Below are 56181 nucleotides of genomic sequence, written 5' to 3'. Positions count from 1 at the left end.
TCCGGCAGGGGTATGCCAACCGGCACCGCGCGTATCCCTTCGGCGTCATCGCCCACAAGATCGACCGGGTGAAGGACCGGCGCTGGTCGCCGCAGGTCTTCGGGTTCGGCACACAGGCGCTGAAGGGCCTCGCGAGCGATGCGCTGCGCGGCCACCGCGACGGCTGGTCGCCGCTGTGGAGCCCGTACAAATTCTCCGACCACCCGCCCCAGCCGGGGCTCTGGGCGGTCGAGCCGCACCTCGGATTCCGGGGCACGGGCGCGAAGTTCGAGGAGATCCTGGTGGTCACCGACTCCAGGGATCCCGAGCAGAGCGCGTTCTGGCTGGACGACGATCTGCCGCATGTGCGGCGCTGGGCGGAGGGCTTGTGATGGGGCTGGCGGGAGCGCGGGAGCGCTGGGTGCGGACCGGGGGGATCGAGCTGTGCGTCGCCGAGTTGGGCGACGCCTCGCAGCCGACCGTGCTGCTGGTCCACGGCTATCCGGACAGCAAGGAAGTGTGGTCCGAGGTCGCGCGTCGGCTCGCGGACCGGTTCCACGTGGTGCTCTACGACGTGCGAGGGCACGGCCGCTCGACCGCGCCGACGCCGCTGCGCGGCGGCTTCACCCTGGAGAAGCTGACCGACGACTTCCTGGCCGTCGCGGACGCGGTGAGCCCGGACGCGCCGGTGCATCTGGTCGGCCATGACTGGGGGTCGGTGCAGGCCTGGGAGTTCGTCACCGTCAAGCGCACCGAGGGGCGGATCGCCTCCTTCACCTCGATGTCGGGGCCCTCCCTGGACCACTTCGGGCACTGGATCAAGAAGCGGATGAACCGGCCCACTCCCCGCAGGGTCGGCCAGCTGCTCGGCCAGGGCGCCAAGTCCTGGTACGTGTACATGCTGCATACGCCGGTGCTGCCGGAGCTCGCCTGGCGCGGCCCGCTCGGCAAGCAGTGGCCCAAGATCCTCCAGCGGGTGGAGAAGCTGCCCGCCGGCGACTACCCCACGCCGTCCCTGCCGCAGGACGCCGCGCACGGCGCCTGGCTCTACCGGGACAACATCCGAGCCCGGCTGCGCCGCCCCCGCCCCGACGCGTACGCCCACGCTCCGGTCCAGCTGATCACGCCGACCGGCGACGCCTTCCTCTCGGAGCGGCTCTATGACGACGTGGGCGAGTGGGCCCCGCAGCTGACCCGCCGCTCGCTGCCGGCCAAGCACTGGATCCCCCGCACCAGGCCGGACCAGCTGGCCTCCTGGATCGGCGACTTCGTGCAGACCCACGAGGACGGCGCGGCGGGGACGGCCGCGGGGCAGAGCGCGGGCCGCGGGACGTACGCCGAGCGGTTCGGCGGACAGCTCGTGCTGGTGACGGGCGCGGCCAGCGGCATCGGGCGGGCCACCGCGTTCGCGTTCGCCGAGGCCGGGGCGCGGATCGTGGCCGTGGACCGGGACGCGGAGGGTGCGGCCAGGACCGCGGAGATGGCCCGGCTGATCGGCGCGCCCGACGCCTGGGGCGAGACGGCCGACGTCAGCGACGAGCAGGCGATGGAGAAGCTCGCCGAGAAGGTCGCCGCCGAGTACGGCATCGTGGACGTGCTGGTCAACAACGCCGGCATCGGGCTCGCGGGCTCCTTCCTGCAGACCAGCCCCGAGGACTGGAAGAAGGTCCTCGACGTCAATCTGTGGGGCGTCATCCACGGCTGTCGGCTCTTCGGCCGGCAGATGGCCGAGCGCGGCCAGGGCGGCCATATCGTCAACACCGCGTCCGCCGCCGCCTATCAGCCCTCCAAGGCGCTGCCCGCGTACTCCACCTCCAAGGCCGCGGTGCTGATGCTCAGCGAGTGCCTGCGGGCCGAGCTGGCCGGTCAGGGGATCGGGGTCTCCGCGATCTGCCCCGGCATCGTGAACACCAACATCACCTCCACCGCGCGCTTCGCGGGCGTCGACGCCGAGGAGGAGAAGCGGCGCCAGAAGCGGTCCGCCCGGCTGTACGGGCTGCGCAACTACCCGCCGGAGAAGGTCGCCGACGCGATCCTGCGCGCTGTGGCGAAGAACCAGGCGGTCGTCCCGGTGACGCCCGAGGCGCGCGGCGCCCGTCTTCTGTCGCGCTTCTCGCCCAGGGCGCTGCGGGCGATAGCCCGGCTGGAGCCGCCGCTGTGAGCACCGAGGAGCACATCGGCCACTACGCCATCGCCCCGCGCCGGGTCTCATTCGACTGGGACAGCACCCCGCTGCACTGGATACCGAACGAGCCCACCGCCACCCATGTCATCAACGTGCTGCATCTGCTGCTGCCGGCCGGAGAGCGCTGGTTCGTCAAGGTCTTCAAGGAGGCGCTGCCGCTCGTCGACGACCCGGTGCTGCTCAAGGACGTCAAGGGCTTCATGGGACAGGAGGCCACGCACAGCGTGCAGCACGCCTATGTGCTGGACCACCTGGCCGCGCAGCGCCTGGACACCGCGGGCTTCACCAAGCACGTCGAGTTCTTCTTCGAGAAGCTCCTGGGCGACCAGCCGCCGCTGGGGGCGCCGATTCCGGCCCGGGAGTGGCTGCGCTTCCGGCTCTCGATCATCGCCGCGGTCGAGCAGTTCACGGCGGTCCTGGGGGACTGGGTGCTGCACGCCGACGGACTGGACGAGGCAGGCGCCGACGAGGTGATGCTGGACCTGCTGCGCTGGCACGGCGCGGAGGAGGTCGAGCACAGGGCTGTGGCCTTCGACATGTACCAGCACTGCGGCGGAAAGGGTCCGGTGCGCTACGCCCGTCGTATCGAGGGCATGGCCGTCACCGCGCCGGTGCTGCTCTGGCTCTGGGCGTGGGGCACCGCGTATCTGATCCGGCACGACCCACAGCTCGCCGGGCGGCTGCGCTACTCCCTGCGAGAGCACAACCGCGCGGTCGACCGGGGTCTGCTGCCTTCCTGGCGCGACCTGGGCGCGGCCATACCCCGCTACTTCCGGCGGTCGTACCATCCCTCGCAGGAGGGCTCGCTGCGCAAGGCCGTCGACTATCTCGCGACCTCGCCCGCGGCTCGTGTCGCGGCGGGGGCGGTGGGTCGCGCCGCCTTGTCGTAGGCGGCCGGTGATCGAGGGCCTGTGATCGAGGGAGTGGGCTTGTCCGAGCAGTCAGTCGCCCAGCCAGACGCCCAGTCGGCGGCGGCCCAGCCGGTCGCGGAGTACCGGATCGAGGATCTGGCGCACCACAGCGGCGCCACGGTGCGCACGATCCGCGCCTACCAGGACCGCGGGCTGCTGCCGAAGCCGGAACGGCGTGGGCGGGCCAATGTGTACGGCTCCGCCCATCTCGCCCGGCTGCGCCAGATCGCCGATCTGCTCGACCGCGGGTACACCCTTGCCTCGATCAAGGAGCTGCTGGAGGCCTGGGACGCGGGGCGCGGGCTCGGCGGGGTGCTGGGGCTGGTCGCCGAGGTGCAGGGGCCGTGGACCGACGAGGAGGCGGCCCGCATCTCCCGCGCTGAGCTGGACGGGCGATTCGGCGGGGAGCAGGACGAGGACGCTCTGGCCGAGGCCGTGGAGCTGGGCGTGCTGGAGCGGGTGCCGGGTCGGGCCGACGAGTTCCTGGTGCCGAGCCCCCAAGAGCTCTCGGTGGCAGCGGAGTTGCACGCGGCCGGGGTGCCTCTGCCCGCAATCTCCGGTCATCTGAGGGAGCTTCGCGGGCAGGTCGAGCACATCGCCTCCCGTTTCCTGGAGTTCACCACCGAGCATGTCTTCGCGCGCTATCTGGAGCACCACCCGCCGACCGACGCCGACGCGGCCGAGGCGGCGGCTCTGGTGCGCCGTCTTCGGCCGCTCGCGCAGCAGACGGTGGACGCGGAACTGGCGCGGGCGATGCGGCTGTTCGCGACCCGCCACCTTCAGCAGCATCTGAGGGCCGAGGGTCCGCCGCCGCCCGAGGCCGAGCCCCGGACGGTAGCCCTGCCGCAAGAGACAATTCGCGCGGTGGACGCCCTGGTTGGCGAGGAGAACGCGGCGGCCTTCATCGCCGCGGCCACCGAACGAGAGCTACAGGCACGGACATTGGACACCCTTGCCGCAAAGGGCCACACTTCACAGCATTTTGACCAAAGCACTTAAACCGCAGCTCAGTTGTCCACAGAATCTCCAATTCCCCTGTGGATAACTATAGTTGGCTGTGGATCAAACCTGCAGAGCAATTTTTCTGGTGGCGGCGACGCCCGGCGGCAGGGCACGCTGACGCGATGAACGAAAGATCTGACTCAGAACCCGACGCGGTCCATGGCGCAAGACCCGGCGCCTCGGGCCTCCCCGACGACCGACGCACCGTGAGGGTGTCGAAGTACCTCTCGAAGCATCTGCGGCACCAGCCCGACCGGATCGGCATCACCCTCGACGAGAACGGCTGGGTGGAGATCGACGAGCTGATGCGCGCCGCCGCCGAGCACGGCTTCAGGTTCACCCGCGCCGAGCTCGACCATGTCGTGGCCGTCAACGACAAGCGGCGCTTCACCATCGAGGGTTCCCGCATCCGCGCGAACCAGGGCCACACGGTCGAAGTAGACCTCGACCTGCCCACGGCCGAGCCGCCCGAGTACCTCTACCACGGCACCGTGGCCCGCAGCCTGGACGCGATCCGCGCCGAGGGGCTGCGCCCGATGAAGCGCCACCATGTCCATCTCTCGCCCGACCGCGAGACCGCGACCCGGGTCGGGGCCCGCCGTGGCCGCCCGGTCGTCCTCTCCGTCCAGGCCGGCGCGATGCACCGGGCGGGCCATGTCTTTCACGTCAGCGCCAACGGCGTCTGGCTCTGCGACGAGGTGCCGCCGCAGTTCCTGAGCCTGCCCGACGCGTAGCCGGCCGCGCAAGGCTCCGCGGCGCTCCCGCTCGAGCGCACTGGCGGGGCTCAGCGGTCGCGCCTCGGCGATCAGGGCTGGGCGGCCTCGGCTCGGCAGTCACGGCTCAGCGGCCGAGCTGCGCCAGGCCCTCCGTCGCGATCTGCTCGAAGACGGCCTGGTCCGCGGCGAAGTCCGAGTCCGGGATCGGAGCGTGCAGCACGATCTCGGTGAAGCCGAGCTCGAAGTGCGTACCGGCGAAGTCGACGAACGCGTCGAGCGACTCCAGCGGCCGACCGGGCTGCGGCGTGAACCCGGTGAGCAGGATCTTGTCGAGCTCGCCCAGATCGCGTCCGACCTCCGCGCACGCCTTGCCGAGCTTGTCGAGCTGACCGCGCAGCGCCTCGACGGAATCCTCGGGCGTGCCCGTCTCGAAGATCTTCGGGTCGCCGGTGGTCACCCATGCCTGCCCGTGCTTCGCCGTCAGCTTCAGCCCGCGCGGCCCGGTCGCGGCGATCGCGAACGGCAGCCGCGGCCGCTGTACGCAGCCGGGGATGTTGCGGGCCTCGACGGCGGAGTAGAAGGCCCCGTCGTACGTCACCGAGTCCTCGGTGAGCAGCCGGTCCAGCAGCGGCACGAACTCCGCGAAACGGTCGGCGCGCTCACGCGGCGTCCAGGCCTGCTGGCCCAGCGCCGTCGCGTCGAAGCCCATGCCGCCCGCGCCGATGCCGAGGGTCGTCCGACCGCCGGAGACGTCGTCCAGCGAGATCAGTTCCTTGGCGAGGGTGACGGGGTGCCGGAAGTTCGGGGAGGTGACCAGCGTGCCCAGCCGCATCCGCTCGGTGGCGGCGGCCGCCGCGGTCAGCGTCGGGACCGCGCCGTACCAGGGGCCGTCGCGGAAGGTCCGCCACGACAGGTGATCGTAGGTGTACGCGGTGTGGAAGCCGAGCTGCTCAGCCCGCAGCCACTCGTCGCGGCCACCCTCGTGCCAACGGCGGACAGGAAGAATCACGGTACTCAGGCGCATCCTTCGAGAGTACGTCTCCCCGCACAGCTGGATGCGCACTCAAATGTGCGCCCTCCCGCACGCCCGTGCACATCCGTACGGGAGAATGGATCTGTGACCTCAGCTACCGATCCGCTCTCGCTGCCCGCTCACCCCCGGCTGATCGCCACCGACCTGGACGGCACGCTGCTACGCGACGACAAATCCGTATCGGATCGGACGATCGCCGCACTGGCGGCCGCAGAGGACGCGGGGATCGAGGTCTTCTTCGTCACCGGCCGGCCGCCGAGCTGGATGGGCATCGTCCGTGACCATGTCCACGGCCATGGGCTCGCCATCTGCGCCAACGGCGCGGCCGTCGTCGATCTGCACGCGGGCGGAAAGCTGCTCGAGGTCCACCCCCTGGACCGGGAGAAGGCCCTCGCCGTCGTACGCGCCGTGCGCGACGCTGCGCCCGGCGCCTCGTTCGCGGTCGAGCTGACCACCGGCATCTCCTACGAGCCGGCCTATCCGCCGTTCCGCTTCGACCCGGTCGCGGCCGTCGCCCCCGCGGAGAAGCTGCTCCACGAGGAAGAGCCGGGACAAGGGCCCCCGGTGATCAAGCTGCTCGCCTTCCACCCGGAGCTGGCGCCCGACGGCTTCCTCACACTGGCCCGTACGTCTGCCGGTCACCTCGCCTCCATCACCCGCTCCAGCCCCACCGCGCTGCTGGAGATCAGCGGCCTGGGCGTGAGCAAGGCGAGCACGCTCGCCCTGTGCTGCGCCGAGCGCGGGATCTCCTCCGACGAGGTGGTGGCCTTCGGTGACATGCCCAACGACGTGGAGATGCTGACCTGGGCGGGGACGTCCTTCGCCATGGGCAACGCCCACCCTGACGTGATCGCGGCGGCGTCCGGCCGTACGGTCGCGAACAACGAGGACGGCGTAGCGGTCGTCATCGAGCAGATCCTGGCCCGGCGCGCGGGTCTCATCTAGCGGGTCTCAGCAGCAGCCCCCGCGATCCGCCTCCCCCGGCACGGCTCGGGCGACTCGCTCAGAGCACGGCGGTCCGGGGGCCGGTCGCGTCGGCGCCATGGGAGCCGGCCACGTCGGCGGTCCGGGGGCGGCAGAGCTCAGCGGCGCACGAGCCCGCACAGGTCGGCCTCCCGCTCGCGCTCCAGCAGCCGCCGCAGCGGCCCTTCGGCGACGGCGAGCTCCGCGTACGAACCGCGCTGCACCGCACGCCCGGCCTCCAGCACGACCACCTCGTCGACCGCGTCGAGCCCGCGCAGCCGGTGAGTGATCAGCACCGTCGCCGTCCCGGCGGCCGTCCGGCCCTCGGTCGCCGCCAGCAGATCGGCGGTGAGCGCGTCGGCGGTGGCCAGATCGAGGTGCTCGGCGGGCTCGTCGAGGACGAGTACGGGGAAGTCGGCGAGGAGCGCCCGAGCGAGCGCCAGCCGCTGCCGCTGACCGCCGGAGAGCTGCGCGCCGTGCTCCCCGACGACGGTGTCGAGACCGTCGGGCAGCGCCTCGACCCACGCCAGCAGCCGCGCCTTGGCGAGTGCCTGCCGGAGCTCGTCCTCGGAGGCGTCCGGGCGCGCGAGCCTGAGGTTCTCGCGTACGGAGCTGTCGAACAGGTGCGCGTCCTGCGCGCAGAGGCCGACCATGCGCCGGACCGCGTCGCCGTCCAGCGTGGCCGCGTCCACGCCGCCGATGTCGTACGCGCCCTCTCGCTGGTCGAGGAAGCGGAGCAGGACCTGCGCGAGGGTGGTCTTCCCGGCGCCGGAGGCGCCGACGACGGCGACGCGCCTCCCGGGGGTGAGCGTGAGGTCGAAGTCCGCGAGAGCGTCCCGCTCCTGACCGGCGTAGCGGGCGCTGAGCCCGCGCATCTCCAGGGGGAACGCCGTCTGCGGCACAGCGGCCGGCCGCTCCGGCTCGTGGACGGGAACGGGCGCGTCCAGCACCTCGTACACCCGCTCGGCGCTCCGCTTGACCCGTTGCCGGTACTGCACGGCGAGCGGCAGCCCGACGACCGCCTCGAACGCGGCGAGCGGAGTCAGCACGACGACCGCGAGGGACACCCCGTCGAGCCGTCCGTCGCGTACCGCCTGCACTCCCGCCAACGCCGCGCACACCACGGTCAGTCCGCACGCCAGCGCGGAGAGCCCGGCGCCGAGCGCGGTCGCGGCGGCGCCGCGCGAGGCGATGCGGGTCAGCTCGCGGTCGGCGTCCCGGGTCTGTTCGATCCGTCCCTTCAGAGCGCCGGCGACCGTCAGTTCGGCGGTGCCGCCGAACAGGTCGACGACGCGGGTGGCCAGCGCCCCGCGCGCGGGGGCGAGCTGACGCTCGGCCCGCCGGGCGACGGCGCCGCCCGCCAGCGGCACGGCCGCACCGGCCGCCAGCAGTCCGACGGCGAGCACGGCGCCGGCCTCGGGGAGCAGCCACGCCGTGAACCCGACGGAGCCCGCGCCCACGACGACGGCCGCCCCCACGGGCAGCATCCAGCGCAGCCAGTAGTCCTGCAGGGCGTCCACATCGGTCACAAGCCGCGACAGCAGGTCTCCGCGCCGGGTGCGGCGCAGCCCCGCGGGGGTGATGCGCTCCAGTCGGCGATAGACCGCGACCCGCATCTCGGCGAGCATCCGCAGCACGGCGTCGTGGGAGACGAGCCGCTCGGCGTACCGGAAGACGGCCCGCCCGATGCCGAAGGCGCGGGTCGCCGTCACGGCCATCATCAGATAGAGGACCGGGGGCTGCTCGGAGGCGCGGGAGATGAGCCATCCGGAGACGGCCATGAGCCCGACGGCGGAGCCGAGGGCGAGGCTGCCGAGCAGCAGCGCCAAGCCGAGCCGCCCCTTCAGCCCGCCGGCAGCCGCCCGCACCCGGACCAGGGCGGCGGGGACGGAGCCGGCGCCTCGGCCGGCTCCGCCCGACTTCTGCGCGGACCCGGCGGCGGCCGGTTCGGCGGAGCCAGCCGTGCCGTCCGCCGGCGCCGACGGCAGCAGGATCTCGGACGCGGCCGGAGAGCCCTCGCACCCCACGGTCTTCGTCAGGGTCTGGCCAGCGGCGGTCGCCCCGCCCGCCTCCGCCAGGCGAGCCTCCGCAAGGAGAGGCTCCACGGGACGGAGCTCCGCCGCGAGAGACTCCGACGGGCGGAGCTCCACCACCCGGTCCGCCACCGCCAGCAGAGCCGGCCGGTGGACGACCAGCAGTACCGTCCGCCCCACGGCCAGTCGCCGCACCGCGTCGACGACGCCCGCCTCCGTCTCGCCGTCCAGCGCCGCCGTCGGCTCGTCGAGCAGCAGCAGCGGCCGGTCCGCCAGGAACGCCCGCGCCAGCGCCAGCCGTTGGCGCTGACCGGCCGAGATGCCCGCGCCGTCCTCCCCGAGCAGGGTGTCCACACCCTGGGGCAGCGCGGTCACGAAGTCGTACGCCCCCGCCTCTCGCAGCGCGTCCGCCACCGCGGCGTCGTCCGCGTCCGGCCTCGCCAGCCGAACGTTCTCGGCGACGGTTCCCGCGAAGAGATACGGCCGCTGCGGCACCCATGCGATCTGCTCCCGCCACCGCTCCAGGTCCAGACGCGCCAGGTCCACGCCCCCGATCCGCACCCGCCCCTCGGCCGGCGTCGCAAAGCCCAGCAGGACGTTCAGCAGCGTCGACTTCCCGACCCCGCTCGGGCCGACCAGCGCGACCGTCTCACCGGGCTCCACCACCAGCGACGCCGCGTCCAGCGACGCCTCGCTGCGCCCCGCGTGGCGGACGGTGACCTCGTCGAGCTCCAGGCGGAGCGTGCCGGGCGCCGTCCGCGTACCGCCGGTCCACGGCTCTGTCTCCAGGACCTGGAAGATCTCCTCTGCTGCGGCCAGCCCCTCGGCCGCCGCGTGGTACTGCGCCCCGACCTGCCGCAGCGGCAGATACGCCTCGGGCGCGAGGATCAGGATCACCAGTCCCGTGTACAGATCCAGGTCCCCGTGCACCAGCCGCATGCCGATGCCGACGGCCACCAGCGCCACCGAGAGCGTCGACAGCAGCTCGAGTGCGAACGAGGAGAGGAACGCGATCCGAAGAGTCCGCAGGGTGGCCCGCCGATACTCCCCGGTGATGGACCGGATCGAATCGGCCTGCGCCTTCGCCCGTCCGAAGACCTTGAGCGTCGGCAGCCCGGCGACGACGTCGAGGAAGTGGCCCGAGAGCTGGGACAGCAGTCGCCACTGCCGGTCCATCCGCGACTGCGTGGCCCAGCCGATGAGCACCATGAACAGCGGAATCAGCGGCAGGGTCACCACGATGACGGCGGCCGAGACCCAGTCCTCGGTCACGATCCGGGCGAGCACCGCCACCGGCACGACCACCGCGAGCCCCAGCTGCGGCAGATAGCGGGCGAAGTAGTCATCCAGAGCATCGACGCCGCGCGTGGCGAGCGCGACCAGCGATCCCGTGCGCTGCCCGCTCAGCCAGCCCGGACCGAGCCGGGCCGCCCGCTCCAGCAGCCGCCCTCTCAGCTCGGACTTGACCGCCGCGCTCGCCCGGTGCGCGGCCAGCTCGGTCAGCCAGGAGACGAGCGCGCGGCCGACCGCGACCGCTGCCAGCAGGCCCAGTGGAGCGGCGAGCCCGGAGGTGGAGAGCCCCTCCTCAAAGGCCCCCACCACCACTTCGGCGATCAGCATCGCCTGGGCGACGACCAGCGCCGCCCCGACGAGTCCGAGTAGCACCACTGCGACGAGGAATCGACGGGTGGCCCGGGCGTAGGTGAGCAGTCGCGGGTCGATCGGTTTCACGTGAAACATCCCCCACTAGTGGGCATCGGCGATGTGCTGCGTGCCGATCCGCTTGCGGAACACCCAGTACGTCCAGCCCTGGTAGAGCATCACCAGCGGCGCCGCGATGCCCGCGCACCAGGTCATGATCTTCAGGGTGTACGGGCTCGACGAGGCGTTGGAAACCGTCAGACTCCACTCCTCGTTGAGCGAGGACGGCATGACGTTCGGGAACATCGCCAGGAACAGCATCGCGACGGCGGCGACGATCGTCACACCCGAGAAGGCGAACGACCAACCCTCGCGCCCGGCCTTGATCGCCACGATCGCCCCGACCAGCGCCAGCACGGCGACGACCATCGCGACCAAGCTCTTGCCGTCGCCGCGCGAGATCTGCGTCCAGACCAGGAAGCCCAGCGCCAGCACGGCGGTGAGCAGCCCCAGCTTGAGCGCGAGGCCCCTGGCCCGGACCCGGATGTCGCCCACCGTCTTCAGCGCGGCGAACACCGCGCCATGGAAGGTGAACAGCGTCAGCGTGACCAGCCCGCCCAGCAGCGCGTACGGGTTGAGCAGGTCGAGGAGACCGCCGACGTACTCCTTGCGACCGTCGATCTCCACGCCGCGCACGATGTTGCCGAAGGCGACGCCCCACAGGAAGGCGGGCAGCAGCGAGGTCCAGAAGATCGCATGCTCCCAGTTGGTCTGCCAGCGCTCCTCGGTCCTCTTGTGCCGGTACTCGAAGGCGACGCCGCGCACGATCAGGCAGACCAGGATCAGCAGCAGCGGCAGGTAGAAGCCGGAGAACAGGGTGGCGTACCACTCGGGAAACGCGGCGAACGTCGCACCGCCGGCGGACAGCAGCCAGACCTCGTTGCCGTCCCAGACGGGCCCGATGGTGTTGATCAGCACCCGCCGCTCGGCCCGGTCGCGGGCCAGCAGCTTGGTCAGGACGCCGACCCCGAAGTCGAAGCCCTCGAGGAAGAAGTAGCCGATCCACAGGACGGCGATGAGTACGAACCAGACGTCGTGGAGTTCCATGCCTCAGCAGCTCCTCGGGGCTTCAGTAGGAGAAGGCCATCGGCCGGTCGGCGTCACGGTCGTCGCCGCCGATCTTGGTGGGCGGGTTGAGGTCGGCCTCGGTGAGCTCGGGCGGCCCTGCCTTGACGTACTTGATCATCAGCCTGACCTCGATCACGGCGAGCACGGCGTAGAGCGACGTGAAGACGAGCATCGAGATGAGCACCTCGGCCTGCGAGGTTCCGGGGGAGACGGCGTCGCTGGTGCGCAGCACGCCGTACACCACCCACGGCTGACGGCCCATCTCGGTGAAGATCCAGCCCCAGGAGTTGGCGATCAGCGGGAAGAGCATGGTCCACACGGCGACGAGCCAGTACCACTTCGCGAGCTTGGGGCTGAGCGCCTTGTTCTTGAAGAGCACCAGACGCGGCACTTCGTCGTCGCCCGTCCGCAGCGCCTGGGGCAGCATGAACTTCTTGCGGGTGAGCCAGAGACCGATCAGCCCGATGGTCAAAGACGCCATCCCGAAGCCGATCATCCAGCGGAAGCCCCAGTACGCGACCGGGATGTTGGGCCGGTAGTCGCCGGGCCCGAACTTCTCCTGCTCGGACTTGTTCACGTCGTTGATGCCGGGGACGTACGAGTCGAAGTCGTCGTTGGCGAGGAAGGACAGGAGTCCCGGGATCTCTATAGCGACCTTGTTGTGGCCCGCGTCCACGTCTCCATAGGCGAAGATCGAGAACGGGGCGGGCGCTTCGCCGTCCCACAGCGCCTCGGCGGCGGCCATCTTCATCGGCTGCTGCTTGAACATCACCTTGCCGAGCAGATCGCCGCTGACGGCGGTGAGCAGTCCGGCGACCGCGACGGTGACCAGCCCGAGCCGCAGCGAGGTCCGCATCACCGGGATGTGCTTCTTGCGCGCCAGATGGAAGGCGGCGATGCCGACCATGAACGCGCCGCCGACCAGGAAAGCGGCCGTGATGGTGTGGAAGAACTGGGTGAGCGCGGTGTTCTGGGTGAGCACGAGCCAGAAGTCGGTGAGCTCGGCGCGCCCGCGCTCTTCGTTGATCCGGTAGCCGACCGGGTGCTGCATCCAGGAGTTGGCGGCCAGGATGAAGTACGCCGAGAGGACGGTGCCGATCGAGACCATCCAGATGCAGGCCAGATGGATCTTCTTCGGGAGCTTGTCCCAGCCGAAGATCCACAGCCCGATGAAGGTGGACTCGAAGAAGAAGGCGATCAGCGCCTCGAAGGCGAGCGGGGCGCCGAAGACGTCGCCGACGAAGCGCGAGTAGTCAGACCAGTTCATGCCGAACTGGAACTCCTGCACGATGCCCGTGACCACGCCCATGGCGATGTTGATCAGGAAGAGCTTGCCCCAGAACTTGGTGGCCTTGAGGTACTTCTCCTTCTCGGTGCGCACCCAGGCGGTCTGAAGGCCGGCGGTCAGCGCGGCGAGGGAGATCGTCAGGGGGACGAAGAGGAAGTGGTAGACGGTGGTGATGCCGAACTGCCATCGCGCCAAAGTTTCTGGCGCCAGAGCGAGGTCCACGTCGTCTCTCCTTACCTTGCCGTGGTCACAGCGGCGACCTGCCCGTCACAACCCCTGCATTGCGGGATCAAACAGGCGAGCTTGTGAACGCGTTCACATTCACAAGCATTATTGCGCACTCCTATTCGGACCTACGTACGGGGGCCCCCTTCGGTGCCTCTTCCCAGGAACTTCAACATATTGTTGAATCCATCGGCATGCAGATCCAGATCTCCTGGCCCGCCGGGCGCCTGACCGCGACCCTCGAAGAGACCCCCACGAGCAAGGCGCTCATGGGGGTTCTGCCGATCTCCTCCTCCGCCCGCACCTGGGGAGAGGAGGTCTACTTCGCGACTCCCGTCTCCCCCGCGCTGGAACCTGACGCGCGGCAGGTGGTGGCGCCGGGCACGGTCGCGTTCTGGACCGACGGCGACGCGCTCGCGCTGCCGTACGGCCCCACGCCGATCTCGCGAGGCGACGAGTGCCGCCTCGCGAGTCCCTGCAACGTCCTCGGCAGCCTCGACGGCGACCCGCGCCTGCTGGCCACGGTCCGCGACGGCGATCCGGTCGGCGTCGAGGCGGTGGAGTAGCGGACTCCACGGCCCGGCCGAGGTCGGCCCCGCCGAGGTCCGCCCCGCCGAGCCGAGAGCGCAGAGCCGAGAACCCCGAGGCCTAGAGCGTCGAGGCCTAGAGCTCCTTGTGGAAGCTCTCCGCGGTCTTGAGGAAGATGTCGTTGGCCTCGGACTCGCCGATGGTGACCCGCACGCCCTCGCCCGCGAACGGCCGCACGACCACGCCGGCCCGCTCGCAGACGGCCGCGAAGTCGAGCGTACGGTCGCCGAGCCGCAGCCAGACGAAGTTGGCCTGGGTCTCGGGCACCGTCCAGCCCTGCTTGACCAGCCCCTCGTACACCCGCAGCCGCTCGGCGACCAGTGAGCCGACCCGACCCAGCAGAGCGTCCTCGGCGCGCAGCGAGGCGACCGCCGCGTCCTGGGCGAGCTGGGTGACGCCGAAGGGGACCGCAGTCTTGCGCAGCGCGGCGGCCACCGGCTCATGGGCGACCGCGAAGCCGACCCGCAGACCCGCCAGCCCGTACGCCTTGGAGAAGGTGCGCAGCACGGCCACATTGGGGCGGTCGCGGTAGATCTCGATGCCGTCGGGCACCTCGGCGTCGCGGATGAACTCGCGGTACGCCTCGTCCAGCACCACCAGGACATCGCTCGGCACCCGGTCGAGGAACCGTTCCAGCTCGGCCCGGCGCACCACCGTGCCGGTCGGGTTGTTCGGGTTGCAGACGAAGATCAGCCGGGTCCGGTCGGTGATCGCATCGGCCATGGCGTCCAGGTCGTGCACATCGCCGGGGGTCAGCGGCACCGGGACCGACGTGGCGCCGCTGATCTGGGTGATGATCGGGTACGCCTCGAAGGACCGCCAGGCGTAGATCACCTCGTCGCCCGGGCCCGAGGTGGACTGGATCAGTGACTGGGCCACGCCCACCGAGCCGGTGCCGGTGGCCAGGTGCGTCACGGGCACCCCGAAGCGGTCCGCGAGCTCGTTCATCAGGCCGGTGCAGGCCATGTCCGGGTAGCGGTTGAACTGCTGCGCCGCGGCGAGGGCGCTCTCCATCACGCCCGGCAGCGGCGGGTACGGGTTCTCGTTGGACGACAGCTTGTACGCGACCGGACCGTCGGCCGCCGCGGGCTTGCCGGGCTTGTAGGTGGGGATGCCGTCCAGCTCGGCGCGCAGCTTGGGGCTCGTCTCGCTCACCGCAGGTCCTCCTCGTGCTTCTGTCGTGCCTTCAATAGATTCGAATACTGCTCACCTTATGAGGATTGGCGTCGCCTGCGAATACCCTGCGAATCCTCCTCGGAGGGCGGGCGCGCCGAAAGGGGGGAGCGCTTCTCTCCAGGGTGCGCGCCGGTAGCTCACTCCGTGGCGCGCATCACCCGTAGTGGTGAGTTGAGACCTCTTCGCAACATCGACCATTCGGCTGGCGTGTCCGGCTCGACTCGCGGGGCGTCGTGGCCCTGACGTGCAAGTCCCTTTCCTTCCAAGGCAATTGGGCCGAAACGACCTTGCAGAAACGTGCCTGTCAACGAGTGAATATGCGACCGGCCCAACCGCCCGCACGAGCCCTACTATCGGCTCGCCATGACAGCAGCAGGGAAGCATCAGGTGAGCCGGACGGAGACACCCCGCCGGGGGAGCCGACAGAGTCGGGCGGGCATTCGAGACGTGGCCGCCGCAGCCGGAGTCTCGATCACGACTGTCTCCGACGCGCTCAACGGCAAGGGCCGGCTCCCGGACGCCACCCGCCGACATGTCCGCGAGGTCGCCGACCGGCTGGGGTATCGCCCCTCCGCGGCGGCCCGCACGCTCCGTACCGGAAAGTCGGGCCTCATCGGCCTGACGGTCACGACATACGGGGATGAACCTTTCACCTTCACAGAGTTCGCCTACTTCGCCGAGATGGCGAGAGCGGCGACCTCGGCCGCGCTCGCCCGCGGCTACGCACTCGTCATCCTGCCCGCCACCTCACGCCATGACGTCTGGTCGAACGTCGCCCTCGACGGCACCGTCGTCATCGACCCCTCCGACCACGACCCCGTCGTCACCGAACTGGTCCGCCAGGGCCTGCCCGTCGTATCCGACGGGCGTCCGGCCGGGACGCTCCCGGTCACAGCCTGGGTCGACAACGACCACGAAGCCGCCGTACTCGATCTGCTCGACCACCTCGCCGCCGCCGGCGCCCGCCGGATCGGCCTGCTCACCGGCACGACCACCGACACGTACACCCATCTGTCCACCACCGCGTATCTGAGCTGGTGCGAGCGCGTCGGCCAGGACCCGGTCTACGAGTCCTATCCCGCCCACGACCCGTGCGCGGGCGCCGTCGCCGCGGACCGGCTGCTCGCCCGCCCGGACAGACCCGATGCCGTCTATGGACTCTTCGACCCCAACGGCACCGATCTGCTCGCCGCCGCCCGGCGGTACGGGCTGCGCGTACCCGACGACCTTCTGCTGGTCTGCTGCAGCGAGTCGACCGTGTACGCGACCACCGAGCCGCCCATCACCACGCTCTCGCTCAAGCCGCGCCGGATCGGCACGGCGGTCGTCCAGCTCCTCATCGACGCGATCGAGGGAATCGACGAGGACCGGCCCGTCGAGCAGGTGATACCGACCGAACTGATCGTCCGGACGTCCTCCCAGCGCCGCAATCCGCGAACGACTGTGAGCGCCCCGCGATCCCCATCTCAGGACTAGACCTTCCCAATTGGGACGAAACGACCGGCGAACCAGGGGTGCGGAAGGATTCACCACCCCTGGTGCGTCACACAGCGCGGGCCTCATTCCTATGATGGGCGAACGACACCGCGGACCACCCCGACCAGGCTGGGCCGAGAGGTGAACGGCGGCGCGACGGTGGTGGAGGGGTCGATGACTCAGGGGGCCGGTCAAGGACCCGTGGTGCGGACGGCGACGTTGCGCGATTTCCGCGTACCGCCGTACGCGCAGGTTCCCGTGCAGTCACAGGTGCAGTACGAGCAGACGCCGCCTCCGGTTCAACCGGACGCGCGGACGCAGCAGCCGGCCCCGGCGCCGGCTGCCGGCCCGGCTTCCGCCGCCGCGCAGCCTGGGCAGGCGCCCGCGCAGCCAGTGCGCGTGCCCGCCCAGCCGACGCAGTCCGGCCAACTCGGCGACGGCGCCCCGGCGACCCCTGGGCCCGCTGTGGCCCCTGCGACGCCCCCGACGCCAGCGGCTCCGGCGGCACCTGTCGCCCCCGGCCGCTCCGATCACCCCGGCAACGCCGTGCCCGCGGCCGAGCAGCCGGACGGCTACACGCCCACCGAGCGCGATCTTCCGGTGATCAGTCGCGGCGGCCCGGGCGACACCGTCCAGGTGCAGGTCAACCCGGCCGAGACGGCCACGCCCGAGGGGCTCGGCCCGCTCTATGTCGTCGGCGACGTCCACGGCTATCTCGACGAGCTGATCGCCGCCCTCGCCGCACAGGGCCTCATCGACGCCGACGGCCAGTGGGCCGCGGGCAACACCCGTCTGTGGTTCCTCGGCGACTTCACCGACCGCGGTCCCGACGGCATCGGCGTCATCGACCTCGTCATGCGGCTGTCCGCCGAGGCCGCGGCCGCCGGCGGCTACTGCAAGGCGCTCATGGGCAACCACGAGCTGCTGCTGCTCGGCGCGAAGCGGTTCGGCGACACCCCGGTCAACTCCGGGGCGGGCACCGCCACCTTCCAGGCCGCCTGGCTGCTCAACGGCGGCCAGAAGGTCGACATGGACCGGCTGCAGGAGGTCCATCTGCAGTGGATGGCGCGGCTGGACGCGGTGGTCGAGGAGGACGGGCATCTGCTGATGCACTCCGACACGACCGCCTACCTCGACTACGGCACGACCATCGAGGACGTCAACGACACCGTCCACGAGATCCTCACCCGCAACGACGCCGACGAGTGCTGGGACCTGTTCCGCAAGTTCACCAAGCGCTTCGCCTTCCGCGACGACGAAGGCCCCCAGGCCGTACGCGAGCTGCTCGACACCTATGGCGGCAGTCGCGTCGTCCACGGTCACAGCCCCATTCCGTATCTGCTCGGCGAGGTCGGCACGGAGGACGGCGAGGACGGCGAGCGCCCGGTCGTCGAGGGGCCGCATGTGTACGCGGACGGGCTCGCCATCGCCATGGACGGCGGAGTGACCATGGCCGGAAAGCTGCTTGTGGTGAAGCTCCCGCTGCATAACTGAGCCGATTCGGGGCAGGCGATTTCCCGAAACCCTCTGTCACCCCGTGCCTTAACGGCTCTACCATCGGCTTATCCGTAGCAGGCTCTCCTCCGTTTCTGCCCAACCGCCCGGTCGATACGGGCAATCCGGGCCCTACGGAGCATCGGGGGATGCACATGAACAGCGCTCCGCACCTGCTGACCGAGGATCGCGCCGAGTACGAGCGAATCCTCGACGACGCACTGCGCAACGCCCATGACCGTCCGGATCTCGCCGCCGTCGGGGAACGACTGAACACGGCACAGCTGCGCACGATGGCCCTGAACGCGACGGCGCTGATCACCACCGCGGCCGCGACCGAGTACGAGCACTATGTGAAGGTCCGTGCGGACCTGCGCTCGCCCTCGGCGCCCGAGTCCGTGCGCAATTCGGTGCTGGCGCCGTCCATAGGCGAGGCCGCCGACAGCGGCGGCGCGGGATTCGCGGCGATAGTCGCCGTGCTGGCGCCCGTCCTGGCGGGCACGGCAGCGGTGATCTTCCTGCTGGTCGGCTACATACTGAAAATGCTCAGCCCCACGCCCTCCTTCGCCGAGACCCTCCTCACGGCGGGCTGGTTCTTCGGAGCGGTCACGGCGGCGGGCATACTCGTCGCCGCGATAGGGCTGCTGCTCACCGCCCTGCGCAACGGCGCGACCCAGGTACCGGCCGCCGACAGCCTCTCGGGCGAGCTGCCCGACGAGCTCGCCCGCGCCAAGGAGGCCTGGCGGCACGCCCTGTTGGAGCGCGGCATGCTGCCGTTTCTGCGGGCAGCGCTGGCGGACCCCAGCGCCGACCCGTCGTCCACGGCTCCGCCGCGCCATGTGAGCCGGATCCCGAAGGTCGGCTACAGCGGCCCGGACTACTCCAGCCCGAGCGAGGGCTCGACGGCCGGCCAGCGGCCCACGTTCACCAGCCCGGACTTCACCAGCCCCGACTTCGGCGGCCCCGAGCACCAGCCGGAGTGACCCGACCGAACAGGCCGTTTCACCGACGGTCCGTTCGCCGACAGGCCGGTCACCGACGCGCCGTTCACGGACGCGCTGCTGACCGACGGGCCGTTGAGCGGCGGGCCATCGACCGGCGCGCGGCCCAGGGGCCATGCGGGCTGCCGAGGCGCCGATCGACCCGGAAGTCGTCGGCGACGCTGCGGGCGCGTCCGCAAGCCGCCTGCCCGCGCGGGCGGGCGGGCGGATGGGCGGCGAGGCCCCGTTCGGGCTGAGGCCTCGGCGCCACCCGCTGTTCGTCAGCCGACGGCACCCGGCACGCAGCAGCACACGGCGAAGGACGTCCCGCGCCCCGCCGACGTCGACGCATGCCGATGCCGACGCACGCCGGCGGCGACGCTCGTCAGCGCCCCCTGGCGTCAGTCCGCCATGGGCAGGTAGACGCGGTTGCCGCTCGCCGCGAACTCCCGCGACTTCTCCAGCATCCCCGCCTCGACCTCCGCCTCCGAAGCCGATACCGCCAGGTCAGGGGCGAACTGCTCGGTGATGCTCCGGCTGATCTTCATCGAGCAGAACTTCGGGCCGCACATCGAGCAGAAGTGCGCCGTCTTCGCGGGCTCCGCCGGGAGCGTCTCGTCGTGGAACTCCCGTGCCGTGTCCGGGTCGAGGGCCAGGTTGAACTGGTCCTCCCACCGGAACTCAAAGCGCGCGTCCGACAGCGCGTCGTCCCACTCCTGCGCCCCGGGGTGCCCCTTGGCCAGGTCCGCCGCATGCGCGGCGATCTTGTAGGTGATGACGCCGGTCTTCACATCGTCGCGGTTGGGCAGGCCCAGGTGCTCCTTGGGCGTGACGTAGCAGAGCATGGCCGTGCCCCACCAGGCGATCATCGCCGCCCCGATGCCGGAGGTGATGTGGTCATACGCCGGGGCCACGTCCGTGGTGAGCGGGCCGAGCGTATAGAAGGGGGCCTCCTCGCAGATCTCCTGCTGGAGGTCGATGTTCTCCTTGATCTTGTGCATCGGGACGTGACCGGGTCCTTCGATCATCGTCTGCACATGGAAACGCTTGGCGATCGTGTTGAGTTCCCCGAGCGTGCGCAACTCCGCGAACTGCGCCTCGTCGTTGGCGTCGGCGATCGAGCCGGGCCGCAGACCGTCGCCGAGGGAGTACGTCACGTCGTACGAGGCGAGGATCTCGCAGAGCTCCTCGAAGTTCTCGTACAGGAACGACTCCTTGTGGTGCGCCAGGCACCAGGCCGCCATGATCGAGCCGCCGCGCGAGACGATGCCGGTCTTGCGGCGCGCGGTCAGCGGGACGTAGCGCAGCAGCACGCCGGCGTGGACCGTCATGTAGTCGACGCCCTGCTCGGCCTGCTCGATGACCGTGTCCTTGTAGATCTCCCAGGTCAGCTCCTCGGCCCGGCCGTCGACCTTCTCGAGAGCCTGGTAGAGCGGCACGGTGCCGATCGGCACGGGGGAGTTGCGCAGCACCCACTCGCGGGTGGTGTGGATGTTGCGGCCGGTGGAGAGGTCCATGACGGTGTCCGCGCCCCAGCGCGTCGCCCAGGTCATCTTCTCGACCTCCTCCTCGATGGAGGAGGTGACCGCGGAGTTGCCGATGTTGGCGTTGACCTTCACCAGGAACCGCTTGCCGATGATCATCGGCTCGATCTCCGGGTGGTTCACATTCGCCGGCAGCACCGCCCGGCCTGCGGCGATCTCCTCGCGCACGACCTCGGGGGAGACGTTCTCGCGGATCGCGACGTACTCCATCTCCGGGGTGATCTCGCCCCGGCGGGCGTACGCGAGCTGGGTCACCGCCTGCCCGTCGCGGCCACGGCGGGGCTGGCGCGGACGGCCGGGGAAGACCGCGTCGAGATTGCGCAGCCCGCCGCGCGGCGAGGTGTGCTTGATGCCGTCGTCCTCGGGGCGGACCGGACGGCCCGCGTACTCCTCGGTGTCGCCGCGACCGATGATCCAGTTCTCGCGCAGCGGGGCCAGACCGCGCCGGACGTCGGTCTCGACGTTCGGGTCGGTGTACGGGCCGGACGTGTCGTACAGCGTCACGTCCTTGCCATTGGTGAGGTGCACCTGCCGGACCGGCACCTGGAGGTCGGGGCGCGAGCCTTGGACGTAGCCCTTGTGCCAGCCGGGCGTCCTCTCGCCCTCGTCGCTCTGATTCGAGGCAGGCGTGCGTGCATCCTGAACGGTCATGAGACCTACTCCCTACGCCGGCATTACCCGGTAACAGGTTCGGCGGTCGACGCAGCGGCTTCCATACGGCTCGTACGGAGGTCAGCGCCCTCTCAGCCCGGTGCTCCGAGCTCCCGCGTGTGCAAAGGTGCCCCCACGCTAGCGTCATCTTTGGCGTGCTGAACAGTAGGGCCCCTTCCGTTCTTGCGATGATCTGTCGGTGACCGCTTCCCCGCCGCCCCCGCCCCAGCCGCCCCAGCAGCCTGGCCACGGGCACACCGATGGCCATGGCCACTCGCATAGCCATGGCCCTGCCGCACCGGTCTCCCAGCACCTCCGCAAGGTCATCGCGGCGGTGCTGATTCCTTTCGCCACGGCGGTCGTCGTCGGCCTCGTCGTGCTCTGGCCGGGCGGCGCGCCCGCGCACGAGCGGACCGGCGTCGGCTTCGACCGGCAGACCGAGCAGGGCAGAGTCGTGCAGGTCGAGAAGATCGACTGCAAGGACGTGAACGCCGCCCAGCCGCCGCCGACCGGCGGCGGCTCCACGCCGCAGGGGCGCGAGGCGGTCAACGCCCGGCAGGCCGACTGCGGAAAGGCGACGATCGAGGTCACCACCGGCAAGGACAAGGGGCGGACCTTCATCGAGGTCGTCCAGCCGGACGCGCCACGGCAGTTGAAGGAGGGCCAGGGCGTGGTGGTGGCCTACGCGCCCGACGCGCCCCGCGATCTCCAGTACTCGGTGACCGATGTGGACCGCGAGTTCCCCATGGCGCTGCTGGCAGGGATCTTCGCGCTCGCGGTGGTGCTGGTGGGGCGGATGCGAGGGGTGATGGCGCTGATCGCGCTGGCTCTCTCGTTCGCCGTGCTGACCCTGTTCATCCTGCCCGCGATCCTGCAGGGCTCGAATCCGCTGATCGTCGCGGTGGTCGGGGCGAGCGCCATCATGCTGATCGCGCTCTATCTGTGCCACGGCCTGTCCGCCCGCACCTCCGTGGCGGTCCTCGGCACGCTGATCTCGCTGCTGCTGATCGGCCTGCTCGGCTCGCTCTTCATCGGCTGGGCCAGCCTGAGCGGCAACACGGACGACAACACCGGGCTGATCCACGGGCTCTTCCCGAACATCGACATGAGCGGCCTGCTGCTGGCCGGGGTCATCATCGGCTCGCTCGGCGTGCTCGACGACGTGACGGTGACGCAGACGTCCGCGGTGTGGGAGCTGCACCAGGCCAACCCGGAGATGGGTCCCCGCGGCCTGTACCGGGCGGGGATCCGGATCGGCCGCGACCACATCGCCTCCGTCGTCAACACGCTCGTACTCGCGTACGCGGGCGCGGCGTTGCCGCTTCTGCTGCTGTTCTCCATCGCGCAGAGCAGCGTGGGGACGGTGGCCACCAGCGAGCTCGTGGCGGAGGAGATCGTACGGACCCTGATCGGGTCGATCGGCCTGGTCGCGTCGGTGCCGGTGACCACGGTGCTCGCGGCGCTGGTCGTCTCGGCGGACCGGCCGGCGGCAGCGGGAGCGGGAGCGGGGGGCTCGGCGCCTGTACGGACCGGCAAGGGGCGTCGTCGTAAGAAGTAGGCCGCTATGAGGACGACGAGGGCTATCAGGGCTACGAGGGCTCTATAGCGTGCGCGGGAGATACAGAGGCTCCCAGAAGCCGACGGCGCACCGGGCGCACGCGTCGAACGCGACGGGCGTCAGAAGCCAAGAGGCCAGGACGGCAAGGCGGCAGCACAGCAGACGGGCGAGGCGGCTGGGCGGCGGGCGGGTCCGGTCGTCGCACGGCGCGGATCGGCAGCGAATCAGAAGCGGATCGGAACAGGACGCGGACAGAAGCTGTCAGCCCGCGTTCTCCTCCGCGAGGATGCGACCGAGCGCCTCCTCCAGATTCCCCTCGAACTCTCCGAGCGTGCGCTCCTGCCCCAGCGGCACCAGCTTGTCGGTGCGGTCGAGGAAGGCCACCAGGGGCGCCGCGCTCGCTCTGAACAGCGCACGGTCGCCGCCGACCTGAAGCCGGATGGTGACGTCGGACAGCCCTTCGGGCGCGATCGGCGCGATGCGCACATCGCCGTCCCCGCTCGGCGCGTTGATGCCGTCGAGCAGCAGCTCTCGGCCGAACGCCCAGGTCACAGGGGCGTCTCCGGGCAGGTGGAAGGTCATCCGCACCGCGTACGGGTCTCCCGTGTCGTACCCGAGATCCACCGGGATCCGGAAGGAGAGCTCCTCGGAGACGAGGAAACTCATCAGGACCTCGGCGTGGACCGACTCGCGCATCATGTACTCCGCAGCAGATGAAGCAGTGAATGAAATCGTGGCGAAAACGGCCAGGAATGATCCCCCAGGCCCTCTTGACGTAATCGTGCTGGAAGGGCTACCGGATCACAAGGAGTGATTTTTCAGATACTGATAGAGAGGGCCAGCGAGCCGAGCAAGCCTCCGATACCGCTGCGAAGTTGTTCGATCGCTGGAAGCAGACGCTCTTCCTGGTGAAGAGGTAGGGAAATAGCCATTGTCGCCGCCGCGGATCCTGCGGTGATCGGAATAGCAGCGCAGACCGTGCCGAGTGCATATTCCTGTCGCTCCACAACGGGCTGCATACGCCCAATCGACTCCAGCCGCTCCAGGAGCGTGCGCCGGTCGCGTACGGAATAAGGGGTGACCGCCTGCACGGGATGGCGGTCCAGATGATCGCGGCGGGACGGCTCGTCCAGCTGACTCAGCAGACACTGGCCGATCGCGTGCGCGTGCCCGGTCTCGCGGAAGTCGGCCCACTCGTCGACAGCCGGCGCGTAGGGCGTGTCGGAGACGGCGACGAGCTCGATCTCACCCTCGCTGTAGACCGCGAAGTAGACGGGGACGCCGATCGCGTCGCGCCAGTGCGCGAGGGAGTCGGTCAGCTTGGTGCGACGATTCTGCAGCACACCGCCCAGCGCGAGCCGCTCCACGGCCTCGCCGAGGACGAACAGCCCCTTCTCACGCCGGAGGTAGTCCTCGTGCGTCAGGGTGCGCAACAGGTGGTACGCGGTCGGAAGCGGCAGCCCCGCCTCGCGGGCGAGCTGTTTCGCGGGGGCTCCGTCCGGATGAGAGGCCGCGGCCTCCAGGAGCCTCAGCGCTCGCTGCACCGAGCCGATCAGAGTAGGGACGGTGCCATTCGTAGCGGTAGCCGTGGCCATAAGGTCACCCCCAGGCGTGGTGACGGGCTTTAAGCCCGCCTGCGGGGGCCTCCCCCGCCCGTCCACCGCGCGGATTCAACAAGGGGCGGCAGCGGATTGCCACTCTAATGGCAGCACCCACCCGAGGACCGGCTTTGTAAGGGGCGTTCCCCCAGCCGGGCTAACGGCCGTGCGAGCGCCCTATCCGGGACAGGGCTACCAGTCGCTGCGCGAACTGGAAGAACTCATGAACTTCCGTACGACGAAGACGAGTCCGCCGACGAGAGCGACGAACACCAGGACCTTGAAAAGCAGTCCGATCACAAAGCCGACGACGCTGGCGATCAGCCCGCCGAACAAGACAATGGCGATGACAGGCACCGCGACCCACTTCACCCACCACGGCATTCCCGTGAAGATCTCCCGCACAGCCATCGTCCTTTACCTCGCTTCTGTGAGTTCCTGGCTTCGATGCTAGGCGGCGGCGGGCCCCGATCGGGGCCCGGGAGCCCTTGAACTCCCCTGAGCGAACCCCTAGGGATCGGTCGGGGTCGAGGTCAGCTCTCCGGCGGAGAGAAGACGACCATGACCCGCAGATCCTCGGTGATGTGGTGGAACTTGTGCGCCACTCCGGCCGGCACGTACACCACGCTGCCGCGTCCGACCTGCGTCGTCTCCATCCCCACCGTGATCGCGGCGCGGCCGCTGACGACGAAGTAGACCTCGTCCTGGCGGTGCGGAAGCTGCGGGTCCAGCTCGCCCGCGTCCAGCGCGTACAGCCCGACCGACATGTTCCGCTCATGCAGGAACTGAAGGTACGCCCCGTCGTTGGCGGCGCGCTCCGCCTCCAGCTCGTCCAGTCGGAATGTCTTCATGTCAGTCCGCCCCTGCCTCAGTCCGATCACGTCTGCCACGATCAGACACATGATGAATTTCCTAGTCAAGACGATCGCCAACGCGGCGGCCCTGGGGGTGGCCATCTGGCTGCTCCACGACATAACCCTCAGCGGCGGCAGCACCGGCGAGAAGGCGCTCTCGCTGGTTCTGGTGGCCCTGCTGTTCGGCCTGGTGAACTTCCTCGTCAAGCCGATCGTGAAGCTGCTGACGCTGCCCCTGTTCATCCTCACCCTGGGGCTGATCACGCTGGTGATCAACGCCCTGATGCTGCTGCTGACCTCCTGGCTCGCCGACGAGCTCGGGTTGAACTTCCATGTCGAGGGCTTCGGGACCGCCGTGCTCGGCGGCCTGATCATCTCTGTCGTCTCGTGGGCGCTGAACGTCGCCCTGCCCGACAAGGACTGAGCGCCCAGTGAGTTCCGCGTACCCCGCCGCGCGAGAGCCGGCCCCCTACCGCGTCTGCTTCGTCTGCACCGGCAACATATGCCGCTCGCCCATGGCCGAGTCCGTCTTCCGCGAGCGGGTGGCACAGGCCGGTCTTGACGGGGTCGTCGAGGTGGACAGCGCGGGCACCGGAGGCTGGCACGAGGGCGACGGCGCCGATCCGCGCACCGTCTCCGTCCTGGAGGCGAACGGCTATGGATCGACGCACAGCGCACGCCAGTTCCGCGCCGACTGGTTCGGGCGCCTGGATCTGGTGATCGCGCTGGACGAGGGGCATCTGCGCGATCTCCGACGGCTCGCGCCGACGCCGGCCGACGCGGCGAAGGTCCGGCTGCTGCGTGCCTACGATCCTGGGGCAGGATCGGACTTGGACGTTCCGGATCCGTACTACGGCGGTCTGGACGGGTTCGAGGAGTGCCTGGAGATGGTGGAGGCGGCGAGCGAGGGTCTGCTCGACGCCGTACGGGCAGCTGTCGAGGAGCGCGCGGCATGAGCACAGGAGCGGCATGAGCACAGCAGACGGCGGCGTCCCCGCGGACGCGGGCGAAGGCACCAGGGCCGTGCGGGCCGGGCTGCCCGAGCCGGTGAAGTACGAGCCGACCCTGCCCGGGCCCGTCTTCGCCGCCCACTTCCATCTGCCGGGCGAGGCGACCGGTCCGTATACCTATGGACGCGACCAGAACCCGACCTGGACTCATCTGGAGCGGGCCATCGGCGAGCTGGAGGCGCCGGGGGAGCAGGTGGAGACCGTCAGCTTCGCCTCCGGAATGGCGGCGATCTCGGCTGTGGTCTTCTCCCAGCTGAAGGCGGGCGACGCGGTGGTGCTGCCGGCCGACGGCTACCAGGTGCTCCCGCTGGTGCGCGAGCGGCTGGAGTCGTACGGCATCGAGGTGCGGACCGCGCCGACCGGCGGCGACCAGCAGATGGCCGCTCTGGACGGGGCGCGGCTGCTATGGATCGAGACTCCCTCCAACCCGAGTCTCGACGTGTGCGACATCCGGCGGCTCTCCGACGCGGCGCACGCCGCCGGCGCGCTCGTCGCGGTCGACAACACCCTCGCCACCCCGCTCGGGCAGCGGCCCCTGGAGCTGGGCGCCGACTTCTCGGTGGCCAGCGACACCAAGGGCATGACCGGCCACGGCGACATCCTGCTCGGCCATGTGACCTGCCGCGATCCGCGGTTGGCGGCCGGCGTGCGCAGCTGGCGCAAGGTCGTCGGCGCGATTCCGGGCCCTATGGAGGCCTGGCTCGCCCACCGCTCCCTGGCGACGCTGCAGCTGCGGACGGACCGGCAGTGCGCGAACGCCATGGCGCTCGCCCAGACGCTGAGCGAGCGCGGCGAGGTGTCCGGGCTGCGCTATCCGGGGCTGCCCTCGGACCCTGCGCACAAGGTCGCCTCCCAGCAGATGCGGCGCTTCGGCTGCGTCGTCTCGTTCGTCCTGCCCGACCGCGAGCATGCGGAGCGGTTCCTGGGCGGTCTGCGCCTGGTCGACGACGCGACGAGCTTCGGCGGGGTGCGCTCCACGGCCGAGCGGCGCGGGCGCTGGGGCGGGGACGCGGTGCCGGAGGGCTTCGTCCGGCTGTCCGCGGGCGCGGAGGACGCCGAGGACTTGGTGGCCGACGTGCTGCGGGCGCTGGAGAAGGCGGCGGGGTAGGGCTCGGGGCGTACGCCCGCGCCCGAAACGAGCTGGGGGCGTACGGCCGAATACGACAGCGAGCTGAGCGCCGGGGCGCACAACAGGCGGTCCGAGCCTCCCCCCTCATGGCTCGGACCGCCGACAGCCCCGCACACGCAGACCTGCGTGAAGGGCCGTGCGACCTAGGCTAGTTGACTCTGTGTCAGTGTCCAATCACAGTAGCGACAGCGACCTATCGACTTATTTATAGTTGGGCTGGTTCGGGACTATCGTCGGGCCGGGAGGGGCATGGCATGGATCTTGCCCTGCTGCGCACATTCGTCACGGTGCACCGAGCCGGCTCCTTCACCCGCGCCGCCGCTCTCCTCGGACTCTCCCAGCCCGCGGTGACCGGGCAGATACGGACGCTGGAGCGGCAGTTGGGCCGCCCGCTGTTCCTGCGTCAGGCCCGCGGCGTGACGCCCACGACCATCGGCGACGAGCTCGCCCACCGAGCAGCCCCTCATCTGGACGCCCTGGTGGAGATCACCGAGGCCGGGCTCGACGAGGAGTCGGGCGTGCGGACCCTGCATCTCGCCGGGCCTCCCGAGTTCACCTCGCTGCGCGCGCTGCCCGCCCTCACACCGCTGATCTCCCAGGGTCTGGCGCTGCGGGTCTCCTTCGGGAACGCCGAGGAGACCCTGGAGGGGCTGGCCGCCGGACACCATGATCTGGCCATCGCCACCGCCCGCCCGCGCGGCGGCCTGCTCACCGCGACGCCTCTCTGCGACGAAGAGCACGTCCTGGTCGCCTCCCCGCGCTGGGCGGCCCGGCTGGGACCCGCCGAATTACGCGAGGGCCAGGTGGTCCTCGAGCAGCTTCCCGTCGTCGAGGTCCATGAGTCGCTGCCCTTGGTCTCGCGCTACTGGGCCGCCGTCTTCGACAGCCGCCCGGCCGCCGCCGGAGCCGTCATCGCCCCCGATCTGAGGGCCGTCCTGGAGACCGCGGCCGCCGGCGCCGGGCTCGCCGTCCTGCCGCGCTATCTGTGCCAGGAGGCCCTGGAGAGCGGCCGGCTGGTGGCACTGCTCGAACCCGCCGTGCCGCCCCTGCGCACCTACTTCCTCGTCGTGCGCACCGGCACGCTCGCCCTGCCGCACATCGCCCGGGCGCACGAGTGGCTGCTGCGCACAGCGGCCGACTGGTGACGGCGCGCGCCGGCGGCTGCCGAAGTTCATACGGGACCTCGTGCCGGAGTTTCAGAACCCCCGGCACGGGCCACTCTCTTGCCATGACCGAACGACCGGTGGTCAAGCGCACCGCACGCGCAATCCTGCTCGACGGCGACGACCTCGTCCTGATCAAGCGCACCAAGCCCGGAGTGGATCCCTACTGGGTCACCCCCGGCGGCGGGGTCGAGCCGGAGGACGCCACCGTCGTCGACGCCCTCCACCGCGAGGTGGACGAAGAGCTCGGCGCCAAGATCACCGACGTGGTGCCCTGCTTCGTCGACACCGTCGAGCACATCGCGGGCGGCGGTGTGACCGGCGTGAAGGTGCAGCACTTCTTCGTCTGCCGCCTGGAGTCCATGGACCTCTCCCGGCGCCACGGCCCCGAGATCGACGAGCCCTGCGGGGAGTACGAGATCGTGCGCGTGCCCTTCAGCCGCGTCGGGATCGCCGCCGTCCATCTCGTGCCGCTGTCGCTGCGGCACTACCTGGACGGCAACATCGAAGGTGTGCGGGCGATGCACGCCCCCGACCTGGGCTGATCCCTCCGCTCCGCCGCGGCTGGCCTCCCCACGGCTTCCGGCCGGGCTCCGACGCCGGCCACCGGAACGGTTCTGCGGCTAGTCCCCCGCCGCCACCAGCTCCTCGAGGGAGTCGTGGCGGATCCGGTCGAAGGGGATGCCGATGCCGCGCAGCGCGTCCACGCCGCTGCGGATCATCCCCGGCGGGCCGGAGAGGTAGGCGTCGTACTCGTACCAGGGTCCGTAGTCCCGCACGGCGTGGGGGAACTGCGCCCGGTCGTCGACCACCGGGCGCACCTGGAGCCAGGGGTGCGTCTGCTGGAGCCGCAGCATCGTGTCGATGTCGTACAGGTCGTAGTCGGTGCGCGCCCCGTAGAAGACCTCCACCGTCCGCCGGTCGCCGTGCTCGGCGACGTCCTCGACGAGCGCCTTGATGGGGGCGATTCCGGTGCCGCCGCCCAGACAGAGCAGACCGTTGTCGGTGCTGTGGTCGACCGTCATCGAGCCGGCGGGCGGGCCGAGGCGGAGCACGTCGCCGGGGCGGGCGTGGTGGACCAGCGAGTTGGAGACCCAGCCGGCCGGGACCGCCTTGACGTGGAAGGAGAGCAGCCCGTCCGAGCGCGGCGCCCCGGCGAAGGAGTAGTGCCGCCAGATCCGCGGCCACCAGGGCGTCTCCAGGCTTGTGTACTGGCCGGCCAGAAACGAGTACGGCTGGTCGGGACGCACGGTGATGATCGCGATGTCCGGGGTCCTGAGGTCGTGCGAGACCACCTCGCCGTGCCACCACGCGGGCTCGTGCCGCTCGTTCTCGGAGGCCGCGTCGATCATGATCTGCGAGATCGTGGTGTACGTGCGGATCCACGCGGCCTCGGTCTCCTCGTCCCAGGTGCTCGTCGCGTACCGCGTCAGCGCGCCGATGAGGGCCTCGCCGACGGCGGGGTAGTGCGCGGGCTGGGTGCCGTACTTGCGGTGGCCGCGGCCCAGGTGCTGGAGGTACTCCGTGAGCACGGCCGTGTTGTCCATGTGCTCGGCGGCGGTCAGCAGGGCCTTGAGGAGCCGGTCGCGCTGGGAGTCCATGGCGGCCGGGAAGAGAGCCCGCAGCTCGGGGTGGCGCACGAAGAGCAGGGCGTAGAAGTACGAGGTGACCTTGTCCGCGACGGGCGCGACCTCCGCCATGGTGCGACGGATGAGGATGGCGTCGGGGGAGCCTTCCTCCACGGGCGCGGCGGGCTGCGGCCGCGGGGCTTCCTGCTGCCAGCCGGCGGCCTCCTGCTGCGGGCCAAGGGCTTCCTGCTGCCAGCCAGCGGCCTCCTGCTGCGGGCCGGGGGCCTGGCGGGGGACTTCGTGGGGGGCGTACGGCTCGGGCGCGGTACGGGCCTCATGCGTGGGGTTGGCCTCATGCGCGGGGTTGGCCTCATGCGCCGTGTGGGCTTCATGCACGGAGGGGGCCCGCTGGGCCGCTTGGGGCCCGTGCCCGGCGTGGGCCTCGTACGCGGCTCCCGGCCTGTGCACGGCTCCGGGCCTGTGCCCAGCGCCGGGCATGGGTTCCGCTACGGGCATGGGTTCCGCTCTGGGCAGGGGTTCCGCTCTGGGCAGGGGTTCCGCTCTGGACCCAGGTGCTGCTCCGGGCTCGGGCGCCGCCGGGGCGCCGTGACCGGCCCAGCCATCGTGATCCGTCTCCGGCCCGTGAGCTATCTGAGATCCCTGGACCGTCCAAGGCCCTGGCACCGTCTGAGGCCGGTGCGGACCGGGGGCCTCGTCCGGGGGCCGTTCTTCGTGGCTGTCGAGCACCAGACGGAGTCCGGGGGCCGTGTGCGTCCCGGCGCTCTCCTCGGCGCCGGGCACCACCCGCAGACTCGGGGCTCTCTGGCCGCCGGCGGCCTCCTGAGCGGCTCGGGGCTCAGCGGGCTGCCAGGTGCGCGAGCCGGGGCCGCCGTGGCTGCCCGGCGCCTCGTGCGCTGCCCCGCCGGGGGCTCGCTGCTCGTCGGGCGCGTGCTCGATGGGGAGGTCGTCCATGGGGACCCCCGCCAGTGGCGGCTCCACGCTCTCGGGAGCGGACGGGTGCCGCATGGCTGCGGGCGGTGTGGGGTTGCGCGATGCGCCGGAGCCCACCGGCCGTATGGAGGCGGGGCGCCTCGGGGCGGCCGTGCGCTCCCCCTCGCCGCCCGCGTCCCCGCCCGGGCCCCTGGCCTCGGGCCGGCCCGCCGCGTCGTCCGCGGCGCCGGGGGGAGGGGCGGCCTGGCCTGCGGCCGGTCGCTTACGAGGGGTGAACCAGCCGCCCCCGCCGTTGTCGCCTGAAGTGCCGTTGTCGGCCGACGTGGTGGTCGGAGCGTCCATTGTGTGCCTCGCCTCGAACATCTCTCAGTCGGTCTGCGCACTTCCGCTGCTTACCTCGGAACGTGCCTCAATTCCCCGTTCTGACTCAAGACTGCTGCCGGCCCACACTAACCCTCGGCCGCGCGCCGAACCGGGACGAGCAGGAACGGACTGTGACATTGGCCGCAGCGCCCGTCGTCGCAGCATGCCAGGCGCCGACACCACAAGGGACAGAGAGCAGAAAGTCCGGGCATCCCAGCCCGTTTTCCCGTTAAGCTCCATTGCCCCCATGTCCATTTCCAGGGCCTCCCGGACCGTTCCGGGTAGTTGAACTATCTGCGAAATCGCACCAGTTCATAGGCCTCCCGCAAATCGCCCCCCGTATAGGCATGGGTGGCCAGGCCCGACAGATGATGATCGGCATTCACCGCCACCGTGGTGGGCACTGCGGCGAAGATCTCCGCGTCGGACATGGAATCACCGTATGCAACACATGTGTCCAGACCCACCCCGAACTCTGCACACAGCCGGTTCGCGATCTTCACCTTCGCCGCAGCGCTGAGAATGCCCGCCGGATCCACAGGCTGGGTGAAGGGAACATCAGGAAAACGCGAGCCGTGCGCCGCGTGAGCGCCCCATCCCAGCAGTCTCTCCACGAAGAACGACGGCGAGAGGGAGATGACGGCGCAGTACTCCCCGCCCTCGCGGATCTCGCGCCATACCTCTTGAATGCCGGCGAGCCAGGGCGCCGCCTCGAAGGCGGCCTTCACATGAGCGTCGGTGAGATCAGCCCAGAGGGCATGAACCCGCACCGCGTACTCCGGCGGGCCGATTCTGCGCGCGACGAAGTCCCTCTCCAGCTCGCCGATCTCCTCCAGCAGCCCTAGCTGCCGCGATATCTCCACCGGCGCAGCCGATCCGCGGATCAGAGTGCCGTCGAGATCGAAGAGGTGGAGCCGTGGTCTTCTCTCGATGGGGGCCATGTACGCCGAGGCTAGTACCCACGATTACTCCCGCGGTAAGACGCGGGGTGCGGACGCCGAACGGCACGGTGTTTCACGTGAAACCACTCAAGCGCCCTGTCCGCCGGGCCGTCCTCGTCGTCCATGTCGCCGCTTCCGCCGGCTGGCTCGGGCTCACGCTCGGCCTGCTCGCGCTGGGCCTCACCGCCGCGACCACAGAGTCCGCGGCGATGATCGAGGCCGCGTGCCGGTCCATGAAGGTCTTCACAGACTGGCTGGTGATCCCCCTCGCGCTGCTGACCCTGCTCAGCGGACTGGTGCTGTCGCTCGGCACGCCCTGGGGGCTGGCCAGGCACCGCTGGGTCTACACGAAGTTCTGGCTGACGCTCATCACCTTCACAGCCTCGCTCTTCGCGCTGCGCCCTTCAGTGAGCGACGCCGCCGAGACCGTCGGCTCGGGCGCCTCGCTGGCCGACCCGCTGGACCTGGTGATGGGACCGGCCGTCTCGCTGTCGACGTACGTCTTCATGACCGTCATCTCGGTGCTCAAGCCCTGGGGCCTCACCAAGCGGGGCCGGCGATTGCGGGTCTCGGCCACTTCCAGGAAAGGGCTGGACGAGCGATCACTGCGTCAGACAGCCTGACCCCTATGTCGACACTCCTCTCCTCTCTGCCCATCAGGCGTCTGACCTTGGACGACCTCACCTCGTGCGCCGATCTCTCCGAGAACCGCGGCTGGCCGCGGGAGGAGCACAAGTGGGGCCTGCTGCTCACGGCGGGCACGGGGTACGGAGTCGACGACCCGGACGGAAAGGGCCTGGCGACCGCCTGCGTGCTCACGTCGTACGGGCCCGGGCTCACCGCGATCGGCATGGTGCTCGTCGCCGAGCGGCACGCCCGCCAGGGCCTCGGACGTCGGCTGATGAAGCATGTACTGAAGGAGGCGGGGGACACACCGCTGACACTGCACGCCACTCCGCACGGGAAGCCGCTCTACGAGGAGCTGGGTTTCGTCGACGTCGGCCGCGCCGAGATGGTCAGCGGCCGTTTCCGGCTCTCGGGCCCCGCCCCCACGGCGACGACCCGCCCGGCGACGGCCGAGGACCTCCCGGCCGTCCTGCGCCTGGACACCGAGGTCTTCGGCGTGGACCGCACCCATATGATCACGCGTCTGCCCGCCTTCGCCGACCAGTTCCGGGTGGCCGAGGCGAACGGCGTGCTGACCGGGTACGCGGCGGCCTGGCCCAACATGGACACCCATGTCGTCGGCCCGCTGATCGCGCGGGACACGGAGACCGCCAAGGCTCTGATCGCCTCCCTGGCCGAGGGCACCGACCGGCGGCTGCGCACGGACATCGACGTGCGACACGAGGAGCTGCTGGCATGGGTGAAGGCGAACGGCCTGGAGCCGATCGCCTTCAACGCGGTGATGACCTATGGGATCCCGGGTCTGCCGGGCGACTGGACCCGCCGCTTCGCTCCCCTGACGGTCGCGGCGGGCTGACCGCTTCAGCTCCGGGCCGCCGCGTGGTCGACCGCGGCGCGGGGCGCTGCCGCGGCCGGGTACGAGGCGGAGGCGGCGGCTACCCGGCTGCGGGTGACCGTGCGGCGCTCCAGCTGGTGGGAGACGGCGGCGAGGACGAGGGCCGCGGCGGCGAGAACCGCTCCCACCCAGTTGGGGGCGGCGTAGCCGAGACCGGCGGCGATGACGATGCCGCCGAGCCAGGCGGAGAGCGCGTTGCCCAGGTTGAAGGCGCCGATGTTCACGGCGGAGGCCAGGGTCGGAGCGCCTGACGCCTGGTCCAGTACGCGCTTCTGCAGCGGGGGCACCGTCGCGAAGCCCAGCAGGCCGATCAGGAAGATCGTGACCGTCGCGGCGACCTGGTTGTGCGCGGTGAGCGTGAACAGAGCGAGGACCAGGGCGAGGGAGCCCAGGGAGACGTACAGCAGCGGCATCAGCGCGCGGTCGGCGTACTTGCCGCCGACCAGGTTCCCGACGACCATGCCCAGGCCGAACAGGACCAGCAGCCAGGTGACGGAGGAGTCGGCGAAGCCGGCGACCTCGGTCATCATCGGTGTGATGTAGGTGATCGCGGCGAAGACTCCGCCGAAGCCGAGCACGGTCATCGCCATGGCGAGCAGGACCTGCACATTGCGGAACGCGGCCAGCTCATGGCGGATCCGTACGCCTTCGGGCCGCGGCTGCTCGGGGATCAGCTTGGCGACGCCTGCCAGGCCGAGGACGCCGAGGCCGGCGACGATGAGGAAGGTGGCGCGCCAGCCGGTGCTCTGGCCGATGTACGTGCCCAGGGGGACGCCGACGACGTTGGCGACGGTCAGACCGGTGAACATCATGGCGATCGCCCCGGCCTTCTTGTGCGGGGCGACGAGGTCGGCGGCCACGACCGAGCCGATGCCGAAGAACGCGCCGTGCGCGAGCGAGGCGACCACGCGGCCGGCCAGCATCACGCCGAAGACAGGCGCGAGGGCCGACACCACGTTGCCCACGATGAACAGGCCCATCAGCAGCATCAGCATGCGCTTGCGGGACACCTTCGTGCCCAGCATCGTCATCAGCGGAGCGCCGAGGACGACGCCGAGGGCGTAGCCCGTGACCAGGAACCCGGCCGTCGGAATGGAGACCCCGAAGTCGGCGGCGACCTCGGGGAGCAGCCCCATGATCACAAACTCTGTGGTTCCGATCCCGAATGCGCCGATGGCGAGGGCGAGGAGCGCGAGTGGCATGGGGTACACCTTCCCGAACGGTTGCGTCTGCGCCTTACGAGCGTTCACAATAATTGCAGGCGCTGGTTAATTGCAAGAGCGGGCTATTGCGCCGGTCGTCTATCCTGGTGGCAAGCCGCTCCGGCACGGAGGAGGAAGACCTATGACCGCCACGGACCCCGCCCTCACCGCCCTCTCGCAGGGCTGGTGCGCGCTCTCCCTGCTGCACGGGAGGATCGAGGCTCATATCGAGCGGGCCCTGGAGTCACAGCACGGCCTGAGCATGCGCGAGTACTCCCTGCTCGACGTCCTCAGCCGCCAGCACAGCGGGGTCGGCGGACATCTGCAGATGAAGCAGGTCGCCGACGCCGTGGTCCTGAGCCAGAGCGCCACGACCCGCCTCGTCACCCGTCTCGAGGACCGCGGTCTGCTGACCCGCTATCTCTGCGACACGGACCGCCGGGGCATCTACACCGACGTCACGGAGTCCGGTCTCGCCCTGCTCGCCGAGGCGCGGCCGACCAACGACACGGCCCTGCGCGAAGCCCTGGACGAGGCCGCCAAGAACCCCGAGCTCGCCCCGCTGGTCAGGGCCGTCGAGGAACTGCGCGTCCCCGTCTAGCCCAAGGCGCGGCGAGCCCCGCGTCATCCGGGGCGCCTCCGCCCCCGCGTAGTCTGCGGATCATGAGCGATCTGGACATACGACCCGCAGCACTCGAGGACATCCCGGACATCGTGGCGATGCTCGCCGACGACCCGCTGGGCGCCCAGCGCGAATCGCCGGACGACCTCGCTCCGTACACCGCGGCCTTCGAGCGGCTGGACCGAGACCCGAACCAGCTTCAGGCCGTCGCCGTGCGCGAGGGCCGGGTGGTCGGAACCCTGCAGCTCACGATCATCCCCGGGCTCTCCCGGCGCGGATCCACCCGCTCGATCATCGAAGGCGTGCGCGTCCACGCCGACGCGCGCGGCAGCGGACTCGGCACCCAGCTCATCGAGTGGGCGATCGAGGAATCCCGCCGTCAGGGCTGCCAGTTGGTTCAGCTGACGTCGGACGCCTCCCGCACCGACGCCCGCCGCTTCTATGAGCGGCTCGGCTTCGAGCCCTCCCATGTCGGTTTCAAGATGACGATCTGAGTCCAGACACAACGCCGGGAGCCGAAGCCGCACATCGACGGTGCGGCTTCGGCCCCTGTTCGATCACCGGCGGCTGAGTCGCCTGTCCGGTTTCACGTGAAACATCACAGGCCGCGCCAGCCTTCGCCGTCGACACCGCCCGGAACGGCGTCCCCTGGCTCGTACGGCTCCCGGGTGAAGACGAACGACCCCAGATCGAGATGGCTCACCGAGCCGTCCTCTCGGCGCACGGCCCGCAGCGTCTCCCCCGCGTAGTAGCCGTCGAGACCGGTCCATGTCTCGTCCCCCGCGGCCACGAAGCGCGCCGAGCGACCGGTGCCTCGCAGCGGCTGCAGCTCCACTCCGCCCTCGGCGACAAGCCGCAGGCCGTACGAGTACGTCCCCCAGTACCAGGGCCCGGTCAACTGCAGCAGCGTCTGGTCGACGTCAGGGAGGGGCCGCCAGGGCTCCGGGATGCGCGGCTCGGCGTCGGCCACGATACGTACGAGGTCGGCGGCCGTGGCCACGATCATCGGCCCCGAGGTCGCGTTGGAGAGCGCGACCGCGGAGACGCCGTCCTCCACGCTGACCCAGAGGCATGCGACGAAGCCCGGCAGCGAGCCGGTGTGCCCGATGAGCGTGCGGCCATTGATCCGTACGACCTGCAAGCCCAGGCCGTACGCGCCGTCCCAGTCCCCCGCTTCGGAGGGAGCGGACGGCGTCCGCATCTCCCGCACCGATGCGGCGCTCAGCACCTTGTCGTCTCCCCTGGCGAGGAACGCGGCGAAGCGGGAGAGGTCGGCCGCGGTCGACCAGAGCTGGCCCGCGGGCGCCATCAGACCGAGATCCTCGGACGGTTCGGGAAGCATCACATCGGCCCACGGGTGCACCGCCCAGCCGCCGGCGTGGGGCGCCTGAGGCTGTGCGCTCGTACGGTGCATGCCGAGCGGTTCCAGAATCTCGTGCCGCAGCGCCTCCTCCCAGGACGTTCCGCGCACCGTCTCGATCAGCGAACCGAGCAGCGTATAGCCGGGGTTGGAGTAGTGGTGACGGCGGCCGGCGGGATGCATCCGGGGCTGCTCGCCGAGGACGTCGCCCAGTTCGGGGCGCATCGATCCCGGCGTCCGCTCCCACCAGGGCGCCGGGGTCTCGGCGGGGAGACCGGCGCTGTGGCCGAGCAGCTGAGCGATGGTCACCTCGCCCACGCCCGTTCCGGGGAGGTGCTTATCCAGCGGATCGCTCAGATCGAGCAGCCCCTCGTCACGCAGCCGCAGCACCAGAACGGCGGTGAACGTCTTGGTGATCGAGCCGATGCGGTACTGCGTATCCGAGTCAGGCGCATGTCCGTCGACACAGGTGCGGCCACCCGACCAGACCAACTGCCCATCGCGCTCCACCGCGCCGACCAGGGACGGCGTGCGCCCCTCGGACTGCGCGACCGCGATGCGGTGCAGCAGAGCCCGTTTCGTAGTGGGGAGCAGTGCTTCAAGGGATGACGTCATGGGGCAGGTCTATCTCCACCGTCTGGATCTTGTCGACTCGATTGCCCGAGCGTCGGGATCCTGCCCGAGCCGCGGTCGCCCACCTGCGACACTTGACTGAGTGAGCACTCACTCCGCACACTGTCGGCTATGACGCCCCCCACGTCCAAGAAGCGCCGGGCGCCTGCGATGAGCCCGCAGGAGCGCCGGGAGATGATCGTGCGGGCCACGATCCCGCTGGTCATCGAGCACGGCAGCGCGGTCACCACCCGCCAGATCGCCCAGGCGGCGGGCATCGGCGAAGGAACGATCTTCCGAGTCTTCGCCGACAAGGACGAACTGCTGGACGCCTGTGCCGTCGAGGCGATGAGCCCCGGCAACTCGCTCGCGGAGATCGCCGCGATCGACCTGGACCAGCCCCTGGCCGACCGTCTCGCCCAGGCCGCGGAGGCGATGCGCGCCCACCTGGCCCGGATCGGCGCGGTCATGGGCGCGCTGCACGCCACCGGCGGCCGCGCCCGCACCGAGGGCCGCGAACACCCTGGCCCCGACGGCTCTGTGCCGGACCGCCAGACAGGCGTCGCCGCAGCCCGGGACGCCCTCGCCGAGCTCTTCGAACCCGAACGGGACACGCTGCGCCTTCCGCCCCAGCGGCTGGCCCTGCTCTTCTTCGGGCTGCTGTTCACGAGCACTGCCGACACCGGTACCGACGCCGATGCGGTCGGTGCTCCTGGCGGCCTCGGCCACAACCGGGAGATCGCCGAGCTCGTCGACGTCTTCCTGCACGGAGCTGTGACCACCGCCGACTGAAAGGACACCAGGTCTGCCATGCCGATCAGCCTCAACCACACCATCGTCGCGGCCGCCGACAACGACCGCGCCGCGCGCTTCTTCGCAACGGTCACGGGCCTCGAGTACAGCGGCCCCGACCGGCACTTCGCCCCGGTACGCGTCAACGACTCCCTGACCCTGGACTTCCTCACGGCGCCCGAGCCGACGGGGGGCCACCTCGCCTTCGACGTCGACCCGGCCACCTTCGACGCGGTGCTCGCCCGGCTCCGGGACGCCTCCATTCCGTACGGAAACGACCCGGCCACCCCCGACAACGGCCGGACCGACCACCCGCTGTGCGCCCGCGGGCTCTACTTCTGCGACGACTCGGAGAACCTGTACGAGCTGATGTCCCCGGCTTGAGGGCGCCCTTGTCTCAGGGCTGCGCCAGATAGCCGGCGATGGCGTCCCGGCTGCGTTGGAGGCCGTCGATGCGCTCGTCGATGGCCGCCAACTCGCGGTTCAGAAGTGCCCGCAGATCCGCGCACCAGTCGAACCCGGGCTGTTCGCCGCCCCGGACACACGGCAGCACCGCGCGGATCACCTCGGTCGTCAGCCCCACGTTCAGCAGCGCACGCACCTGGCGCACGGTGAGCACGGAGTCCTCGTCGTACTCGCGGTAGCCGTTCGGCCCGCGCCGGGCGTCGAGCAGACCCTGCTCCTCGTAGTACCGCAGCAGCCGTGGGCTGACCCCGGTACGCCGGGCCATCTCCCCGATCAGCATGTGATCCGCCCCGTCTGAGGTTGGCCTTCGCATGGATGTGAAGGCTTAACGTCCCCTCGTGAGCAGGCATTCCGAGCAGCGGTGTGGCCGCCGACTGGTCTCGGGAGATGCCCCGGTCTCCGCGTCGACGGCCCTGGCTCTCTGCTCCGCGATCAGGTCTGCGCCATGTCCACGAAGCGGGAGTAGTGGCCCTGGAACGCGACCGTGATCGTCGCCGTCGGGCCGTTACGGTGCTTGGCCACGATCAGGTCCGCCTCGCCGGCGCGCGGCGACTCCTTCTCGTAGGCGTCCTCGCGGTGGAGCAGGATGACCATGTCCGCGTCCTGCTCGATCGAGCCCGACTCACGCAGGTCGGAGACCATCGGCTTCTTGTCTGTACGTTGCTCGGGACCACGGTTCAGCTGCGAAAGCGCGATCACCGGCAGCTCCAGCTCCTTCGCCAGCAGCTTCAGGTTTCGCGACATGTCCGAGACCTCCTGCTGGCGGCTCTCGGCGCGCTTGGAACCGCCGGACTGCATCAGCTGGAGGTAGTCGATGACGACCAGCTTCAGGTTGTTGCGCTGCTTCAGCCGCCGGCACTTCGCCCGGATCTCCATCATCGACAGGTTCGGCGAGTCGTCGATGTAGAGCGGCGCCTGCGAGACGTCCGGCATCCGGCGGGCCAGCCGCGTCCAGTCCTCGTCCGTCATCGTCCCGGAGCGCATGTGGTGCAGCGCCACGCGCGCCTCGGCGGACAGCAGGCGCATCGCGATCTCGTTGCGCCCCATTTCGAGGGAGAAGATCACGCTGGGCAGGTTGTTCTTGATCGAACAGGCTCGGGCGAAGTCCAGCGCCAGGGTCGACTTACCCATGGCGGGCCGGGCGGCGATGACGATCATCTGGCCGGGGTGCAGACCGTTGGTCAGCGAGTCGAAGTCGGTGAACCCGGTGGGCACTCCGGTCATCTCGCCGCTGCGGGACCCGATGGCCTCGATCTCGTCGAGCGCGCCCTCCATGATGTCGCCGAGCGGCAGATAGTCCTCGCTGGTGCGCTGCTCGGTGACGGCGTAGATCTCGGCCTGGGCGGAGTTGACGATCTCGTCGACGTCTCCGTCCGCCGCGTATCCCATCTGCGTGATCTTGGTGCCGGCCTCCACGAGCCTGCGCAGCACGGCGCGCTCGTGGACGATCTCCGCGTAGTACGAGGCGTTGGCCGCGGTCGGCACGGACTGGACCAGCGTGTGGAGATACGACGCTCCGCCGACCCGGGTGATCTCGCCGCGCTTGACCAGCTCCGCCGCGACGGTGATGGGGTCGGCCGGCTCGCCCTTGGCGTAGAGGTCGAGGATGGCCGTGTAGACCGTCTCATGGGCCGGGCGGTAGAAGTCGTTGCCCTTGATGATCTCCACGACGTCGGCGATGGCGTCCTTGGACAGCAGCATGCCGCCGAGAACGGACTGCTCGGCGTCGAGGTCCTGGGGAGGCACCCGCTCGAAGGCGGGGGAGCCTCCGTCCCAGCCGCCGCTGTCTCTGCCGCGGTCGTGCTGGTCGTCTCGGCTGCCCCGGCTGTCGTTGCGACGCTGGCGGGAGACGGGCAGACGGTCGCCGGGATCATCCGGGGCCCACGGGTCGTCCAAGGGCTCGGAAATGCTCACCCCGGCCACCTCCTCCCGTCCGCGCCGCGGACCTCGCCATGCCACTCTTTCTACGGCACAGCACTGACAAATCGAGCCGCCAGACTCCGCTTTCGGCGCGTCGGGCGACGGTCCACGGTAGGCCCGCCGGCACCGTCAGCCAATCTGGTTATCCACAGGCCGTGTGGACGAAGGACCAGATGCTGTGGAGAACCCCTCAGAACCTGTGCACGGACCGGGGGACAGCACTGTGGACAAATTCATAGCGCCCCCGCCACACCTGCCCTGACCTGGGGTTTTTCCGTCCACCGGCTGTGGGGGAGAAAAACTTTCCCGAGCGGACCAAGATCAGAACAAACGGCCCACAGCAGAACCCCCACCACGAGGTTCAGTAAGGACCTCAAATGCATTGCATCTCTTACCTGTGGAAGATTAGATTGCTGCCATGACTCAGGCTCCCGCGCCACCGAAGGCACGCAAGCGACGCCACGACCGTGAGATCGTCGCGCTCGCCCTCCCCGCCTTCGGCGCACTCGTCGCCGAGCCGCTTTTCGTGATGGTCGACAGCGCCGTCGTCGGCCATCTCGGCACCCCGCAGCTCGCGGGTCTGGCAGTCGCGGCCGCCCTGCTGATGACGGCCGTCAGCGTCTTCGTCTTCCTCGCGTACGCCACCACGGCAGCCGTCGCGCGCCGCGTCGGCGCGGGCGATCTGCCCGCGGCGATCCGCCAGGGCATGGACGGCATCTGGCTGGCGCTGATACTCGGCATCGCGGTCATCGCCTTCACGCTGCCCGCCGCCCCCTGGCTCGTCGAACTCTTCGGCACCTCCGACACGGCCTCCCCCTACGCCATCACCTACCTACGGATCTCCAGCCTCGGCATCCCCGCGATGCTGATCGTGCTGGCCGCCACCGGCGTACTCCGCGGCCTTCAGGACACCAAGACGCCCCTGTACGTCGCCATCGGCGGCTTCACCGCCAACGCCGTGCTCAACGTCGGACTCGTCTACGGCGCCGGCCTCGGCATCGCGGGCTCCGCCTGGGGAACCGTCATCGCCCAGTGCGCCATGGCCGTCGCCTATCTGGTCGTGGTCGTGCGCGGAGCGCGGCGACACGGCGCGTCGCTCCGTCCCGACGCGCCCGGCATACGGGCCAGCGCCCAGGCCGGCGTTCCGCTCCTGGTCCGTACGCTCTCCCTGCGCGCGGTCCTGATGATCGCCACGGCCGTCGCAGCCCGCCTCGGCGACACCGATATCGCCGCCCACCAGATCATCCTGTCCCTGTGGACCCTGATGGCCTTCGCGCTCGACGCGATCGCCATCGCCGGGCAGGCCATCATCGGTCGCTATCTGGGCGCAGGCGACGCGGACGGCGCTCGGGACGTCTGCCGCCGCATGGTGCAGTGGGGCATCGCCGCCGGTGTGGTGTTCGGCGTCCTGATCGTGCTCGCCCGGCCGCTCTTCACGCCCCTGTTCACGGGCGACGAGGCCGTGCAGGACACCCTGCTCCCAGCACTGCTGGTGGTCGCCCTTTCCCAGCCGATCGCGGGCGTCGTCTTCGTGCTCGACGGGGTGCTGATGGGCGCGGGCGACGGCCCCTACCTCGCCTGGGCGATGGTGCTGACACTCGCGGTGTTCGCGCCGGTGGCGCTGCTCATCCCCCCGCTGGGAGGCGGCCTCACGGCGCTGTGGTGGGCCATGACGCTGATGATGGCCGTGCGATTGCTGACCCTCTGGCTCCGTGCGCGCTCCGGCCGCTGGATCGTCACGGGGGCCACGCGCTGACCTGATGGTCGCCTGGGAATGTTCCACGTGAAACATCCCAGACGGCACCACATGACGCCCAATGACGCCCAATCGCGCCAGATGATCCCAGATGTTTCACGTGAAACGCGGCGACCGGCTAGAGAGCCAGAAGCAGGCGAAAGGGCCGCACCCCTGGGGGTGCGGCCCTCTCATCTGCTCAGTCGAGCGCAACGCTTAGGCGGCGACGACCTCGACGCCCAGCTTCGCGGCAACCTCGGGGTGCAGACGCACGGACACCTGGTGCGAGCCCAGGGTCTTGATCGGCGAACCGAGCTCAACGCGGCGCTTGTCGACCTCCGGACCACCGGCAGCCTTGATCGCCGAGGCGATGTCGGCCGGGGTGACGGAGCCGAAGAGACGGCCGGCGTCGCCGGAGCGAACAGCCAGACGCACCTTGACGGCCTCGAGCTGGCCCTTGACGGAGTTGGCCTGCTCGATGGTCGCGATCTCGTGGATCTTGCGGGCGCGGCGGATCTGCGCCACGTCCTTCTCGCCACCCTTGGTCCAGCGGATCGCGAAACCGCGCGGGATCAGGTAGTTGCGAGCGTAACCGTCCTTGACGTCGACGACGTCGCCAGCGGCACCGAGGCCAGAGACCTCGTGAGTGAGGATGATCTTCATGATTCGGTCACCCTCCCCTTATCGCGCGGTGGACGTGTAGGGCAGCAGCGCCATCTCACGGCTGTTCTTCACGGCCGTGGCGACGTCACGCTGGTGCTGCGTGCAGTTGCCGGTCACGCGGCGGGCACGGATCTTGCCGCGGTCGGAAATGAACTTCCGCAGCATGTTCGTGTCCTTGTAGTCCACGTAAGCGGTCTTGTCCTTGCAGAATGCGCAGACCTTCTTCTTCGGCTTGCGCACAGGCGGCTTCGCCATGTGTATCTCCTGTGTGATCAAGAAGTGGGGTACGAGCTGCCCTTAGAAGGGGGGCTCGTCCGAGTAGCCGCCGCCGGAACCGCCGGAGCTTCCGCCCCAGCTGCCCCCACCGCTCTGCTGGCCGCCGCCGGCCGGCGCGCTGGAGGCCCAGGGGTCGTCGGCGGGTGCACCGCCGCCGCCCTGCTGCTGGCCTCCACCGGAACCGCCGCCCCAGTTGCCGCCGCCCTGCTGCTGACCGCCGCCGTAGCCGCCCTGGCCGCCGCGACCGGTGGTCTTGGTGACCTTGGCCGTGGCGTTCTTCAAGCTGGGGCCGACTTCCTCGACGTCCAGCTCGTAGACCGTGCGCTTGACGCCCTCACGGTCCTCGTAGGACCGCTGCTTCAGCCGACCCTGCACGACGACACGCATGCCGCGCTGGAGCGACTCAGCGACGTTCTCCGCCGCCTGACGCCAGACCGAGCAGGTCAGGAAGAGGCTTTCGCCGTCCTTCCACTCGTTGGTCTGACGGTCGAAGGTGCGGGGAGTAGACGCGACGCGGAACTTCGCGACGGCCGCCCCGGACGGGGTGAAGCGCAGCTCGGGGTCGTCGACAAGATTTCCGACGACCGTGATGACGGTCTCGCCTGCCATGGGTGAACCTCTCGGCGGGATTGCTTCTGGCTGCTTGCTGCTACTCGAACCCGATGACCTCTGAGCTAGGTGCTCAGTGGGTCTCGGGACGGAGGACCTTGGTCCGGAGGACCGACTCGTTCAGGTTCATCTGTCGGTCGAGCTCCTTGACGACCGCAGGCTCGGCCTGCAGGTCGATGACCGAGTAGATGCCCTCGGGCTTCTTCTTGATCTCGTAAGCGAGACGACGACGGCCCCAGGTGTCGACCTTCTCAACCTTTCCGTTGCCCTCACGGACGACGGAGAGGAAGTTCTCGATCAGCGGGGAGACAGCGCGCTCCTCGAGATCGGGGTCGAGGATGACCATCACCTCGTAGTGACGCATGTAAAACCCACCTCCTTTGGACTCAGCGGCCACGGTCGTTCCGTGGCAGGAGGGTCGTGATGCGTAAGCAACAGTGCCTGAGTAAATCAGCCGCCACTGACAATCCCGGGGGATCGCGTTGTGGCCTGGGCAGACACCGGTGCAGACCGTACACAGTACCTGGAGACGTGCTTCCGGTTGAAATCCGGTGGCCAGCGGACGCAATCTGTACACATCGGGTGTGCGCGGCGCTACGATGCGCCGCCTTCCGGCAACGCCAGGAGGTGCCTCATGGCACAGGCAATGCGACGTACGTCCTCGGTCTCCCTCTTCGCCACCGACGGCAAGCCTCACCCCCTCCAGGACACCCTGGTCGTGGTGACTCTGGTCCTCGGAGCCGTCGCCTTCGTCTCGGCGATGTTCCACAGCCTCCATCTGCTCAGCTCGTGGGCCGGACTGGTGGGAATCCTCACCGGCGCATACGGCCAGTTCATCTCGGAGACGACCCGCGAGCGATTCCCCCTGGTCATCGGCCTCGGCGCGTCCGCGCTCGGCTTCTTCCTCGGCATGGCGCACGGCGGACTCTTCGGCGGACTCATCGGCTAGAGATCGGCCGGGAAGGCCGAGAAGAAGGGGACGGGGTCGGCGTGGACCCTGGTGGGACAGGCGCCGCGGCACGAGGCGGACGGCCGGCCCGCAACGGCCGTCCGCCCTACGCCCATCCGGGCCGCTCCCCCAGCGCAGTAGGCTTCGGCGCGAGAGCCGGAGCCCCTGTACCCATGGGGACACGCCAGCCGAGGAGCGCCCCGCATGAGCCTGACCCTGAGGACCATCAGCCGAGAGCAGCATCTGGCATACATCCAGACACTGCCCGCGGCCAGTCACTGCCAGGTCCCGGCGTGGGCAGACGTGAAGACCGAATGGCGCTCGGAGAACCTGGGCTGGTTCGACAAGAGCGGTGAGCTGGTGGGCGTGGGCCTGGTGCTCTACCGCCAGCTGCCCAAGATCAAGCGCTACCTCGCCTATCTGCCCGAGGGCCCGGTGATCAACTGGTACGCGCCGAACCTGGACGACTGGCTGCAGCCGATGCTCGCCCACCTCAGGCAGCAGGGCGCCTTCTCCGTGAAGATGGGCCCGCCCGTGGTCATCCGCCGCTGGGACGCGCCCGCGATCAAGGCCGGCATCCAGGACCCCGACGTGAAGCGGCTGCGCGACGTCGAGGCGACGCACATCGAGCCGCGCGCCTTCGAGGTGGCCGACCGGCTGCGGAAGATGGGCTGGCAGCAGGGCGAGGACGGCGGCGCCGGCTTCGGCGACGTCCAGCCGCGGTACGTCTACCAGGTGCCGCTGGCCAACCGGTCGCTCGACGACGTCCTCAAGGGCTTCAACCAGCTGTGGCGACGCAACATCAAGAAGGCCGAGAAGGCCGGCGTCGAGGTCGTCCAGGGCGGCTACGACGACCTCGCCGAGTGGCAGCGGCTGTACGAGATCACGGCCGTGCGCGATCACTTCCGCCCGCGCCCGCTCTCGTACTTCCAGCGCATGTGGTCGGTGCTCAACTCCGAGGACCCCAACCGCATGCGGCTGTACTTCGCGCGGCACAACGGCGTGAACCTGTCCGCGGCGACGATGCTCGTCGTCGGAGGCCATGTCTGGTACTCCTACGGCGCCTCCGACAACATCGGCCGCGAGGTCCGGCCCTCGAACGCGATGCAGTGGCGGATGCTGCGCGACGCGTACGCGATGGGCGCGAGCGTCTACGACCTGCGCGGCATCAGCGACTCGCTGGACGAGACCGACCATCTCTTCGGCCTGATCCAGTTCAAGGTCGGCACCGGCGGCGAGGCCGTGGAGTACGTCGGCGAGTGGGACTTCCCGCTCAACAAGCTGCTCCACAAGGCGCTCGACATCTACATGTCCCGTCGCTGACACGGCTCGAGCGGGCGGCGCCCACCATGCCGAGTACGGGGCCGTCAGGTCCGTCGTAGTCTCGTAGTTCTCGTACATACCTCTGATACACCGCAGCCATCAGAAAGGTTCCGGGCCGGCCATGGCGCTCTCCCTTTACGTCGACACCGCTCGCTGGCGGGCGCACCAGAAGTCCGTGATCGACCAGTTCCCAGGCCTCGTCCCGGTCTGCAAGGGCAACGGCTACGGCTTCGGTCATGAGCGGCTCTCGGAGGAGGCCTCCCGCTTCGGCTCCGACATGCTGGCGGTCGGCACCACCTACGAGGCGGCCCGGATCAAGGACTGGTTCAGCGGTGACCTCCTCGTCCTGACGCCCTTCCGGCGAGGCGAAGAACCGGTTCCGCTGCCCGACCGCGTCGTCCGCTCGGTCTCCTCGGTCGACGGCGTGCACGCCCTGGTGGGCGCGCGCGTGGTCATCGAGTGCATGAGCTCGATGAAGCGCCACGGCGTGCACGAGAACGAGCTGTCCCAGCTGCACGCCGCCATAGAGGACGTACGGCTGGAGGGCTTCGCCCTTCACCTCCCGCTGGACCGCACGGACGGCTCGGACGCCGTCGAGGAGGTCATCGGCTGGATGGACCGGCTGCGCGCGGCGAGGCTGCCGCTGCACACCATGTTCGTCAGCCATCTGCGCGCCGAGGAGCTGGCCCGGCTCCAGCAGCAGTTCCCGCAGACCCGTTTCCGGGCCCGCATCGGCACCCGGCTGTGGCTCGGCGACCACGAGGCGACCGAGTACACCGGCGCCGTCCTCGACGTCACCCGCGTCTCCAAGGGGGATCGTTTCGGCTACCGCCAGCAGAAGGCCGCGTCCGACGGCTGGCTGGTGGTCGTCGCGGGCGGCACGTCCCACGGCGTCGGCCTGGAGGCCCCGAAGGCGCTGCACGGTGTGATGCCGCGCGCCAAGGGCGTCGCCCGCGCCGGCCTGGCGACGGTCAACCGCAATCTCTCGCCGTTCGTGTGGGCGGGCAAGCAGCGCTGGTTCGCGGAGCCGCCGCACATGCAGGTGTCGATCCTCTTCGTGCCGGCAGACGCCCAGGAGCCGAAGGTCGGCGACGAGCTGGTGGCTCACCTGCGCCACACGACGACGCAGTTCGACCGCCTGGTCGACCGCTAGAGGCACGAGGAGACCGCTGAGGCGACTGGGACCGCTGAGGCGACCGAGGAGGGCCAGGACGGGCCCTCCAGGGCCTCAGCGGCGCTCTGGAGCGTTCCCCGCCGCCCTATAGCCGGTCACTGGCGCTACAGGCGGCTGCAGGGCTCTATAGCGCTCACGAGCCGCCCACACCGCCCCAGGGCGGTCTAGGCGGTCGGCCGGGCCCCGGCGCCGCCTGCGATGGCCTCCGTGCCCCAGTCCACCTTCGGAGCGTCCTCGACGGCGGGCGCCGCATGCCGGGGCGGACGAGCCGCCTTCCCCAGGACGAACGCGTCCTCGGCCCCGTCCAGAACACCGCCCGAGGGGTCGTCCGACCCGTCGCCGCGCACTCCGTCGCGCTCCGGCATCAGGATGTCCCGGACGATCACCGCGCACAGGTACAGCGTCCCCAGCAGATGCAGCGCGATGGCGACCTGGTAGCCCTCGGGCGGCAGCCCCTGGTGCTTCTGGCTCGTCGTGTACGCGAGGTACATCCAGATCCCCAGGAAGTACATGACCTCGCAGGCCTGCCAGATCAGGAAGTCCCGCCAGCGGGGCCTGGCCAGCGCGGCCAGCGGAATCAGCCACAGCACGTACTGCGGCGAGTAGACCTTGTTGGTGAGGATGAACGCGGCGACCACCAGGAAGGCGAGCTGTGCGAAGCGCGGCCGCCTCGGCGCGGTGAGGGTCAGCGCCGCGATGCCGGCGCAGGCGAGCAGCATCAGCAGCATCGCGTAGGTGTTCACGGAATCGACGTCGATAGGCTCGCCGGTGCGCTGCGTGATGATCAGCCAGAACGAGCCGAAGTCGATCTGCCGCTCCTCGCTGAAGGTGTAGAACTTCTTCCACCCCTCCGGCGCCATCAGCATCACGGGCAGGTTCACCGCCAGCCAGGCCCCGGCCGCGCCGAGCGTCGCCGTGGCGAATTCGCGCCACTTGCCCGCACGCCAGCACAGCAGGAACAGCGGCCCGAGCAGCAGCACGGGATAGAGCTTGGCGGCGGTCGCCAGCCCGATGAGGACGCCGAAGGCCAGCACCCGGCCGCGCGACCACATCAGCATCGCCGCGGCCGTCAGCGCCACGGCCAGCAGATCCCAGTTGATCGTCGCGGTGAGCGCGAAGGCGGGCGCCAGGGCCACCAGCAGGGCGTCCCAGGGCCGGCGGCGGTGCGTGCGGGCCACACAGACGGCGATGACCGCGGCGCAGATCATCAGCATGCCCGCGTTGATCATCCAGTACGTCTGCTCCTGGTTCTGGGTGGACCCGTCGGCCAGATTGAGCCAGGACGCGACCTGCATGAACAGGCCCGTCAGCACCGGGTACTCCAGGTACTCCATGTCGCCCGGCAGCCGGTCGAAGTACGGAATGAGCCCTTCCGAGAAGCCGCGCCCCAGGAAGAGGTGCGGGATGTCGGAGTAGCAGGCGTGCGTGTACTGAGAGCTCGTGCCCCGGAACCAGGCCCAGTTGTAGCAGGGCATCTTCTGGGCCATGCCCAGCGCGAACATGCCGATGGCCACCAGTGCGATGACGCGCACCGGAGTGAGACGGCCGCTGCTTCTCGGCAGCGCCCAGCGACCGGCCGGGCCGCCGATCAGCTCGCTGCCGGCCGCGGCGATCTTGTCCTGCCACGTGGGCCGCACGTCCGGCCGTGTGTCTCGCCGGTCGTCCTGGTGCACGCTCGTCTCTTCTGCGCTGGGCATGCTGCACATCCTGCCGTACGGCGCCGGGGACACGGCGAGGGCCGCCGCACCGGAGGCGCACGGTCAGCGTGCGTTCCGGATGCGACGGCCCTCAGGCTGCGTCGGCGCGGCGGCTACTCGTCGTCTGGGCCGCCGATGAATCCGCCGGCGTCGTTGCCTGCGTTGGCGCCTGGCGACGTCGTGGGAGAGGTCGTCGGCTGGCCGGTCGGTCCGCCGTTGTTGGCCCCTCCGTTGTTGTTGCCGCCGTTTTTCCCGCCGCCGATGTTCGTGCCCGGCTGGCAGTTCGGGTCCTGCCACGGGTTGCAGGACTGGGTCGGGTCGGGGCTGGTCGAAGGCGTCGTCGAAGGCGTCGTGGACGGAGTCGTCGAAGGCGTCGTGGACGGAGTCGTGGTCGGCGTCGGCTTCGGGCTCTCCAGGCCGCCGCCCCAGACCGCCTCGCCGTCGAGGGGCTCAGGCTCCGGGAAGCTCAGCTTCTTCTCGCCCTTGAGCGCCTCGGACATATAGCTCTGCCAGATCTCCGAGGGGAACGAGGCGCCGTGGATCTCGCTCTTGCCGCCGGTGCCGTACATCTCGAGGAACTCGCGCTTCTCGTTCTTCTCATTGTCGTCCAGCCGGTACATATCGATGGCGGTCGACAGCTGCGGCGTGTAGCCGACGAACCAGGCCGACTTGTTGCCGTCGGTCGTACCGGTCTTGCCGGCGACCTCACGCCCGGGGATCCGGGCGTTCTTGCCGGTGCCCTCCTCGACGACGTCCTTCAGCACGTCGGTCACGTTGCTCGAGATGGCCGGGGAGAAGGCTCGATCGAGGTCCTCCTCGTGCTTGTAGACCACCTTGGCCCCGTGCTCGACCTTGGTGACGGAGTACGGGTCTGCCTGCTCGCCCTCGGCCGCGAAGGTCGCGTACGCGCCGGCCATACGGATGGCGCTGGGGTCGGAGATGCCGATCGAGAAGGACGGCACATCCGACTTGGACAGGCTGTCCGGGAGGAGACCGGAGTCCAAGGCCGCCTGCCTGACCTGCGGAATTCCAATGTCCATGCCCAGCTGGACGAACGGCGAGTTGGCTGAGTGGATCATGGCCTCGCGCAGGCTGATGTCCTTGTAGGACTCATCGCCGTCGTTGCGCTGGAGCCACTCCTGGCCCTTCTCATTGGTCCAGATGTCGCCGTTGTACTGCTTGATCTTGAGCTTGTTCACGCCGTTGTAGCGGCTCTTGTCGGGGTCGACGAGGGTCCGCTCCACCGCCGACTGCTCGGGACCCAGCCGTGGGTCGCGCACGCCGTCGCGCATGGCGGCCGCCAGCACGAACGGCTTGAAGGTCGATCCGACCTGGGCGCCGGTCCGGTCGGCGTTGTTGGTGAAGTGCTTGGTCGCGTCCTCGCCGCCGTAGATGGCGATGATCTTGCCGGTCTTCGGCTCGACCGAGGCGCCGCCGAACTGGACGTGCGTGTCCGTCTTCGGCCGCTTGTCGGGCTTGATGTTCTTCTCGCGGACCTTCTTGACGGCCTTCTCGAGCTCCTGGACCTTCTTCTTGTCGAAGGTCGTGTGGATCTCGTAGCCGCCCTGGGAGAGCCGCTTGGCGTCGATGCCCTCTTCGTTGTTGTTGAGGAAGTTGGACTTGGCCAGGTCCACCAGATAGCCGATCTGGCCGCTCAGCTGAGCGTTCTTCTTCGGGCTGTCCGGCATCGGGAACTTCTTGAACTTCTCCCGCTCGGCCGCGGGCAGGTGGTCGTCCTTGACCATCTCGTCGAGGATCCAGCCCCAGCGCTCGTTGGCGCGCTCGAGGTTCTTCTCCTTGGTCGCCGTCGTGTCGATGTCGGTGGCGCCCGCGGGGTCGAAGTACGTCGGGCCCTTGAGCAGCGCGGCGAGGAAGGCGCACTCGCTCGGGTTCAGGTCCCTGGCGTTCTTCCCGTAGTACGTGCGGGCCGCGGCCTGGATTCCATAGGCGCCGCGCCCGTAGTACGAGGTGTTCAGATAGCCGGCCATGATCTCCGACTTGTCCATGTCCGTGCCGACCCTTATCGAGATGAACAGCTCCTTGACCTTGCGGCTCAAGGTCTGCGACTGGTCACCGAGGTGGGCGTTCTTCACGTACTGCTGGGTGATCGTGGAGCCGCCCTGGGTCTGGCCGCCCTTGGCCATGTTGACCACGGCGCGGGTGATGCCCATCGGGTCGATGCCCGAGTCGGTCTTGAACGACTTGTTCTCCGCGGAGATCACCGCGTTCTGCATGGCCTCGGGGATCTGCTCGATCCCGATGATCTGCCGGTTGATCTCACCGCCGGTGGCTGCCATCTGGGTGCCGTCGGCCCAGTAGTAGACGTTGTTCTGCGCGGTGGCCGTCTCTTCCGGGATCGGGACCTCCACCATCGCGTACGCGATGGTGGCAGCGGTCATCACACCGCCGACGAAGGCCAGGAAGAGCCCGGTGACGAGCTTCCACGACGGAACCCAGCGCCGCCATCCGTACTTGTTATGGCGCGGATAGTCGATGAACCGCTTCTTGGGCGGGCGTCCCCCGCGACCGCGGCCGGGAACCTCATGGCCCCCGCCGCCACCGCCGCCGCCACGCCTGCCGCCGCCCCGGCCGCCATGGCCGACGCTCGCGGACTCGTCCGGGCGCCGGCGGCTGCCACCGCGCTGCGCGGCGCGCCGGGCATCGGCCCGGCCGCTGAACGGACGCTCCTCACCAGAGGAGGCGGAAGGGGACGCTGCTGCGCCGCGGGGCTGGGCTGCACGGCGGCCGGAGGGCTGCTGGGCGGCCCGCCTGGCCCCGGCACGCCCGCCACCTTGCGCCTGCGGCGGTTTGCGACGGTGCTCGCTCATCGAACGACTACTCCTCGGGCAGGCGAGACGCCTGGAAGCGGCAGTTGATTTCCGGTCCCCCCGAAATGGATACGGACCCGGTCCCTGAAGGACTCAGCGTCCGTGCATCCACGGCGATGACGCTCACAGGCGTCACATGGTTCCCGGCGGTCTGCATGCCGGACAGACTACGCACGGTCAAAACACCCCTAACACTGAAGTTCACACCAAATCAGGCAAGTTGCGCCCTATGAATTGACGATGTGACGCCGTTCACGATGACCCCTCTTGTCGCAGCAAGCACGCGGCTCTATCGTGCTGATGTATCGAGTCGATACATCAGCACGACATAAGAGACCGGGATCGGCGAGGGAGGCGACGATGAGCAGACGCTCCGGCATCCTCGAGTTCGCCGTACTCGGTCTGCTCCGCGAGGCTCCCATGCACGGTTACGAGCTGCGCAAACGGCTCAATACCTCGCTGGGGATCTTCCGGGCCTTCAGCTACGGGACCCTCTACCCCTGCCTCAAGACGCTGGTCGCCAGCGGTTGGTTGATCGAAGAGCCGGGAAGCGCCGCCGAGGAAGCCCTCGCCGCTTCACTCGCAGGACGGCGCGCGAAGATCGTCTATCGGTTGACGGCAGAAGGCAAAGAGCATTTCGAGGAGCTCCTGTCGCACACCGGCCCGGACGCCTGGGAGGACGAGCACTTCGCGGCTCGCTTCGCCTTCTTCGGCCAGACGGAGCGCGAAGTGCGGATGCGGGTGCTCGAGGGTCGTCGCAGCCGGCTGGAGGAGCGTCTGGAGAAGATGCGTGCCTCCCTGGCCCGTACGCGCGAGCGCCTCGACGACTACACGCTTGAGCTGCAGCGTCACGGAATGGAATCCGTGGAGCGCGAAGTGCGCTGGCTGAACGAGCTCATCGAGAGCGAGCGGGCGGGGCGGGATCAACGCCCCCAGAGCTCACCTCAGCAGGACAACACACCTGGAGAGACGGGCGGCCTGCCCCGGCACGGGGAGACGGAGACCTCCGGGGGCACGCCCCCGGGTTCCTCCACCCGGCCGGATCCGTCCGACGACACCGCCAAGTAAGGCTCTGCGGTCCGCAGGGTTTCATCCGGAATACCGAGATCAAACAGGGAGCAACCGGAATGGGTTCGGTTCGCGTAGCCATCGTCGGCGTGGGCAACTGCGCCGCCTCGCTGGTGCAGGGCGTCGAGTACTACAAGGACGCCGACCCGGCCGGCAAGGTGCCGGGTCTGATGCACGTCCAGTTCGGCGACTACCACGTCTCCGACGTCGAGTTCGTGGCCGCCTTCGACGTGGACGCCAAGAAGGTTGGCCTCGACCTGGCCGACGCCATCGGCGCCAGCGAGAACAACACCATCAAGATCTGCGACGTGCCGAACTCCGGCGTGACCGTCCAGCGCGGCCACACCTACGACGGCCTGGGCAAGTACTACCGCCAGACCATCGAGGAGTCCGCCGAGGCCCCGGTCGACATCGTCCAGATCCTCAAGGACAAGCAGGTCGACGTTCTCGTCTGCTACCTGCCCGTCGGCTCCGAGGACGCTGCGAAGTACTACGCGCAGTGCGCCATCGACGCCAAGGTCGCCTTCGTCAACGCCCTCCCGGTCTTCATCGCCGGCACCAAGGAGTGGGCCGACAAGTTCACCGAGGCTGGCGTCCCGATCGTCGGCGACGACATCAAGTCCCAGGTCGGCGCCACCATCACGCACCGCGTGATGGCGAAGCTCTTCGAGGACCGGGGCGTCGTCCTGGACCGCACGATGCAGCTGAACGTCGGCGGCAACATGGACTTCAAGAACATGCTCGAGCGTGAGCGCCTTGAGTCCAAGAAGATCTCCAAGACGCAGGCCGTCACCTCCCAGATCCGTGACCGCGAGCTCGGTGAGGACAACGTCCACATCGGCCCGTCGGACTACGTGGCCTGGCTGGACGACCGCAAGTGGGCGTACGTGCGCCTCGAGGGCCGCGCCTTCGGCGACGTCCCGCTGAACCTCGAGTACAAGCTCGAGGTGTGGGACTCCCCGAACTCCGCGGGCGTCATCATCGACGCCGTGCGCGCCGCGAAGATCGCCAAGGACCGCGGCATCGGCGGCCCGATCCTCTCCGCGTCCTCGTACTTCATGAAGTCCCCGCCGGTCCAGTACTTCGACGACGAGGCCCGCGAGAACGTCGAGAAGTTCATCCAGGGCGAGGTCGAGCGCTAAGCGTTCGCCAGCTCGACTGAGGAGGGTCCCCGGGTAATACGCCCGGGGACCCTCCTCGTGTGTGAGGCTTGATCGCATGTCTGTCGTACGTGATCTGCGCGTACTCCTGCGACTGTCCGGCTTCCGCCGACTGCTGGTCGTCCGGCTGCTCTCCCAGTCGGCCGACGGCGTCTATCAGGTCGCGCTCGCCACGTACGTGGTCTTCTCTCCGGAGAAACAGACCTCACCGGCCGCCATCGCCTCCGCCATGGCGGTGCTGCTGCTGCCGTACTCCCTGGTCGGCCCATTCGCCGGCGTTCTCCTGGACCGCTGGCAGCGCCGTCAGGTCTTCCTGTACGGGAATCTGCTGCGGGCGCTGCTCGCCTGCGGCACCGCCCTGCTGATCCTGGCCTCCGTGCCCGACTGGCTCTTCTACGCCTCCGCCCTGTCCGTCACGGCGCTCAACCGTTTCGTGCTGGCCGGGCTCTCGGCCTCACTGCCCCGGGTGGTCGACGACGACCGACTGGTCATGGCGAACTCGCTGTCGCCGACGGCCGGCACCCTCGCCGCCACCGCGGGTGGGGGGCTCGCCTTCGCGGTGCGGCTGGTGGCCTCGGACTCCGACGCCGCGGTGGTGCTGCTCGGCGCAGCGCTCTACCTCTGCTCGGCTCTGGCGGCCCTGCGGATCGCGCGTGATCTGCTCGGTCCCGACCCGGAGTTGATCCAGCCGCGGCTCGTCGCCGCACTGTCGTCCACAGCGCACGGGCTGAAGGCCGGACTGCGCCACCTGGCACAACGCCGCGCCGCGGCCCGCGTGCTGGCCGCGATGACGGTGATGCGCTTCTGCTACGGCGCGCTGACGGTGATGGTTCTGATGCTCTGCCGCTACGGCTGGTCGGACGGGGAGTCGGAGGGCCTGGCGCTCCTCGGTGCGGCGGTGGCCGTCTCTGGCGCGGGGTTCTTCGCCGCGGCGGTGGTGACTCCCTGGGCAGTCGGCCGGCTCGGCCAGTTCGGGTGGGTGGTGGCGTGCGCGGGGGCGGCGGCCGTGCTCGAACCCGCCCTGGCGCTGCCCTTCGCCCCCGTGCCGATGATGATCGCCGCCTTCGTCCTGGGGCTCATCACCCAGGGATCGAAGATCGCGACCGACACAGTGGTGCAGGTGTCGGTGGACGACGAGTTCCGCGGAAGGGTCTTCGCCCTGTACGACGTGCTCTTCAACGTCGCCTTCGTCTGCGCCGCGGGGGTCGCCGCGCTGGTCCTGCCTCCCGACGGCCGATCGGTCCCCCTGGTCGTCGCGGTCGCGGTCGTCTATGCAGCGGTGGCCGCAACCATGGCCCGTTGGAAGCGTGTTGGCGCCGTCATATAGCGTGCGCGCGTCAAACATTGATCGCGAGCTTCCGCTTCGCGTGTTTTCACTGGGGGACTTCAGCATGACTTACCCGCCGCAGCAGGGCCAAGGTGCTTACGGGCACCCTGATCCGTATGCCCAGCAGGCGCCTCAGCCGTACCCGCCGCAGCCCGGCTACGGATATCCGCAGCAGCCCCAGCAGGGGTACGGCCACCCGCAACAGCACCCGGGTCCGCAGCAGCCCGGCCAGCCCTACCCGCAGCAGCAGTGGCAGGCTCCGCCGCCGCCCGCTCCCCGTCGTGGGGGCCTCGGCATCAAGACGATCCTGAAGATAGTCGTCGCCGTCATCGCGTTGATCGCCTTCGGAATCTTCTACCTGATGAGCCAGGACGACGCCGACAAGGCAGAGGCCGGCGACTGCATGACGAACAACGGATCCACGGGCACTCCCGATCTCGAGGTCGTGGAGTGCGGCGGCGCGAAGGCCGAGTTCAAGGTCGTCTCCGTGCACGCGGACACCTCGGACACCACGATCTGCGAGGGCAAGGCCGACATGGGCTACTTCGAGCAGACGAGCGGCGGCCGCCGCAGCTCGGGCAAGCAGTTCGTGCTCTGCCTGAACAACATCAAGAAGTAGTCGCATACGCCGAGGGGCGATCAACTCCCGCAGATACGCGCTGAACTCCACGGACGCGGCCACCGCCCGGGCGGCCGTCTCCTCGGAGGGCTTCAGCTCGTACATCCCGC

The 56181-nt window shown here is 69.7% G+C and carries 52 protein-coding genes and 1 riboswitch (1 of these 53 only partly in view); of the genes, 30 read left to right on the top strand and 22 right to left on the bottom strand.

The features are described 5' to 3' along the window. The 5 genes from AB0M39_RS11335 to AB0M39_RS11315 all read left to right on the top strand — a co-directional run. A protein-coding gene (locus tag AB0M39_RS11335; RefSeq protein WP_365362685.1) for a M24 family metallopeptidase crosses the window boundary here: on the top strand, window positions 1-371 show its final stretch. The gene continues 469 nt to the left of window position 1, outside the view; 371 of the gene's 840 nt are visible here — the last part of the coding sequence; the start codon falls outside the window, past its left edge; it ends in the stop codon at window positions 369-371. Next, window positions 371-2140 carry an SDR family oxidoreductase gene (locus AB0M39_RS11330; RefSeq protein WP_365362683.1) on the top strand — a complete coding sequence of 590 codons (1770 nt, stop codon included), beginning with the start codon at window positions 371-373 and terminating at the stop codon, window positions 2138-2140. Before AB0M39_RS11335 ends, AB0M39_RS11330 begins: the two co-directional genes overlap by 1 nt. Further along, a complete protein-coding gene (locus tag AB0M39_RS11325; protein WP_365362681.1) occupies window positions 2137-3054 on the top strand; it encodes a metal-dependent hydrolase in 918 nt (305 codons plus the stop codon). Before AB0M39_RS11330 ends, AB0M39_RS11325 begins: the two co-directional genes overlap by 4 nt. Before the next feature lie 39 nt (window positions 3055-3093). After that, window positions 3094-4074, top strand: a complete 981-nt coding sequence (locus AB0M39_RS11320; RefSeq protein WP_365362679.1) for a MerR family transcriptional regulator — start codon at window positions 3094-3096, stop codon at window positions 4072-4074. Between the two features lie 209 nt (window positions 4075-4283). Further along, the gene (locus AB0M39_RS11315) at window positions 4284-4811 is read left to right on the top strand and encodes an RNA 2'-phosphotransferase (RefSeq protein WP_365362677.1); all 528 of its coding nucleotides are present in this window, start codon (window positions 4284-4286) and stop codon (window positions 4809-4811) included. Between the two features lie 106 nt (window positions 4812-4917). Here the strand turns inward: AB0M39_RS11315 and AB0M39_RS11310 are convergent, their stop codons facing one another. Beyond that, entirely contained in the window at window positions 4918-5817 is a 900-nt protein-coding gene (locus AB0M39_RS11310) for an LLM class flavin-dependent oxidoreductase (RefSeq protein ID WP_365362675.1), read from the bottom strand. A 93-nt stretch (window positions 5818-5910) separates the two neighbouring features. Here AB0M39_RS11310 and AB0M39_RS11305 point away from each other — a divergent pair, with 93 nt between their 5' ends. Continuing rightward, on the top strand, window positions 5911-6771 hold the full coding sequence (locus tag AB0M39_RS11305; RefSeq protein ID WP_365362673.1) for a Cof-type HAD-IIB family hydrolase: 861 nt from the start codon (window positions 5911-5913) through the stop codon (window positions 6769-6771). Between the two features lie 137 nt (window positions 6772-6908). On the opposite strand, the gene cydD is transcribed toward AB0M39_RS11305, so the two are convergent. The 3 genes from cydD to AB0M39_RS11290 are packed head-to-tail and all read right to left on the bottom strand — an operon-like array spanning window position 6909 to window position 13101. Further along, window positions 6909-10553 (bottom strand): thiol reductant ABC exporter subunit CydD, encoded by a 3645-nt coding sequence (cydD, locus tag AB0M39_RS11300; protein WP_365362671.1) that lies wholly within the window; start codon window positions 10551-10553, stop codon window positions 6909-6911. A 15-nt stretch (window positions 10554-10568) separates the two neighbouring features. Next, complete coding sequence (cydB, locus tag AB0M39_RS11295; protein WP_365362669.1) at window positions 10569-11570, bottom strand: cytochrome d ubiquinol oxidase subunit II; 1002 nt, start codon at window positions 11568-11570, stop codon at window positions 10569-10571. Between the two features lie 22 nt (window positions 11571-11592). Further along, window positions 11593-13101 carry a cytochrome ubiquinol oxidase subunit I gene (locus AB0M39_RS11290; protein WP_365362667.1) on the bottom strand — a complete coding sequence of 503 codons (1509 nt, stop codon included), beginning with the start codon at window positions 13099-13101 and terminating at the stop codon, window positions 11593-11595. A 197-nt stretch (window positions 13102-13298) separates the two neighbouring features. Here AB0M39_RS11290 and AB0M39_RS11285 point away from each other — a divergent pair, with 197 nt between their 5' ends. Continuing rightward, window positions 13299-13670 (top strand): cyclophilin-like fold protein, encoded by a 372-nt coding sequence (locus AB0M39_RS11285; RefSeq protein WP_365362665.1) that lies wholly within the window; start codon window positions 13299-13301, stop codon window positions 13668-13670. Between the two features lie 97 nt (window positions 13671-13767). Here the strand turns inward: AB0M39_RS11285 and hisC are convergent, their stop codons facing one another. Continuing rightward, entirely contained in the window at window positions 13768-14847 is a 1080-nt protein-coding gene (gene hisC, locus AB0M39_RS11280) for a histidinol-phosphate transaminase (protein WP_365362663.1), read from the bottom strand. A gap of 384 nt (window positions 14848-15231) precedes the next feature. On the opposite strand from hisC, the gene AB0M39_RS11275 reads away from it, so the two are divergent. The 3 genes from AB0M39_RS11275 (at window position 15232) to AB0M39_RS11265 (ending at window position 18821) form a co-directional block, all read left to right on the top strand. Continuing rightward, the gene (locus AB0M39_RS11275) at window positions 15232-16344 is read left to right on the top strand and encodes a LacI family DNA-binding transcriptional regulator (RefSeq protein ID WP_365362661.1); all 1113 of its coding nucleotides are present in this window, start codon (window positions 15232-15234) and stop codon (window positions 16342-16344) included. 174 nt (window positions 16345-16518) lie between these two features. Next, the gene (locus AB0M39_RS11270; protein ID WP_365362659.1) at window positions 16519-17838 is read left to right on the top strand and encodes a metallophosphoesterase; all 1320 of its coding nucleotides are present in this window, start codon (window positions 16519-16521) and stop codon (window positions 17836-17838) included. Window positions 17839-17987: 149 nt separating this feature from the next. Continuing rightward, window positions 17988-18821: a hypothetical protein gene (locus tag AB0M39_RS11265; RefSeq protein WP_365362657.1), complete on the top strand. Its 834-nt coding sequence runs from the start codon at window positions 17988-17990 to the stop codon at window positions 18819-18821. 398 nt (window positions 18822-19219) lie between these two features. Here AB0M39_RS11265 and thiC read toward each other — a convergent pair whose 3' ends face one another. Beyond that, on the bottom strand, window positions 19220-21013 hold the full coding sequence (gene thiC, locus AB0M39_RS11260) for a phosphomethylpyrimidine synthase ThiC (RefSeq protein ID WP_365362655.1): 1794 nt from the start codon (window positions 21011-21013) through the stop codon (window positions 19220-19222). Beyond that, window positions 21006-21140: riboswitch (TPP riboswitch) on the bottom strand. It overlaps the preceding gene by 8 nt. A 72-nt stretch (window positions 21141-21212) precedes the next feature. Here thiC and AB0M39_RS11255 point away from each other — a divergent pair. Continuing rightward, the gene (locus tag AB0M39_RS11255) at window positions 21213-22571 is read left to right on the top strand and encodes a YibE/F family protein (RefSeq protein WP_365362653.1); all 1359 of its coding nucleotides are present in this window, start codon (window positions 21213-21215) and stop codon (window positions 22569-22571) included. A gap of 261 nt (window positions 22572-22832) precedes the next feature. Here AB0M39_RS11255 and AB0M39_RS11250 read toward each other — a convergent pair whose 3' ends face one another. From AB0M39_RS11250 to AB0M39_RS11235, 4 genes are all read right to left on the bottom strand, one after another. Further along, the gene (locus AB0M39_RS11250) at window positions 22833-23267 is read right to left on the bottom strand and encodes an SsgA family sporulation/cell division regulator (RefSeq protein WP_365362651.1); all 435 of its coding nucleotides are present in this window, start codon (window positions 23265-23267) and stop codon (window positions 22833-22835) included. Between the two features lie 122 nt (window positions 23268-23389). After that, entirely contained in the window at window positions 23390-24166 is a 777-nt protein-coding gene (locus tag AB0M39_RS11245; protein WP_365362649.1) for a helix-turn-helix domain-containing protein, read from the bottom strand. Window positions 24167-24361: 195 nt separating this feature from the next. Then, entirely contained in the window at window positions 24362-24574 is a 213-nt protein-coding gene (locus AB0M39_RS11240; RefSeq protein WP_365362647.1) for a DUF5326 family protein, read from the bottom strand. A gap of 128 nt (window positions 24575-24702) precedes the next feature. Next, window positions 24703-25020, bottom strand: a complete 318-nt coding sequence (locus AB0M39_RS11235; protein ID WP_365362645.1) for a cupin domain-containing protein — start codon at window positions 25018-25020, stop codon at window positions 24703-24705. A 49-nt stretch (window positions 25021-25069) separates the two neighbouring features. Here AB0M39_RS11235 and AB0M39_RS11230 point away from each other — a divergent pair, with 49 nt between their 5' ends. The 5 genes from AB0M39_RS11230 to AB0M39_RS11210 all read left to right on the top strand — a co-directional run bounded on the left by AB0M39_RS11230 (window position 25070) and on the right by AB0M39_RS11210 (window position 28870). Next, on the top strand, window positions 25070-25447 hold the full coding sequence (locus tag AB0M39_RS11230; protein ID WP_365362643.1) for a phage holin family protein: 378 nt from the start codon (window positions 25070-25072) through the stop codon (window positions 25445-25447). A 7-nt stretch (window positions 25448-25454) separates the two neighbouring features. Continuing rightward, window positions 25455-25979: a low molecular weight protein-tyrosine-phosphatase gene (locus AB0M39_RS11225; protein WP_365362641.1), complete on the top strand. Its 525-nt coding sequence runs from the start codon at window positions 25455-25457 to the stop codon at window positions 25977-25979. Between the two features lie 13 nt (window positions 25980-25992). Continuing rightward, window positions 25993-27141: a cystathionine gamma-lyase gene (locus AB0M39_RS11220; RefSeq protein WP_365362639.1), complete on the top strand. Its 1149-nt coding sequence runs from the start codon at window positions 25993-25995 to the stop codon at window positions 27139-27141. Between the two features lie 275 nt (window positions 27142-27416). Further along, window positions 27417-28307: a LysR family transcriptional regulator gene (locus tag AB0M39_RS11215; protein WP_365362637.1), complete on the top strand. Its 891-nt coding sequence runs from the start codon at window positions 27417-27419 to the stop codon at window positions 28305-28307. Window positions 28308-28390: 83 nt separating this feature from the next. After that, window positions 28391-28870, top strand: a complete 480-nt coding sequence (locus AB0M39_RS11210) for an NUDIX hydrolase (RefSeq protein WP_365362635.1) — start codon at window positions 28391-28393, stop codon at window positions 28868-28870. A 78-nt stretch (window positions 28871-28948) separates the two neighbouring features. Here the strand turns inward: AB0M39_RS11210 and AB0M39_RS11205 are convergent, their stop codons facing one another. After that, a complete protein-coding gene (locus AB0M39_RS11205) occupies window positions 28949-30361 on the bottom strand; it encodes a globin domain-containing protein (RefSeq protein ID WP_365362790.1) in 1413 nt (470 codons plus the stop codon). Between the two features lie 1136 nt (window positions 30362-31497). Then, window positions 31498-32148, bottom strand: a complete 651-nt coding sequence (locus AB0M39_RS11200) for an HAD-IB family phosphatase (RefSeq protein ID WP_365362633.1) — start codon at window positions 32146-32148, stop codon at window positions 31498-31500. Between the two features lie 77 nt (window positions 32149-32225). Here AB0M39_RS11200 and AB0M39_RS11195 point away from each other — a divergent pair, with 77 nt between their 5' ends. Beyond that, complete coding sequence (locus AB0M39_RS11195; protein ID WP_365362631.1) at window positions 32226-32771, top strand: DUF2269 family protein; 546 nt, start codon at window positions 32226-32228, stop codon at window positions 32769-32771. Window positions 32772-32776: 5 nt separating this feature from the next. Further along, window positions 32777-33631, top strand: coding sequence for a GNAT family N-acetyltransferase (locus tag AB0M39_RS11190; RefSeq protein WP_365362629.1), 855 nt, complete (start codon window positions 32777-32779; stop codon window positions 33629-33631). Between the two features lie 5 nt (window positions 33632-33636). On the opposite strand, the gene AB0M39_RS11185 is transcribed toward AB0M39_RS11190, so the two are convergent. Then, entirely contained in the window at window positions 33637-34872 is a 1236-nt protein-coding gene (locus AB0M39_RS11185) for an MFS transporter (protein WP_365362627.1), read from the bottom strand. 142 nt (window positions 34873-35014) lie between these two features. Between AB0M39_RS11185 and AB0M39_RS11180 the strand changes: the two genes are divergently transcribed. Together AB0M39_RS11180 and AB0M39_RS11175 are read left to right on the top strand one after the other, a co-directional pair. Beyond that, window positions 35015-35473, top strand: coding sequence for a MarR family transcriptional regulator (locus AB0M39_RS11180; RefSeq protein WP_365362625.1), 459 nt, complete (start codon window positions 35015-35017; stop codon window positions 35471-35473). Window positions 35474-35535: 62 nt separating this feature from the next. Beyond that, window positions 35536-35988 carry a GNAT family N-acetyltransferase gene (locus AB0M39_RS11175; RefSeq protein WP_365362623.1) on the top strand — a complete coding sequence of 151 codons (453 nt, stop codon included), beginning with the start codon at window positions 35536-35538 and terminating at the stop codon, window positions 35986-35988. A 104-nt stretch (window positions 35989-36092) separates the two neighbouring features. Here AB0M39_RS11175 and AB0M39_RS11170 read toward each other — a convergent pair whose 3' ends face one another. Next, entirely contained in the window at window positions 36093-37469 is a 1377-nt protein-coding gene (locus AB0M39_RS11170) for a serine hydrolase domain-containing protein (protein ID WP_365362621.1), read from the bottom strand. 129 nt (window positions 37470-37598) lie between these two features. On the opposite strand from AB0M39_RS11170, the gene AB0M39_RS11165 reads away from it, so the two are divergent. Both AB0M39_RS11165 and AB0M39_RS11160 read left to right on the top strand, forming a co-directional pair. Further along, complete coding sequence (locus AB0M39_RS11165) at window positions 37599-38258, top strand: TetR/AcrR family transcriptional regulator (protein ID WP_365362619.1); 660 nt, start codon at window positions 37599-37601, stop codon at window positions 38256-38258. 18 nt (window positions 38259-38276) lie between these two features. Next, complete coding sequence (locus tag AB0M39_RS11160; RefSeq protein ID WP_365362617.1) at window positions 38277-38642, top strand: VOC family protein; 366 nt, start codon at window positions 38277-38279, stop codon at window positions 38640-38642. A 13-nt stretch (window positions 38643-38655) separates the two neighbouring features. On the opposite strand, the gene AB0M39_RS11155 is transcribed toward AB0M39_RS11160, so the two are convergent. After that, window positions 38656-39003: a MerR family transcriptional regulator gene (locus tag AB0M39_RS11155; protein WP_365362615.1), complete on the bottom strand. Its 348-nt coding sequence runs from the start codon at window positions 39001-39003 to the stop codon at window positions 38656-38658. Between the two features lie 152 nt (window positions 39004-39155). Beyond that, window positions 39156-40619 carry a replicative DNA helicase gene (gene dnaB, locus AB0M39_RS11150; protein WP_365362788.1) on the bottom strand — a complete coding sequence of 488 codons (1464 nt, stop codon included), beginning with the start codon at window positions 40617-40619 and terminating at the stop codon, window positions 39156-39158. A gap of 442 nt (window positions 40620-41061) precedes the next feature. Here dnaB and AB0M39_RS11145 point away from each other — a divergent pair, with 442 nt between their 5' ends. Beyond that, entirely contained in the window at window positions 41062-42399 is a 1338-nt protein-coding gene (locus AB0M39_RS11145) for an MATE family efflux transporter (protein ID WP_365362613.1), read from the top strand. A 195-nt stretch (window positions 42400-42594) separates the two neighbouring features. Here the strand turns inward: AB0M39_RS11145 and rplI are convergent, their stop codons facing one another. From rplI to rpsF, 4 genes are all read right to left on the bottom strand, one after another. Next, entirely contained in the window at window positions 42595-43041 is a 447-nt protein-coding gene (rplI, locus tag AB0M39_RS11140; RefSeq protein ID WP_365362611.1) for a 50S ribosomal protein L9, read from the bottom strand. A gap of 18 nt (window positions 43042-43059) precedes the next feature. Further along, entirely contained in the window at window positions 43060-43296 is a 237-nt protein-coding gene (gene rpsR / locus AB0M39_RS11135) for a 30S ribosomal protein S18 (RefSeq protein ID WP_005315025.1), read from the bottom strand. 42 nt (window positions 43297-43338) lie between these two features. Then, window positions 43339-43926, bottom strand: a complete 588-nt coding sequence (locus AB0M39_RS11130) for a single-stranded DNA-binding protein (protein ID WP_365362609.1) — start codon at window positions 43924-43926, stop codon at window positions 43339-43341. A gap of 73 nt (window positions 43927-43999) precedes the next feature. Then, window positions 44000-44290 (bottom strand): 30S ribosomal protein S6, encoded by a 291-nt coding sequence (rpsF, locus tag AB0M39_RS11125; protein ID WP_004950685.1) that lies wholly within the window; start codon window positions 44288-44290, stop codon window positions 44000-44002. A 270-nt stretch (window positions 44291-44560) separates the two neighbouring features. Here rpsF and AB0M39_RS11120 point away from each other — a divergent pair, with 270 nt between their 5' ends. From AB0M39_RS11120 to AB0M39_RS11110, 3 genes are all read left to right on the top strand, one after another. Then, complete coding sequence (locus AB0M39_RS11120) at window positions 44561-44875, top strand: hypothetical protein (RefSeq protein ID WP_365362607.1); 315 nt, start codon at window positions 44561-44563, stop codon at window positions 44873-44875. Window positions 44876-45079: 204 nt separating this feature from the next. Beyond that, window positions 45080-46198 carry a peptidoglycan bridge formation glycyltransferase FemA/FemB family protein gene (locus tag AB0M39_RS11115; protein ID WP_365362605.1) on the top strand — a complete coding sequence of 373 codons (1119 nt, stop codon included), beginning with the start codon at window positions 45080-45082 and terminating at the stop codon, window positions 46196-46198. Between the two features lie 121 nt (window positions 46199-46319). Continuing rightward, window positions 46320-47351 (top strand): alanine racemase, encoded by a 1032-nt coding sequence (locus AB0M39_RS11110; protein WP_365362603.1) that lies wholly within the window; start codon window positions 46320-46322, stop codon window positions 47349-47351. Window positions 47352-47536: 185 nt separating this feature from the next. On the opposite strand, the gene AB0M39_RS11105 is transcribed toward AB0M39_RS11110, so the two are convergent. Together AB0M39_RS11105 and AB0M39_RS11100 are read right to left on the bottom strand one after the other, a co-directional pair. Beyond that, complete coding sequence (locus AB0M39_RS11105; RefSeq protein WP_365362601.1) at window positions 47537-49069, bottom strand: glycosyltransferase 87 family protein; 1533 nt, start codon at window positions 49067-49069, stop codon at window positions 47537-47539. Window positions 49070-49182: 113 nt separating this feature from the next. Then, window positions 49183-51897, bottom strand: a complete 2715-nt coding sequence (locus AB0M39_RS11100; RefSeq protein WP_365362599.1) for a transglycosylase domain-containing protein — start codon at window positions 51895-51897, stop codon at window positions 49183-49185. 360 nt (window positions 51898-52257) lie between these two features. On the opposite strand from AB0M39_RS11100, the gene AB0M39_RS11095 reads away from it, so the two are divergent. The 4 genes from AB0M39_RS11095 to AB0M39_RS11080 all read left to right on the top strand — a co-directional run bounded on the left by AB0M39_RS11095 (window position 52258) and on the right by AB0M39_RS11080 (window position 56071). Beyond that, window positions 52258-52965: a helix-turn-helix transcriptional regulator gene (locus tag AB0M39_RS11095; RefSeq protein WP_365362597.1), complete on the top strand. Its 708-nt coding sequence runs from the start codon at window positions 52258-52260 to the stop codon at window positions 52963-52965. Window positions 52966-53024: 59 nt separating this feature from the next. Further along, entirely contained in the window at window positions 53025-54107 is a 1083-nt protein-coding gene (locus AB0M39_RS11090; protein WP_365362595.1) for an inositol-3-phosphate synthase, read from the top strand. A gap of 76 nt (window positions 54108-54183) precedes the next feature. Further along, the gene (locus AB0M39_RS11085) at window positions 54184-55452 is read left to right on the top strand and encodes an MFS transporter (protein ID WP_365362593.1); all 1269 of its coding nucleotides are present in this window, start codon (window positions 54184-54186) and stop codon (window positions 55450-55452) included. A 64-nt stretch (window positions 55453-55516) separates the two neighbouring features. Then, window positions 55517-56071, top strand: coding sequence for a hypothetical protein (locus AB0M39_RS11080; RefSeq protein WP_365362591.1), 555 nt, complete (start codon window positions 55517-55519; stop codon window positions 56069-56071). The last annotated feature ends 110 nt before the right edge of the window (window positions 56072-56181 follow it).

It is taken from the genome of Streptomyces sp. NPDC051907, from assembly GCF_040681075.1.
In the GTDB taxonomy this organism is placed as follows: Bacteria; Actinomycetota; Actinomycetes; order Streptomycetales; family Streptomycetaceae; genus Streptomyces.
This window is presented reverse-complemented; position numbering and strand designations above follow the sequence as displayed.

What these genes read in the sequence shown, in the direction of transcription:
- AB0M39_RS11180 (WP_365362625.1), top strand. Translation starts at nt 35,015, where the DNA reads ATGACCGCCACGGACCCCGCCCTCACCGCCCTCTCGCAGGGCTGGTGC.
- AB0M39_RS11310 (WP_365362675.1), bottom strand. Translation starts at nt 5,817, where the DNA reads ATGCGCCTGAGTACCGTGATTCTTCCTGTCCGCCGTTGGCACGAGGGT.
- AB0M39_RS11160 (WP_365362617.1), top strand. Translation starts at nt 38,277, where the DNA reads ATGCCGATCAGCCTCAACCACACCATCGTCGCGGCCGCCGACAACGAC.
- AB0M39_RS11175 (WP_365362623.1), top strand. Translation starts at nt 35,536, where the DNA reads ATGAGCGATCTGGACATACGACCCGCAGCACTCGAGGACATCCCGGAC.
- rpsR (WP_005315025.1), bottom strand. Translation starts at nt 43,296, where the DNA reads ATGGCGAAGCCGCCTGTGCGCAAGCCGAAGAAGAAGGTCTGCGCATTC.
- AB0M39_RS11200 (WP_365362633.1), bottom strand. Translation starts at nt 32,148, where the DNA reads ATGGCCCCCATCGAGAGAAGACCACGGCTCCACCTCTTCGATCTCGAC.
- AB0M39_RS11210 (WP_365362635.1), top strand. Translation starts at nt 28,391, where the DNA reads ATGACCGAACGACCGGTGGTCAAGCGCACCGCACGCGCAATCCTGCTC.
- thiC (WP_365362655.1), bottom strand. Translation starts at nt 21,013, where the DNA reads ATGACCGTTCAGGATGCACGCACGCCTGCCTCGAATCAGAGCGACGAG.
- cydB (WP_365362669.1), bottom strand. Translation starts at nt 11,570, where the DNA reads ATGGAACTCCACGACGTCTGGTTCGTACTCATCGCCGTCCTGTGGATC.
- AB0M39_RS11245 (WP_365362649.1), bottom strand. Translation starts at nt 24,166, where the DNA reads ATGGCCACGGCTACCGCTACGAATGGCACCGTCCCTACTCTGATCGGC.
- AB0M39_RS11185 (WP_365362627.1), bottom strand. Translation starts at nt 34,872, where the DNA reads ATGCCACTCGCGCTCCTCGCCCTCGCCATCGGCGCATTCGGGATCGGA.
- AB0M39_RS11130 (WP_365362609.1), bottom strand. Translation starts at nt 43,926, where the DNA reads ATGGCAGGCGAGACCGTCATCACGGTCGTCGGAAATCTTGTCGACGAC.
- AB0M39_RS11275 (WP_365362661.1), top strand. Translation starts at nt 15,232, where the DNA reads ATGACAGCAGCAGGGAAGCATCAGGTGAGCCGGACGGAGACACCCCGC.
- AB0M39_RS11170 (WP_365362621.1), bottom strand. Translation starts at nt 37,469, where the DNA reads ATGACGTCATCCCTTGAAGCACTGCTCCCCACTACGAAACGGGCTCTG.
- AB0M39_RS11155 (WP_365362615.1), bottom strand. Translation starts at nt 39,003, where the DNA reads ATGCTGATCGGGGAGATGGCCCGGCGTACCGGGGTCAGCCCACGGCTG.
- AB0M39_RS11145 (WP_365362613.1), top strand. Translation starts at nt 41,062, where the DNA reads ATGACTCAGGCTCCCGCGCCACCGAAGGCACGCAAGCGACGCCACGAC.
- AB0M39_RS11085 (WP_365362593.1), top strand. Translation starts at nt 54,184, where the DNA reads ATGTCTGTCGTACGTGATCTGCGCGTACTCCTGCGACTGTCCGGCTTC.
- AB0M39_RS11090 (WP_365362595.1), top strand. Translation starts at nt 53,025, where the DNA reads ATGGGTTCGGTTCGCGTAGCCATCGTCGGCGTGGGCAACTGCGCCGCC.
- rpsF (WP_004950685.1), bottom strand. Translation starts at nt 44,290, where the DNA reads ATGCGTCACTACGAGGTGATGGTCATCCTCGACCCCGATCTCGAGGAG.
- AB0M39_RS11230 (WP_365362643.1), top strand. Translation starts at nt 25,070, where the DNA reads ATGATGAATTTCCTAGTCAAGACGATCGCCAACGCGGCGGCCCTGGGG.
- AB0M39_RS11215 (WP_365362637.1), top strand. Translation starts at nt 27,417, where the DNA reads ATGGATCTTGCCCTGCTGCGCACATTCGTCACGGTGCACCGAGCCGGC.
- AB0M39_RS11115 (WP_365362605.1), top strand. Translation starts at nt 45,080, where the DNA reads ATGAGCCTGACCCTGAGGACCATCAGCCGAGAGCAGCATCTGGCATAC.
- AB0M39_RS11105 (WP_365362601.1), bottom strand. Translation starts at nt 49,069, where the DNA reads ATGCCCAGCGCAGAAGAGACGAGCGTGCACCAGGACGACCGGCGAGAC.
- AB0M39_RS11110 (WP_365362603.1), top strand. Translation starts at nt 46,320, where the DNA reads ATGGCGCTCTCCCTTTACGTCGACACCGCTCGCTGGCGGGCGCACCAG.
- AB0M39_RS11190 (WP_365362629.1), top strand. Translation starts at nt 32,777, where the DNA reads ATGTCGACACTCCTCTCCTCTCTGCCCATCAGGCGTCTGACCTTGGAC.
- AB0M39_RS11330 (WP_365362683.1), top strand. Translation starts at nt 371, where the DNA reads ATGGGGCTGGCGGGAGCGCGGGAGCGCTGGGTGCGGACCGGGGGGATC.
- AB0M39_RS11165 (WP_365362619.1), top strand. Translation starts at nt 37,599, where the DNA reads ATGACGCCCCCCACGTCCAAGAAGCGCCGGGCGCCTGCGATGAGCCCG.
- AB0M39_RS11100 (WP_365362599.1), bottom strand. Translation starts at nt 51,897, where the DNA reads ATGAGCGAGCACCGTCGCAAACCGCCGCAGGCGCAAGGTGGCGGGCGT.
- AB0M39_RS11080 (WP_365362591.1), top strand. Translation starts at nt 55,517, where the DNA reads ATGACTTACCCGCCGCAGCAGGGCCAAGGTGCTTACGGGCACCCTGAT.
- rplI (WP_365362611.1), bottom strand. Translation starts at nt 43,041, where the DNA reads ATGAAGATCATCCTCACTCACGAGGTCTCTGGCCTCGGTGCCGCTGGC.
- AB0M39_RS11265 (WP_365362657.1), top strand. Translation starts at nt 17,988, where the DNA reads ATGCACATGAACAGCGCTCCGCACCTGCTGACCGAGGATCGCGCCGAG.
- AB0M39_RS11270 (WP_365362659.1), top strand. Translation starts at nt 16,519, where the DNA reads ATGACTCAGGGGGCCGGTCAAGGACCCGTGGTGCGGACGGCGACGTTG.
- AB0M39_RS11220 (WP_365362639.1), top strand. Translation starts at nt 25,993, where the DNA reads ATGAGCACAGCAGACGGCGGCGTCCCCGCGGACGCGGGCGAAGGCACC.
- AB0M39_RS11120 (WP_365362607.1), top strand. Translation starts at nt 44,561, where the DNA reads ATGGCACAGGCAATGCGACGTACGTCCTCGGTCTCCCTCTTCGCCACC.
- AB0M39_RS11235 (WP_365362645.1), bottom strand. Translation starts at nt 25,020, where the DNA reads ATGAAGACATTCCGACTGGACGAGCTGGAGGCGGAGCGCGCCGCCAAC.
- AB0M39_RS11250 (WP_365362651.1), bottom strand. Translation starts at nt 23,267, where the DNA reads ATGCGCGAGTCGGTCCACGCCGAGGTCCTGATGAGTTTCCTCGTCTCC.
- AB0M39_RS11285 (WP_365362665.1), top strand. Translation starts at nt 13,299, where the DNA reads ATGCAGATCCAGATCTCCTGGCCCGCCGGGCGCCTGACCGCGACCCTC.
- AB0M39_RS11095 (WP_365362597.1), top strand. Translation starts at nt 52,258, where the DNA reads ATGAGCAGACGCTCCGGCATCCTCGAGTTCGCCGTACTCGGTCTGCTC.